Consider the following 57,671-nt stretch of genomic DNA (forward strand, 5'->3'; position numbering starts at 1 on the left):
TTTGGTGATACTGCGGTTTTTTTTATTAAGATTCTTTAACAAAGTAAAATCTCATTCCTTTAATAATGGGTTAATTTTTACTTTTTGTAGAAAAACGAATAAAAAATATCTTTTAACATCTAGTTAAGATTAATTATTTTGTGAGCTTTACTTTTATATTCTGTCCGTCGCGGATTTCTTCCGTTGCTGATTTGATAATCACATCGTTAGGGCTGACTTCACCAATAATGGTTGTCGTATCACTATTTGAAATTCCGGCAGTAACAGGAACCCAATGGGCAATGTCTTTTTCAACTCTGATAACGAAAACACCTAATGTGGAGTTTAATACTGCTGATGTAGGAACAGATAGGGCTTTATTGTTATCACTTAACGGAAGAATTACATTGGCAACCATTCCCGGCAATAATTTTTTATCATTATTGTAAACATCCATTTCCACGGATTGAGAGCGCAGCCTGTTATCCAATGCTCCTGCAAATCTGGATACTTTAGCGGTAAAGGTTTCTCCCGGGATAGATTGTACAGAGAATTTTATCTCTCCATTCTTATTTAAGCTTCCTGTGTAAGATTCCGGAACATTTACTACCAAACGAAGTTTGTTTTGCTGAACAAGACTGAAAAGGGGAAGCTCGGATCCTTTCCCAGAAGGTCCCACATAGGCTCCTGCACTTACATTTCTGGTTGCTATATTCCCACTGAATGGAGCCCTGATCTGAAGGTAGTTTTTAACATCCATGACTTCTCGATAAGAGGATTTTGCGGCCTCAAGCTGTGCTATGTCAGATCTTTGGGCAGCAAGTGCCTGTTCCAGATCAAGTGCAGATATGGTTCCCGGTGTTTTACTGGTTTCTTTCAAACGATCATATTTCGCTTTACTGGCTATATATATTGCTTCTTTAGATTTTAATGCTGATGCTGCAGCATTTTGCTGCGCATTCAATTCCGGAGCTTCCAGTGTGGCCAGCAACTGTCCTGCTACAACCTCATTTCCTACATCTACATACAGTTTTTTAACAAAACTGCTTATTTTAGCATATACGTCTACTTTCTGGAAAGGCTGAAGTTCCCCGGGAATAGTGGTGGATGAAGCGAAATCTCCCTGCTTAGGATTGATAGCTTCTATTTCAGGTGCTGATGATGTTGCGGTCTTTTTTACTTCCGCTTTGTTTTGTTCACAGCTTTGCAAGCTGAATAATAGAACAACTGCCGGAATGAAATATTGATATAAACGGTTCATATTTAAATTTTTAATAGCCATTTGGTTATTTTATTTTAAAAGTTCTGGTATAAAGTGGATACTTTCTTCATCCTCAGGGTCAAGTGATACGCTTTGGGTAGAAGTTTTTCCCTGTCCCCATGCAAAAGCCAACGGAAGAATAAACAATGCTGCAAATGTAGAAGCAATTAATCCTCCGATTACTGCACGTCCTAACGGAGAGACCTGATCTCCGGCTTCTCCTAATCCAAGTGCCATAGGAACCATTCCTACGACCATTGCTAAGGCGGTCATTACAATAGGTCTGATCCTTAGTGCCGCAGCTTCTCTTGCTGATAGTAAAGCATCTCCATTATGTTTTCTCAGTTGCTCTGCATTCGTTATCAATAGCACGGCATTGGAAATAGATACCCCTACGGACATGATAATTCCCATATAGGATTGAAGATTAAGCGTTGAACCCGCAATAATAAGCAATGCAAGAGAGCCTAATAATACCGCAGGGACAGTTACCAATACGACTCCGGATACTTTAAAAGACTGGAAATTGGCAGCCAGCATCAGAAAGATTACGAGAATGGCAATGATCAGACTGCTTTGTAAACTGCTCAGGGTATCGTTGAGAGTCTGGCTTAGACCAATTAATCCGACATTCAGCCCTCTTGGTAATTCTCCAAGGTTGTTAATCACCTTCTGGACATCTTTTGATGCTTTTCCTAAATCAGTGTGATTTAAATTGGCCGTTACTGTAAGCATTGGCATTGCACCGAGGTTATCTGTTTCCCCGTACGTGTAGCTGTCTTTTATAGTTGCCACATCCCCTAAATTAGGTCTGTTAGAGTTTTTCAGCAAAGGGATTCCTGCAATCTGAGCTTTGCTATTCATTTTATTTTCAGGGATCTGTACCTGTACATTATAGCTATATCCTGCTTTTTCGTCAGTCCAGATGTTTTTTTCGGTGTATCGGGATGAAGAGGTAGAAGCAACCAATGAACGTGAAATGTCGGTCATGTCTACTCCCAGTTGGGCTGCCCTGATCCTGTCTACGTTGATGTCAATCGAAGGGTATTTAATCGATTGCCCGATTTGGACATCTCTTAAGTAGGGTATTTTTTTAAGTTCCTCTGCTATTTTTTTAGCATAAGTTTCGTTAAGCTCTTTGCTTCTGCCTGATAATCTTACTTCAATCGGAGTTGGAGATCCCTGGCTTAATATTTTTTCTGTTAATTCTATGGGCTCAAAGGAAAGCTTCATATCCGGATTGATGCTTTTAGCCTTTTCTCTGATTTTATCTTTAAGATCATCCAGGTTTGCATGGAAGCCTTCATGTAATCCCACTTGTAATACCGTTTCATGTGATCCTGCCATCCAAAGATATATCGGGCTTACAGAAAAAAGATTCGGATGGGTTCCAACATAAGCTGAGGTAATAGAAATGTTATCTTTTCCTACAATATCCTTAATGCCGTCGAGCAGCTTCAGTGTTTGAAGTTCTGTAGTTTCAATCCTCGTTCCATCAGGGATACGCATCCTTACCTGAAACTGGGAGCCATTTACCTGAGGCAGTACGTCTCTTCCTATGCTGTTGAGAAAGAGAGCGACCAGTCCCATCGTTACCAGAATATAAGCCGAGACAATAATTTTCCTAAAGGGCATAATCCGGTCAAGAAATTTAAGGTACCGGAATCTTACCTTTTCAAATAGGCTTACTTTACCATCCCTGTTGCTGTCGATGTTTTGCAGGAGTATTTCTTTCTGGCTCCAGGTGTCTGCTTCATCACTTAGTCCCGCAGCATCAAGTTCTTCTGCTTCGGTCATGGTATGGCCGTCTTTCGCTTTGTGGTGCTTTACTTTCATAATCCAGTTGGCCATTACAGGAACAAAAGTTTGTGCAAGGAAATAAGAAATGATCATACTGAATCCTATTGCCAAAGCCAAAGGCAGAAACAGGGAGCCTGGAATTCCTTCCATTGTAAAAGCCGGGGCAAAAACAGCAAGAATACAGAACAAGATCAAGAGTTTTGGAAAAGCAATTTCCTTACAGGCATCCCAGATAGCTAAGGCTTTTGGTTTTCCCATATCGAGATGCTGATGTATATTCTCTATGGTAACGGTACTTTCATCAACGAGGATTCCGATAGCCAGCGCAAGCCCACTTAGGGTCATAATATTAATGGTCTGCCCGAAGAGATTAAGAAACAGTACCGCTGAAATAATGGAAATAGGAATAGTAAGAATTACAATGATAGCACCCCGTATATCTCCAAGGAATAAAATAACCATGAGTCCTGTCAGCAGGGCACCTATTGTTCCTTCACTCATCAAGCTTTTAACGGAATTGATAACATATGTCGATTGGTCAAATTCAAAGCTTACCTTAACATCGTCGGGAAGATTAGACTGGATCTGGGGAAGTTGTTTCTTAAGATTTTGGACGACATCCCAGGTTGAGGCGTCAGCACTTTTGGCAATACTCAGGTAAACTGAACGGCGTCCATTAACCAATGCGTACCCGGAGGTCATGTCTGCTCCGTCGGTTACCGTTGCTACATCTTTTAAATAAAGGTTTTGTACTCCTCCTTTATATAAAGGAATGTTTCCAAAATCTTTTACGTTTTTGATCATCGTATTGGTTGGAGTAATATAATATTTATCCCCGATGCGTACATTCCCTGAAGGTGCAGTCTGGTTATTAAGACGTAATGCTTCTACAAGTTGATCAGGAGTTAAATTATGCTGTCGGAGTAAATCCGGGTTGGCATTGATTACCACAGTCCGTATATTTCCTCCAAAAGGGGGAGAAGAAACAATTCCGGGAATGGAAGTAAATGTGGAGCGAACATATACGTTGGCTAAATCAAGAAGCTCATTGTTATTTCTTTTATCACTGCTCAAAACAAGCTGCCCCACGGGAAGGGTAGACGCATCAAAACGGATAATGAACGGAGGGTTGGATCCCGGAGGAAATGCTGCCTGGATCCTTGTGGAAAAAGAGTTGAGCTCAGCAGCGGCCTGGGCCATATTGGTTCCCGGATAAAAATTGATTTTCATCAGTGTCAATCCCTGAATGTTTTTAGTTTCAATACTTTTGATCCCGTTTACGAAAAGGAAAATATTGATGTACTGTTTAGCGAAAAAAGCTTCCATTTGTTGTGGAGTATATCCGCTGAAGGGGTGGGAAACGTAAATAACCGGTAAATCCAGTTTAGGAAAGATGTCGACTTTGATCGAATTGGCGGACCGTATTCCAAAGAAAAACAGTCCGGCTACAATCACCAGAATCGTAATGGGTTTTCTTAATGCAAATCTTATTAAGTTCATTGATCTATTATTGATGTAATTTATATTTAACCTTACAGTTCACTTTCGAAAACTGTAAAATCACCTGTTGCGGCTGCTTTTAATAGTAATGCGTTCCAAACGTTGCTAATAGCGATGTCCCTATCTGTCTCTGCTCTTATCAGTGCGTATATGGCCTGGGATAGGTCAACAATATCTGTGAGGCCGTTTCTGTATAATGCAGATCGCTGGATATAAGCATCATTTGCAGATTTTAATTGAGCCGGAACCTGATCGTACACGGTAAGAGCATTGTTCCATTTATTTTCAGACAAATCAAGCTGTGCCTTGAGCTGCTGTTCTGCAAGATCATATTCATGCTTTAGCCCCTGGCTTACATATTCCTGCGCGCTGATTTCTTTTGATAATCTGAAGGTCTGGGTGAAATTCCAGGATACTCCCAGTCCGATCAGGTAATTGCTTCTCGTTGGGTGGATTCCGTCCCAATAAGACATAGAATAGTCATTTTGGTTTTGAGCATATCCGTTACCGAATCCTGAGGCGCGTGTTTGTATAATTCCAACCATGGAAAATGATGGATAGTATTGTGTTCTGAGCAATTGTTTTTCTTCTTCACTTACATCGATCCGGCTCTTGTAAAATGCAAGAAGAGGGTGGTCTTTTAGGACCAAGTTTTTTTCTGATGGCAGATCTGTAGGAATTCTTTTGAGAATGGTGCTGTCAAGTCTGAATTCCTGGGACGGAATACCCATTAACTGCGCCAGTTTATTTTCCTGCTCCTGCTCATTGTCTTTTGCCTTTGTATAAGTGATCATGGCATTGGCATAGTCTGCTTTGGCAAGAGAAAGGTCAACTCCGGGAACGAGCCCGTTTTTTTCTTTAACCTCAACAATTCTCCTAATGGTGTCGGTTCTTCCTAAATTCTTTTCATAGGATAATTTCAGCTTTTTCGCTGCCAGAACATTCAGATAAGCTGCCGCGACTTTTATTTTATGCTGAAATATTTCGTCGGAAAGGTCTCTGGTATCTCTTTGGTTTTTAAATTGAGCCACCTTTATTCTTTGTTTTGCTTTTCCAAATGAAAAGAACTCCCAATTGACATTAGCAAGATACAGGGCTCCGAATGAAGCATTCCAGTTTTGTTCAGGAAGAGGAAGTCCGGAAGAGGCTACTCCGTAACCACCAAATCCATATAAAGGGCCGTTCTGTCCATTTACAGTTCCAAAATCCTGCTGTACACTTAAGTTGAGGTTGGGCAAATACTGCCTTTTGGCTAATTCTACGGATTCCTGCGATGATAAACGGTAGGATTCTTTGGCTTTAATGGTTCCGTAATTGTGAACAGCTGTTTCAAGTGCGGATTGAAGTGTGATGACTTCCTGTGCGCTTACTTTGTTGATTAAAAAAATCGTAGAGACGGATAGAATAAAAGCTCTTAAAAGCATCGAGTATATTTTTTTCTTTATTCAAAGTAAAAAACACATTTTGAAGCAAATTTGAAGTTCTGTATAAATTAATCAAACAACCGTTTTTATGGATTGATTTTATTCAGCAAAATTAAGTGATGTCTTTATGTTTTCAATCTCTTGGGCAGGGGTGGAATAGGAAGTTGGAGTAAATAAAGAGTGGTTTTCTGTTGAATCAAAATACACCGTAATACAATGCCAGCCGTCACTAAAGTCGTAATGAACAGGGAATGTATTGACCTCGCAAATTTGTTTTACGATTGAAAGGCCCAAACCAATACTCTCTGTGGATTGATTGCTTTTCTTGAATCTTTTAAAAAGTTCCTGGGTGGGAATATCAGGAGGCAATCCTGTATTGCTGATCCTGAAGAATTTATGGGTCAGTGAAATTTCTATATTTCCATTTTTCACATTGTGCCGGATTGCATTGGATAAAAGATTGTTCAAAAGAATTTCTGCTAGTGCGGGATGGATTTTTATGTATACATCTTTTTCACAGTGCCTGTTCAGGGTGATGTTTTTTAATGCAATATGATCTGAATAAGCGTGGATGGTTTCTTTTTCCACCCGGCAGAATTTTAATTTCTCATGCGTGAGGAATTCCTGATTGTTAAGTTTTGTAAGCAGGATCAACGAGCGGTTGATTCTGGTAAGTTTATCTATGGAGTTTTGGATGTCGGTCAATAATGCCGCCTGTTTTGCATTGATTTCTGTTTCAGCTAAAAGCTCAACTTTGCTCTGTATGATTGCCAGAGGGGTTTGTACTTCATGAGACGCATTTTCACTGAATTCTTTAACGGAGGTGTAATCTTCAATGGCTTTATCGGTCATGAGCCTGAGAAACTCATTAAGTTTTTTAAATTCATTTGTGCTTGTTGAGAGTAACTGAAGAGGTTCCCGCTTCTGAATATTAAAATGATGAATATTATCTATAGCGTGATGGAAAGGCTTAAGTATATACCGGGATAATATTCTTGCGGTAATGAATACTATAGCTGTGATGAGTAATACTTTTAACAGTAATGCAGTGAGCATACCTTTCATGATCTGTTCTGTAGAAGTGATATAGCTATAAGAAGAGATCTTGTATGTTTTATTTGCGGCTGTGACAAATGTATTGATTTGTATTTTACATTCGTTACGAGAGGGACCATTATTATCCAGGCAGGTGTGGATAATTTCAGGGTTGGTAGGAATAATACCACTTCCTGTATAGGGTTTGATAGAAATGGGTAATCCCTGAGATGTTTTTTCAGGTGTTTCTCCTCTTTTTAGTTGGGCGGCTACATAATTATTTACTGATCTAAGTCGCTCTATTTCAACATTGTCCAATCTTTTTTTAATATTGGAATAAGAAATGTACATGCTAAGAGGAGTAACCAATAGTACAATGGCAATGAACCAGATCGATATTTTATTTAGTAAATTCATGAGCCGTTATATTTTGACGCATTAAACTTATAGCCCAGACCATAGATCGTTTCTACATAATCGTTACCCTGTGCAATTGCTATTTTCTTTCTGAGGTTTTTAACGTGCTGATAAACGAAGTCAAAGTTAGCTAAATTATCGGTATGATCTCCCCAAAGATGGTTAGCGATGGATTGTTTGGACAGGACCCTGTTTTTATTAACCAAAAAATAAAGCAATAGCTCAAATTCTTTCTGCGTGACATCTAATCTATTTTCATGGATGAAAACCTCAAAGGTATCGGTATTCAATAATATTTCATTAAAACGGACATCATTGTAACCATCCATTTTTTTCCTGCGATATACTGCTCTAAGTCTTGCGTGTAATTCAGGTAAATGAAACGGTTTTGTAATATAATCGTCGGCACCCTTTTCAAGGCCTTTGATTTTATCGTCCAATGCATCTTTAGCTGAAATAATTAATATGCCGCTGTTGATTTTTTCACTTTTAATATGATTGAGGAGGTTTAGCCCATTTCCATCCGGGAGCATAATATCGAGTAACAAACAATCATAAGTATTGAAGCTCAGGCGTTCCAAAGCTTCATTATAATTATAGGCACATTCGCAGATGTAGTGCTCTTCTTCCAGATAATACGTCATGCTGTGGGCCAGTTCTTTATTATCTTCAATGATCAGGATTTTCATAGAACAGCAAAGTTAAATCTAAATTTTATATCAATTTTGAAGTTGTGTAAAATATTGTTTGCTAAGTGTTTAGTTTGTTTTATTTTCAGGAATAAAATAAAGGAAATACAATAAAAAAACTCCCCAAAAAGGGGAGTTTAACTAATATGGACTTTACAAAATGTTATTTTGTAAATAACATTTCTCTGTATTTTGTCATCGGCCAAAGCTCGTCGTCCACCATCATTTCAAGATTATCAGATGCATCTCTGATTACATCGAAAAGAGGTTTCACTTTGTTGCAATAATCTTCTGCCTGCTTTTGGCTGTCTGATACTGCTTTTGCTGCTTCTCTGGCTTTGATAAGATCTTCAACTCCTAATTTTATTACAGAAACATTTTCAGAAATATTAGTGATCAGGCTCATTTGTTCTTTTGCCAACGTTTTGAATTCTTTATCTCCGAAAATTTCTTTAAGACCTTTTACGTTTTCAATTAGTCTGTTCTGGTAATTTAATGCAGAAGGAATAATGTGGTTTCTTGCGATATCACTTAGAACTCTTGCTTCAATATCAATAACGGTAGAGTATTTTTCAAGTTTGATCTCATTTCTTGCTTCTACTTCTCTATGAGTAAACACTCCTATTTCTTCATAAAGAGCTAAGAACTTCTTATCCATTTCCTGCTTCAAAGCTTCCGGAGTGGTTTTTAAGTTGTTTAACCCTCTTTTCTTAGCTTCTTTTGCCCAGTCATCAGAATATCCGTCACCTTCAAACATGATATTTTTACATTGTTTGATGTATTCTCTTAATACGTTGAATATCGCTTCGTCTTTCTTTAATCCTCCTTCAATTAAAGCGTCAACTTCTTTTTTGAAATCATTTAACTGCTTTGCAGCGATCGTATTCATTACGGTCATAGATTCTGCACAGTTTGCAGAAGAACCTACAGCTCTGATCTCAAATTTATTTCCTGTAAATGCAAATGGTGAAGTTCTGTTTCTATCGGTATTGTCCAATAGGATTTCAGGAATTTTCCCAACAACATTTAATTTTAATTCTGTTTTTTCTTCAGGGGATAATTTACCGCTGGTTACTTTTTCCAATTCCTCCAATACTCTGAATAGCTGACTTCCGATAAATACGGAAATAATTGCAGGTGGAGCTTCATTAGCCCCTAATCTGTGGTCATTACTTGCAGAAGCGATACTTGCTCTTAAAAGATCTGCATATTCATGAACAGCTTTAATGGTATTAACAAAGAATGTTAAGAATTGCAGATTTTTCTTAGGGTTTTTCCCTGGGCTTAGTAGGTTTTCACCTGTATCTGTAGCCAATGACCAGTTATTGTGTTTTCCACTTCCGTTTACTCCGGCAAATGGTTTCTCGTGGAATAAAATATGAAAATGGTGTTTATGAGCCACTCTTGCCATAATATCCATCAATAAAGAATTGTGGTCTACAGCAACGTTTACTTCTTCAAACATCGGAGCCAGCTCGAATTGATTAGGAGCTACTTCGTTGTGTCTAGTTGTTACAGGAATTCCCAATTTCATACACTCTATTTCCAACTCTTTCATGAAGTTCATTACTCTTGTCGGAATAGACCCGAAATAGTGGTCATCCAGCTGTTGTCCTTTTGCCGGTGAGTGTCCAAGTAAAGTTTTACCTGTCAATACAAGATCGGGACGCGATTGATACAATGCCGAATCCACTAAGAAATATTCCTGTTCCCATCCTAAAGTAGGAGTTACTTTTGTTACATTTTTGTCAAAATACTGCATTACGTTAGTTGCAGCTTCGTCTACAGCATTCAGAGCTCTTAGAAGAGGAGCTTTATAATCCAGTGTTTCTCCCGTATAAGAAATAAAGATCGAAGGAATACAAAGTGTAGTTCCCATGATGAAAGCCGGTGATGTAGGATCCCAGGCTGTGTAACCTCTTGCTTCGAAAGTATTTCTGATTCCTCCGTTCGGGAAAGAAGAAGCATCCGGCTCTTGTTGGATAAGCAGGTTTCCGCTGAATCTTTCAATGGCTCTTCCCCCTTCGATTGGAGTGAAGAATGAATCGTGCTTTTCAGCAGTTGATCCTGTTAAAGGTTGAAACCAGTGTGTGTAGTGTGTTGCCCCTTTGCTCATTGCCCAGTCTTTCATAGCTACCGCTACCTGATCTGCAATGTGTCGTTGAATTTTAGTTCCTTTTTTAATAGCATCCATAATAGATGTGAATGCTTCTTTCGTCAAATACTCTCTCATGGTTTCTTCTGAGAAAACATTTTGACAGAATAATTCAGACAATTTTGCAGGAACTTCAATGGAGTTATCCTTTCTGAAGTCCTTGAATGGTAATGTTTCTAACGCTTTGAATCTTAAAGTTGACATAATAGGGTTAATTTTTACAGGGCAAATTTACAAAAAAAATGAATTGAAAATGTTTTAACCCTTATTTTTTTAGGGGGTGTTTGTAAAATTTATAAAAATTAACAGAAAAATAGGTGTCTTGAATGGAAGGATTTCAAATAGGAAGGGAAAATGAAATCAAATATTTTATAACTCAAAGATATGAATACTTTACTATTATATAGGATACAAAAATGTATACAATTTAACCTCCTTGTTAAAAGATACTTAAAATGATTTGCAGTGTAATTTTGTATATTTGTGTGAAATTTATTTTATGACAAATTCTAGAGCAAGAGAAACAACAGAGGCTATTGAAAGACTATACATCTCTATGAGACATTTATTCTATAGAGGATTTTTCAAGCCAGGAGGTGTTTCGGGAGAAAGTATAAGAAGTTTGTTAAAAACAATCAATCCTGAAATTTATGGTACCATGAATGTTCCGAATAAACTGGAGCTTGATGGTTTGATGTATGTTTTAGACAGGCTTCCTGAAGGAATTGAGGAGTGTGCTTTTATTCATCTTACATCAGATGAGGGTTTTGATAAAGGTAGTTTCGAGCCTATTGTTCCCAAAAAGAGAAGAAGAAACTGTTATAGAATTGATGAACACCAAATGAATATTGAAGTTCTTTTGGGACGTTCAGAGATCTATGATATTCTTACTCACTTAACATTCTTATTTATAGAAGCGGATAAAATCCGTAATCTGGCATTTATTCAGGATGAAAACTGGAAGCCGACACGTGCCTTTAAAATTATTGAAGAGGTAGTAAAAGGAGAAAAGAAATTCAGCAGAAAAGAAAAGGAAGTTGCACTTATTCATCTTTCTTCTCTGATCGGAAGAACTTTTGAAGAAACATTAAAAGCGTATAATACTTTTGGAGATGATGAAAATCCTGACCGTTTATTCAAAATCATCTATAACTTAGGAAAGGTAAGTTTAGAAGATGCTAAGCAGAGCAGAGAAAGAGAAATCCACTTCAGTGCTATATTGAAAGAAAGAGTAGGGCATCATTATTTTGGAGAAAAATGGGCAAATAAAGTAAAAGAAGTTTTGTATGATAACGGGCTTCACATGCGTCCCTTACATATAATCTCAGCAAACATGCATTCTGTGAAAAATATGCTGTATGCTAATGATGCACTTAAGAAGAAAGACCATAAGGAAGTTGATTATAAACTGTATGGTGAAATTTCCGATAAGAAAGATCTTCGAGATAAAGTTTCAAAATATGCGGCAGACCAGGGACTTATATATATCGATGACAAGAGTGGTAGTAATATAGATGTTCAGATCATTGATCTAAGTAAAACTGATCTTAAAAATACTCCATTCGGACATATAAAATATTCAGGAGATGATGTAATCATGGTTTTTGATTATGCCTTCGGAGAACAGGCTTTTGAGGTAATGGATGAGCTTTTAAGGCCTTTCGAACACAAAGGGGAAGTCTATATGATGAAAGTAAAATCCGTATCCATTATGGGTAAAGCCGGAATTCTAAACGGAGGTAAGGGAGATATTATGATTCCTACTTCTCATATTTTTGAAGGAACAGCTGATAATTATCCTTTTGAAAATGCTTTAAAACTGGATGATTTTAAGGATGATGAATTGAAAGCGTTTGAGGGAGCTATGATTACGGTTTTAGGGACTTCGCTTCAGAACAGGGATATTTTATCTTATTTCATGAATACCTCCTGGAAAGCTATCGGTCTTGAAATGGAAGGGGCTCATTATCAAAAAGCCATACAGGTGGCATCAAAGATCAGACATCATATTGCACCGGACCTTTTTGTTTGTTATGCATATTATGCTTCGGATAATCCTTTAGAAACGGGAAGTACTCTTTCTTCAGGAGGTTTAGGACTTACAGGTGTAAAACCAACCTATCTCATTACCCTGAAAATTCTTGAAAAGATTTTACTAAGTGGAAAAAAAGAAGTTACTTCTAAAAAATAATCTACTTTAAATTATATAAGCCTCGAGTATAAAACTCGAGGTTTTCTATTTTTAAATACCAATGCCATTGATGTTTTTCACTAACAGCAAGTACACTACTTGTGGATCAAAAAATTGGATTATCTCCAAATCTGCAAGAACTGAGAACATGAAATTAATTAACTTTAAAAAAATAAAATGAAAAGCATGAGCTCAGCCATACAATTATCAAAAAGATTCAGAGAAGTTATGCTTGACGGTCTCTGGATCGCCAATACCAATTTTAAAGATCAGCTTTCTGATGTAACCTGGGAACAGGCGATAACAAAAATCGGTTCTTTGAATACGATCGCAATGCTGGCATTCCATATCGATTATTATATTGCTGGTGTCTTACAGGTTTTTGAAGGAGGAGTGCTTGAAATAAAAGATAAATTTAGTTTTGACTTACCGCCGGTAGAGTCTCAGGAGCAATGGGAGAAAATCCTTAATAAACTTTGGTCAGATTCGGAAAGATTTGCCGAGCTACTTGAACAAATGTCGGACAATAAGCTTAGTGAAGTTTTTGTAGACGAAAAATACGGAACTTATCAAAGAAATATAGATGGAATGATTGAGCATTGTTATTATCATTTAGGGCAAATCACTTTGATTAAAAAAATGATTACCTATCCATAAACTAAAGAACTCTGATTTTGTTATGAGATCCTTAGACAGCATCTCAAATTCCAAATAACTCCACTTTTTTGAGGGTTTTGGATAAAATACCTACCTTTAAAAAAAATAATTTTTAAATGAAAAAGTCGATTGCAATCATTTTTGCGTTTGTCATTTCACAATTTCATGCCCAGCAGAATCCTTATTATCAGCAGGCTGCGAAGTACAAGATGGATATTGATGTTAATGCAGAAAAATTTACTTACCAGGGAAATCAAACATTAGAATACACAAATAACTCGCCGGACGAGCTGAATGTAGTGTATTTCCACTTATACTGGAATGCTTTTAAACCTAATTCAATGATGGATCAAAGAGTAGCTAGTCAAGGTAAAAATGGTGATTCAAGATTGCAGAGAGGAGGAATTTCAAGACTGGCCTCGATTCCTAAGGATCAGGAAGGGGCGCAAAATATACACTGGATCAAGCAAAATGGCAAAGATCTTAAGTTTGAAATTCAGGAAACCATTATGAAGGTTTATCTGAATGAGCCTATTAAACCCAATTCCAAAACATCATTTACGATGGAGTGGGACGCTGTAATACCTCAACAAATCAGAAGAAGCGGAAGAAACAATGAAGAGGGAATTGATATGACCATGACCCAATGGTACCCGAAAATTTCTGAATATGACTATGACGGATGGGCAACTTTCGACTATATAGGGAGAGAATTTCATGCCCCGTTCTCTGATTTTGACGTTACTATTAAAATTGATAAAGATTATGTAGTAGGAGCCGGAGGAATTCTTCAAAACCCAGGTGAAGTGAAGGGTTATGATGCGAATGCGAAGATCAAGACAGAGAAAAATAAAAAGGCAAGCTGGAGGTGGACAGCTAAAAATATCCTGGACTTTGCCTGGAGTGCGGACAGAGACTATGTAGTTAATAGCTTTGATGTTCCTAATGGACCTAAAGTGTATCTGGTTTATCAAAAAAATGATAAAACCAAAGTCTGGGAACAGGCGCAACCTTATGTTACCAAATATTTTGAGATCATGAATTCTCATTTTGGAAAGTATGCTTATCCTACCTATGCCTTTATCCAGGGTGGTGATGGTGGAATGGAGTATGGAATGTGTACCATGATCTTAGGCGAATCAAAAGATATTGAAGACCTGATGGGGCTTATGACACATGAAGGTTCCCATTCTTGGTATCAACAAATGCTGGCGACCAACGAATCTATGAAACCATGGATGGATGAAGGATTTACCAGTTATGCTGAGGGATACGTAATGTATCAGTTGTTTCCACCTAAAGATAAGCTGCCTAATCCTTTTGTTGATAGGTTGACAGCTTACCGGAATTTTGTGAAAAAAGGAATTGAAGAACCAGCAGTATGGTTAGGAGATCACCATGACAATGGTACTTCCTATACTTATGCTTCCTATGTAAAAGGAGAATTATATCTTGTTGAGTTAGGGTATATTGTTGGAGAGGAAAATCTTGCCAAAATTTTGAAGGAATATTTTGACAACTGGAGTTTAAAGCATCCTTCAGACCGGGACTTTCTTCATATTGCACAGAAAGTATCCGGGATGGATTTAAAGTGGTTCCATCATTACTGGATCAATACAACCAAAACCATTGATTATGGGATTAAAGATGTAAAATATGATGCAAAATCCACAATGATTACATTGGTGAATAACGGACAGGTTCCAATGCCTGTTGATTTTAGTGTAATGACAAAAGATAAGAAAATTGTTACTTATCAGATTCCGACAAATCTTACTCGTACATGGAAACAGAAAGATGCATACGGAGATTTTAAGACCATGAATTACTGGCCATGGACACAAAAGGAATATACATTAACAATACCTTATTCTCAATCTCAGTTGCAGGTTTTGGGGATCGATTTCAGTCAGAGATTAGCTGACGTAAATATGGCAGATAACTTTGTTGAAGTAAAATAAAATAAAAAAGGAGTATGAAAATACTCCTTTTTTATTTGTCTTAATCGGGTGAGCATGCAGCGGGTATAATGCAGTTGGGAGTAGCACATGGGTTAGCAGGACATCTCGTTCCCGGACATATTGCCGGAACACTGCTTCCGGGAACTGGGCAGTTTACATTTCCCCCGTGGATTGTTTTAAGAGCATGCCTTGAAATTCTTTTGAAGTTTTTCATAGTAGTGGTTTTAAATGAGTTGATATTTCAAATGTACCTTAAAACCTACATGCCCGATAGAATGAATTGATAAGTGTCTTCTTTATTTTTATAAGTGTAGCGGCAGACTTAATAAATGAAATGATTTGCAAACACTGATTTTAAATTAATAGGTAGTTTCATAGAACTTTTCACCATAAAGCCTTATTTTTACACTCATTTTCAAACCCATTTAGTTAAAATAAATGAACTCTATTGTTATAAATATTGGAAACAGCAATATAAGATTTGGTCTTTTTGATGATGACAACTGTGATATTTCATGGGTGATTAATACAAAGCCTTACAGAACCGCTGATGAATTGTATGTCCAGATGCTGATGTTGTATCAGACCTATAAGATTGAACCGGGCGCAATACAAAATGTGATTATTGGTTCAGTAGTTCCTCAGCTTACTAAAGTAATGAGCTCTGCCATTAAAAAAATACACGGAATTTCCCCTGTTATTGTTGATAGAAATACTCCTTCCGGAGTTCAGGCAAAATCCAAACAAATGGGAACAGATATCTATGCTAATTTGGTAGCAGCACATAATATGTACCCTGGCCGTAAGAAGATTATTATAGATTTCGGTACCGCACTTACAGCAAGTTGTGTTACTGAGACCGGTGAAACGCTGGGTGTGATTATTGCGCCGGGAATTGTTACCTCGCTAAACTCTCTCATCAGCCAGACTGCCCAATTGCCGGAAATAGAACTTAAAAAACCAAAATCTGTTTTAGGGCTTGATACTGTAACCTGTATGCAGAGCGGAATGGTTTATGGTTTCCTGGGAATGGTGGAAGGATTTATAGATCGTATTAATGAAGAGGTGAATGATGATTGTTTCGTCATTGCGACCGGTGGTGTTTCTCATGTGTATAAGCCTTTAACCAATAAAATACATATTACGGACAGACTTCATACTTTAAAGGGACTTTATTTTTTAGGTAAAGATCAATCATGAAAAAATTTCCTGTAATAGAAACAAAAAGACTGATTCTTTCACAGCTGGAAGAAGGCGATATTCCTTTAATTGTCGAATATCTTCAGGATAAAGTTTTTTCAGAGCTCACCTCTAATATTCCTTATCCTTACACTGAAAAGGATGCTGAATTCTGGTTGAAAATTTCAAAAGAAGCTTTTGAAAATAAATCAGGGTTCACTTTTGCGATCCGAAATAAAGAACATAGGATTATTGGAGCTATAGGACTTCATGACAGAGGAGATGATAAAGCTGAATTGGGCTATTGGCTGGCTGTCCCGTTCTGGAATAAAGGATACGTAACAGAAGCGGCTTCTGCAGTGGTTGAGTATGGATTTAAAGAGCTTGGATTTAACAAGATTTTTGCCACTCATTTTTTCCACAATCCGTCATCCGGAAGGATTATGCAAAAAATAGGAATGGAGCAGGAGGCCATACTAAAACAGCATCTTAAAAAAGACGGGCAGTACTTTGACATTCCCGTGTATTCCATTTTTAGGAACAAATAGTTTTTCAATATCTTAGGTGTAGGTTTTAACTTCACCAACTTATACCATGAAAAAGCTGATTATCTTATTTCTGCTCACCAATGCTATCTTTTCTACTGCACAGACCAAAGTTTCCGGATCTTATCACGTAGATTCTGGAAATCCTGATGACGGAGGCTATAATTGGATACTTTTGGAAAACCACCGCTTTGTGATGGCTACATTTGGGCAGGTTATTCTTGGAACATGGAGTATGGATAATGATAGTATCATTTCTTTTATCCCTTCTACACCTAAATATCCTTTTGATGTGTACGGAAGATATGATGCTGGCCAAAAAGGAACTAAAGTTATGTTTGATAACTTTGAGAGGGATACCAAAATTTATATGGGAAATTCCGAACAGGGCATCCAGCCTGTGTTAAATGATGATGCTAACTGTTTTTCTTATCCAATGGTAAAAGAGTTTGGTAGTAATTTTAAAGATATTATCCTTTCTGTGGCATTGTTTGATCAGGCTAAAGACTTACACTATGTAGCAGAAAATAAAAGGTATAATAATTTTATTGTTATGTATTATTCATCTGCTGTAAGGCAAAAACCGTTTACGGCAAAATTTAAAGAAGGAAGATTATATTTCAGAAGTGAGGATCGCCCTTCTTCTCTCAAAAAAGATCTTCAGCCGGCAGAACTGAAAGAAATGGAGACGTTTATTAATGGAGGGGTGTCCGGCTTTTCAAAAGAATCTATCATCAGTAATCTGGCTTATAATATTGAGGCATATGGGCCTGGAGAAAGATCAATGCAGGAGGACTTTGATGAGGAGTCCTATCTTAATTACAACTATAACTACGATGCTTCCAAAGAGGTCTATACGGCAAAACACCCCGAGGGAGCGTCAGAAGATGATGAATACCATAATCTTGATACAATGTATAAGTATCATAGAATGGAACTTAAACCACAACAAAAATCATATAAGAAAATTGAAAAGAGTATTTTTAGTATAACCTGTAAGGATTAATCTTATCTCTTTGATCTGAAAAACTCTTTAACGATTGCCGAACATTCGTGTTCCATAATTCCTGTAACCACTTCAGTTTTGGGGTGGAGGCTGAGGTGTTTATTGATAAAGCCTCTTTGCTCGTCTCTTGCGCCAATAACTACCTTGGATATTTGTGACCAGGCCAGTGCCCCTGAACACATGACACAAGGCTCTAAAGTAACATACAGTGTGCAATTGATCAGGTATTTTCCTCCTAAAAAATTTGCTGCAGACGTAATCGCCTGCATTTCTGCATGAGCCGTTACATCATTAAGGGTTTCGGTTAAATTATGTGCCCTTGCAATAACACGGTTATTGGAAACGACTACACAGCCGATCGGAACCTCATCTTTTTCGAAAGCCAGCTCTGCTTCCTGGAAAGCCATCTTCATAAAGTATTCGTCAGTAAACATATAATTAAAATTGAATTGTTAGGGGAAGACGCATCCTGTATCTTACAGTGTAACCATCAATCCTTGCTGGTTCCCATGTGCCATCAGACAAATATACCGCAAGTTCAGCTTGTTTATTAAAATCCTCGTTATCACCGACTCCTTTTACTTCAACAATGGACCCATCTTTGTCAATAATAAAATTTACTATACAACTGATTTTTCCATCCGCATTAATAGTGCCAGCATAAAAATTATCTAAAATTTCCTGTTTAAACTGATTGATTCCTTTAGAATATTCTGCCACAATCTCTCCCTTTTCGTCTAACTTTTTAACAGAAGGGATATCAGATTTATGAGTAGATTCATAAAGTTTAATCCTCGTAAGCTCCTCTAAATACTCATTATTTCTTTTAAGTTCTAAGACTGAAATAGCAGCATTCTTTTTTACTATAAATTCATTCAACTGCTTCTTAGATAGTTTTTGGATAATAGAACTTTCGGATGCATTTTCTATTTTTTCAAATTCAGAAGCGTATTTATTTTTAATTATTCGAAGTCCTTCCGTCTGCTGAGAATAATAAAAAGAGAATAATAAAATTAGATAAAAAGTACAGTACTTCTTCACGTTATTCAATAGTCATAGTTAGTGGAAGTTTAAAACGATATCTAACGGGATCACCGTTGATGATTGCTGGAGAAAATTTTTCTGAAAGAGAATACAATGCAATCTGAGCCTGGCGATTAAAAGTGAAATTATCGCCCTGTGCTTCTACATTGCTGATAGTGCCATCCTTCTCCACGATAAAAGCAACATTGGCTTTTACTGTTTTCTCTTCTGAGAAAACTCCATCAATATAGAACAAATGGGCGACCTCTTGCCTCAGAGCATTAATACCGCCGGGATAATCTGCTGATTTGTCTGTAATGGGAAAGATTTCCGGAGCCTTTTCGGGGGGTGCCATTCTGTTTTCCAACCGGATTCTGCTGAGGTCTTCAGTATTTTTTACTCTTAATAGAGCTCCGATTAACGCAACATTTTCTATACTATCCATTTTTTTCATAAAAAAAATAAAATCCTGCTTAATGGCTGCTTTTTGAAAATTACCGGTTTCAGCATCAAACTTTTTTCTGAACTCAGTGTTCAGCATACTGCGATGCTGATTATAATAGTTTTTTACCTGCTTAAACTCTTCCCGTTGCTGAGAGAAGAATGTTGCAGAACAAAAACAGCATAATAACAGTAAAAAAGATTTCAAATTGTGGATATTTATGTAAAAATAGTCAAAAAAACTTAATTCAAAATGAACCTTTATTAGTCTTCCAGATAGCTGTTTAATGATTCTTTCAGATGATTGCGGATTTCATCAACTAAAGATTTAGGTTCAAGGACTTTTACCTCTTTTCCGTAAGAAAGGATTTCCTGCATAAAATCATAAGTAGGATGCAAAAAGAACTCAAAGTATATATCTTCAGGAGTTTCTTTAATCTCATTTTGAGATTGGTGAAGCGGAAAACTTTTGATATATTCTCCCTGATGACGTGAGCATTTCAATGTAATTTTCTGAGGTTTTTGTTCTGTTAAATTCATAACCCCGAATGCATTTTTAAAATATTCGCGGAAGTTATAACGATATTTTTCCCGGAATTTGGTCTTACTTACATCCAGATAATTGATCCGGTCGAGTCCAAACGATTTAAGTGCTTTATCATTGGTATCTATAGCAATGAGATACCATCTGCCTTTAGATTCTTTTAATGCTAAAGGGTGTGCCTTTCTTGATGTCATGACTTTATTTTTATAATTGTAATGTTCAAAAGAAACGACACGTTTATTACGAATGGCAAAGAAAAGATCATAGAAATGCTCTACACCCGTTGGTTTTCGGGATTCAAAAAAGATGTATCCTGAAAAATCCGGATGAACATTTAAAGCATTACTTACCTGAAAGGATTCCAGGAGTTTCTGGTTATACTCATCCACTTCCATCGTGGGACGGCTTTCTATATAATAACGGTTATCACCTTTCTTCTTATTATGGATAGAAAGGTTAAAAAGATCAGATATCTCACGGATATCCCTCTGAAGAGTACGGATGGAGTAACTCTTAATATCAGCGTCCTGAAATTCAAAAGAATTTAAAAGATAGTCTTCCAGCTGAGAATAGGTCGCAGGAGCACTTTCTAATTTTTTAATAATCAGAGCATATCTTGTTAAGTAAAAATCTTTTTTCATTCGGGTTAATTTTATTTAAAGCTTTCCAGTCAGTTATTTCAAATGGAACGCAAGCGTTTCACGGTTAAAGTTTTATAATACAAATATATGCTCTTAATGCGACAAAATATGTCGTATTTTTGTTTTTTTTAAATGAGTTTCTGTAATCATTTCTTTCTGAACGCTAAAAAGGTAAAAAGTTCCGGCTATCCAATAATGATGATTGGTGTTTAAAAGGTATTATGGAGCTGTGAGATTATCAGATAGCAACGGAACTTCATAACTAACAAGGTTTATAAATAAATATCGTCTTCGAGGTTCTCATTCTCAAAATCTTCTTTGAAAAAGAGCTCAATATCATTGAGATAGTTTTCATAATCTATCTCCACATTTTCGATGTCACTCCACTCTATAGTGTAGAGATCGGTATCAAAAATTATATCTGGATTGTGATTTTGTGTTTCCATGTCGTGTGTTTTAAAGATTGAACATATTTTAGGCTGTTCAGCATTAATTAATGTTGAATTCAATGGCTTTTGAAAGTTTTTAAAGATTGTTTTTTTGTGCCTTGGTCTATGATTCAAAAGTAGAAAGAGGGGACGACAAAACTTGACGTATTAAAAAAAATAACTCAAAAGAATTGAGCTATTTTTTAGATTAGGAGAAATCTTCAAGATCTATTTCATCGGCAATCAGCATACTAATGTCCATTTCTGAAAGCATTGATTTAAGTTTGATTCCTCCGGGTTTTAGGTCCGCATCGGAAAGGATATACCACCACACTTTTTGAACAAAATCATTGAAGTCTATTTCCTTGGTATACTGCAGTCCTTTTTTTTGTGCTGTTATGGTAAGTATCTGTTTTGTGATATCCCTGCAATCATTCATTTTCCCTTCGTGAGGTGCTAAAACCTGAATTACACAGTTTTGTGCATCATACAGAAGGTTGGCTGCAATTTTTATCTGGTTTTTCTTTGTGTTAAAACCTCTTTCATCACTGTATTTAGCTGCCAGGATTTTACTTCTGAATCCTGCAATTTCAGAAACCTCACTGATATTATTATGGGAAAAAATCTCTTCTACAGACTTTAGCCATGATAATGTTTTTTCAATAAAGAAAGGTTCCTTTTTTTCTAATGCAGTAACGATCAAAGGAAACTCCTGAAGATTATCCTTTAACTGGGAAACCAGAATGAATTGTGATTTCTTTACCATATTATTCAGGAATTAAGGTTTCTATAATATTTCCGTTAATGTCTTCATACCTGGACCATTCCATACCAGCCTCACTTACGCTCATTTTAGCATAGATCAGGCATTTGGCATCCAGTTCCATCAGTCTACTTGCTTCCACAATAATTTCGTAATCGTCGATCTTTTCTATGATTTTCCTTGCTTCCCGAACAACTCTGTTCAGGATACTCTGCTGGAAAAACTGAGGGTCTGTTTGCCTCCAGCTGAAATTGGGCAACGATTGACAGAATTCCAGTGTATATTTGGGAATTGGATCAAAATATTGTATTTGTGAATCGGTAATGATAGAAGTATTATCGTCTTGTATTTTTTTGATAGCATCATTATAATAAACTTCAAGATCCACCAGAAAAGCCCTTAGGCTTTGATCGCTTTTAATATCGGAAGGATTGTAATTGGTCTTAGCTATTTTAATAATCTCGTCGTATGCAAAATCTCTAAAGGCCATGATGGGTGAATTGCCTGCCGTAGCGAAAGGTATTGTAAGATCCACAGTTCCGACTTTCATTCTTGGAATGGAAAAATGTTTCAGTAGGTCGTCTTGTGCGTATTCTTTTGCAATCTGTACTGTTTTGAGGTCTGCCATTTTTCTGGCAGAAGCAATTTCAGAAACAATTCCTCCCAAATATTCATTCAATTTTGGCATAATAAGTTTTTTATATTTAAAAGTTTAAAAGAGATGGCTGCCCGGGCAGCCATCTGAATAAATGAGATTAAGCAGTTGGTGCAGCAGCATTAGCTACAATAGCATCTTCCAGCATATCCATAATCTTTGCAAGACCGGCGGGTAGTTCATCATTTACAGCTTTTACATGTACTCCCAACGTATATGTTTTTTCTGTGGTAGAAGTACTTGAAGTGGTCTTCTTATAAGCAGCTGAAGCGTTGAATTTTACTTTCCAGATTTTTGCACTTATGGATGCACTTCCGGAAAACTCACTTGAAGCAGACTGTGTTTCTACTGAATTTAATTTTGCGTTAAAATCAATGGTCATTTCATCGATTCTCAAAGCCGGAATCGTAAGCATGGAAAGAAAAGGCACCTGTAAGGTAACTTCAGACTGTGTCACCGTATCATTTGCACCAGGTACGGATTTCTTATATTTGAAATCTACATATCTTAGCTCTTTTGCTTTAGGGTGTCCTTCCGGATAGAACCCGACTTCTTTGATGAAATCCACTTGTGAAATAGAGGCATCATGTTGAGCTTTAATGGCTGCTTGCATCGGTCCTCCGATATAAACACTGAAATCCAAACTGTTTAATTCTTGTACTAAATTTGCCATAATTTAAAATTGTTAAGGTTATTAATTGGTTAATAATATATAGTAGTGCTAGCAGACTAATATTCTATAGGTAATACATATCCTGGCTCAGTTTTCATAAACTGAAACTAAAAACGGATTAAAATTAATAGGGATATTTTAGGGGTGAAGCAGGTTGTTTGCTTGGTTTCCCTGGTTATTTTGTTATTTCAAAGATAATTAGTTGTGGCGTCAAAACTCGTCGTGTTATAAAATATTTCTGTTGAGAACAAATATTTATCTATATAAGCTTTAAAGCTTATTATCACATCATATAAGCTTAAAAGCTTATATTTTGTTTTTAATGAGCTTCTGTACAATTTGATTTAATGTTTCTCTGTTATCATCAATATAGCTCAATCCAGCCTGGATCAGATTTTCAATATTCGAACGTCTTACGTTATCCATAGCCGGAGATGCATTCTTTAATGAAGGATTGATACGATAATAATTTTTTTGATTTCTTAACCCTAATGTCTGAAACATCTGACATAACTGATAATCTACGGTTTCTGCATTCGCAGACATCAGAATGTCAATTATAGGAGTTACCCAGCCGATTTTTCCTGCTTTTTCCAGTTTTTTGAAAGAATAACTTCGGGATTCAATCCCGGTCCCTATTGATACGATAATCATATCATTAACAGTGGGATGGTTGGCTTTCTGGTGATTTTTCAATACTTCGGCAAAAGGAATTTTTCTTGCTTCGGCATACGCACAAAGTGCAGGATTGTTGGCGAACATCCCTCCGTCAATAAGGCTGAAAAGCTGTCCGTACATCGATTTTATCTGGACCGGACTAAAATAGGTGGGTGCCGCCGAAGTTGCCCTGCAAACATCTTTTACATAAAAATTATCAGTACTTAGGCTGGCTTCCCATGAATTAAAAAGTTTAGCTCTTCTGTTTTCTATATCATAGCTGGTAATTAAGCATGGTTTTATCAATTCCTTTAATTCAAGATGTCCAAAAAAATCATTCAGATTTTTCTCAAGTGCTTCCTGAGAAATCTTCTCATTAATCAATCCAAAAGGGTTTACAAGTTTCTCCCAAAAAGAAACCTGGAATATGTTACCCCCCTTTTCAGCATACAGCTCTAACCCCTTTTGAATAGAGTATTTGGCTTTTCGATGTTCATCGGGACATAAAATAATTGAAGCGATTAGTCCTCCCGTGCTGCTTCCTGCTACCAAATCAAAATAATCTCCAAGTTTTGCATTGGGCTTATCATAATATTGGAGCTGCTCTTCTATATAGCGTAAAATAATACAGGTGATAATGCCTCTTATTCCGCCGCCGTCTAAAGAAAGAATGGTTGTCTTTTTCATTTGTTGATATTAATTGTTAATAGAACACTTACAATCTTTAATATTCAAAACCATGGGTCATTCTTCGGGATAAAACAATTTTTTTTATCATGCAGACTTTGTTTGCTTTTGTTGTTTTCTTGTAAAGTAAAGATAGGCGGAGAAAGCGACAGAACTTGTCGTATTATAATTATTTTCAATAAAAAAGATTAAAAAATAATATATCCGGCTTTGTCCCTTGCCATTTTAGAAAGGGTTTTCCAGGTGGTTTTTACAAGCCCTTTTTGGGTTGGAAAATTCTTTTTTTCGAAGTGAGGAAGGTCTTTAAACGTTTTCCAGTTTCCTCCCCAATCCCAGCCGTGCTTCGCGAAAATTTTGACACATTCATACCAGTCTGCTACTCCGTCATTATCCCAGTCTTTTGCAGTGTCCCAGCTTGCTGTTTTCCCATCTATCATCAAACAAATATCCACCGCCAAACCATAATTGTGGATGCTTTGTCCGGCTTTGGCATTGGTCACTTTTTTTCCGGAGGTAATTCGTCCTATTGCATAGAGCTTTTCCTGTTCTTCAAAGGACCGTAAACCTTGCGTAATTCTTACTTTTGCTCTTCCGGTGAGGGCTTCGTCACATTCTTTAATGATTTGCTTTACTTCCGCTCTTACCAGAGGGTGAAGTTTTTCTATTCTTTCTAAGGTCACTTTATCCATAATTACAAAATTTAGTCTTTTTAGAAAACAAAAGTAGATATGGATAGCGCCAAAACTTGACGTATATTAGAATGAATTCAACGGGTGTGGAATTAAGTTTTGCAATACAGTTTATAGCCTGTTTCCATCTCTGCCTGTGACTGAGAGATGATTTTTTAGATGCGTAAATAGATAAAAGATAATGATTTAGGATTTTTTCTCATATTTCCAATTTCTTCCTTTACCTTCTTCTATCCATTCAAGAGCTTGTTCTATCCTTTTATTTCTTGTAGCTTCAGTTTTTGCTTCGGTAATCCAATTGATATACTCTTTTCTAAAAGATGGAGATTTTGATTCAAATACTTTTAAAGCATTTTTATTTTGCTGTAAAGCTTTATTGAAATAATCGGGAATTTCAGTTTCTGTTTTTGTTGGAAGTGCTTTTTTCATGGTTACTCCCATATCTGTTAGTTCCATAGCCTCAAGAATGGCTTTTTTCAAGAGAGCTTTTGAAGGGAGTTCTTCTATTTTAGTAATCTTACCTAAGCTAAACATCGAAGTTTTCTCAGCTGTCGTTTCCAGTTCTGCAATGGTTTTCATTTCCCCGTGAAGCCAAAATCCAAGGCTGCAATATTGTTTGAATGAAGTAATGGAACAAAGTATTTTGCCTTTGTACATAAAAGTAGGAAATTTCCATTTGATCGCCTCTTCTGCATCAGGGCAAAACTCATGAACCGTTTCCCGAAGGTAGCGTAAGATGGGTTTTGCAAAATCGGGGGATTTTTCGATATATTCATCAACCTGTGCGCTGTATTTTTTCATGATCCTTTTAATTAAATAATTTTACGGTTTCGTTCACAAGAAATCTTACCTGGTCTGGTCTTCCTCTGTCATTTTTAGGAGAATTCTCATAGCTTCCTGTTCTTACAATAACCATGTTGTGATCTGGTACCATAATGATATACTGACCTTGAAGTCCAAGAAAATAATAATGTTTAACAGGATTGTCATGATTAATCCAGAGCCCCATCCCATAGATGTCTTCGGATTTTTTTGTAGGGGTTCTCATCAGCTCAATAAAATCAGAATTAAGAACCTCGATACCATCTACCTTGCCATCATCCAGGAATAGCTGTCCGAGCTTTGCAAAATCCCTGGAATTGGAATGAATACAGCAATATGTCTTTTCCATTCGGCTATTATCCACACTCCATTCGGCATTTTGTTCCATGCCTAAAGGAGTCCAGAATTTTTCAGATAAGTAGCTTGCGAGTGTTTGGTTTATTGATTTCTTTATGGCAAATCCCAATAGCTGAGTAGAACCACTTTGATACTCAAACCGTGTCCCGGGTTCTGCTTTAAATCTTTTTGAAAAAGTAGCTTTTAAGAGACTCCTTCCGTAATAGGCTTTTGCATTAGGGCGAAAAGGATTTTTATAATCTTCGTCCCAATCCAGGCCAGATTCCATTTGGGCCAGGTTTTTAAGAGTTAGCTGATTACCTAATTCCTTGTTTTTGAAATCTTCGAAAAAGCTGGAGAATTTTTCGTCAATACTTTTTATTTTACCTTCTTCAAGAGCCTTTCCCAGGAGCATTACAGTCACTGCTTTTGCCATAGAAAAAGAATTCGTTTTAGAAAGCTGGTTATAGCCATTCCAGTACTGCTCATGAAGCAATTTTCCATTTTTAATCACTAAAAAAGAGGCTGTATTGGAGTGGATGAGGTTTTCAACGATTGTTTTAGGTAAAGTACTTTTGTTATAAGCAGGATCTTCTTCCCAAAGCTTTGGAGACTCTGTGGAAATAATATTGCTGGGAAACAGTTTTCCGTCGTCAATGTTGGCACTTGATTTACCTTTCAGATAAGTTTTGGCAATTCCACTGAATAAATAATCATATCCGAAAAGGTAAGCAAAAGCTACACCTGCAGCAGCTCCGCCGATAATATATTTTAGCATTTGTTTAAGATCTGTCTTAAACAAATTTAAAATAAATTAGGGGATAGCAATAAAAAAAGCCCTGAAAAATCAGGGCTCTGTATTTATATTTTAGAAAGTAAATTTCTGAAGTTGGTTTTTTCATCAATGATCCTTCTCAGGTCTGCTACAGGAACTCTTTCCTGTTTCATTGTATCCCTGTCTCTGATGGTTACCGTATGATCCGTAAGAGAATCGTGATCTATTGTTATACAATAAGGAGTACCAATAGCGTCCTGTCTTCTGTATCGTTTTCCGATCGCATCTTTCTCTTCGTAGAATAGATTGAAATCGTATTTCAGATCATTGAATATATTTTCTGCATATTCAGCCAATCCATCTTTCTTCATTAATGGCAAGATAGCAGCTTTGATAGGCGCCAACGCAGGAGGTAGAGATAATACCGTTCTTTCCGAACCGTCTTCCAATACTTCATCTTTAAGGCAGTGAGAGAAGATTGAAAGGAACAACCTGTCTAAACCAACTGAAGTTTCCACAACATAAGGAACATAGTTTTCATTTCTTTCAGGATCGAAGAACTGAAGCTTTCTTCCTGAATACTCTTCGTGGGCTTTGAGGTCGAAATCGGTTCTTGAGTGAATACCTTCCAGTTCTTTGAAACCAAAAGGGAAATTAAATTCGATATCTGCTGCAGCGTTCGCGTAATGCGCTAATTTTTCATGATCATGAAATCTGTAATTTTCATCACCTAAACCTAGGGCACGGTGCCAATTCAGACGTTTTTGCTTCCATTGTTCGTAGAATTCGAGTTCAGTTCCCGGTGCTACAAAAAATTGCATCTCCATTTGTTCGAATTCACGCATTCTGAAAATAAACTGTCTTGCCACAATCTCATTTCTGAAGGCTTTTCCGATCTGGGCAATACCAAAAGGAAGTTTATGACGTGATGTTTTTTGTACGTTTAAGAAGTTAACGAAAATACCCTGAGCTGTTTCTGGTCTAAGATAAAGATCCATTGCAGAATCTGCAGAAGCTCCCAGTTTTGTTCCGAACATCAGGTTGAATTGTCTTACTTCCGTCCAGTTTTTGGAACCTGTATCAGGATCTGCAATTTCAAGCTCTTCAATTAAAGCTTTTACATCAGCAAGATCTTCATTTTCAAGGGACTTTGCCAACCTGGAAAGAATTGCCTCTCTTTTTGCCCTGTACTCTAGAATTTTTGGATTTGTAGCAACAAATTGATCTTTATCAAAAGCATCACCAAATCTTTTCGCTGCCTTTTCAATTTCTTTGTTCTCTTTATCTTCAATTTTAGCACAATAATCTTCAACCAAAACATCTGCTCTGAAACGTTTCTTAGAATCCTTGTTGTCAATCAACGGATCATTAAATGCATCCACGTGGCCCGAAGCTTTCCAAGTAGTAGGGTGCATCAGGATAGCTGAATCAATACCTACAATATTTTCGTTAAGCTGTACCATCGCTTTCCACCAATATTGTTTGATATTATTTTTCAGTTCAGCTCCGTTCTGCCCATAATCATAAACAGCGGATAAACCGTCATAGATCTCACTGGAAGGGAAAATAAAACCATATTCTTTAGCGTGAGAAATCACTTTCTTGAAAACATCTTCTTGCTTTGCCATAATTTTTTTACGTCTGATTTGCAAAAATATGAATTTGGATTCCAAAATCATGAAATTCAACAAAAAAAGCGGCTAAAAAAGAAATTTTCTTTCTCTTTTGATTTTTAGCGAACTAAGAATCTATCTTTTTGGAAAGAAAATACGAATAGGATTGTTTTTATTGTCTTATTTTGAGACAATTTGTCGAAATTTGTTTTGATTAAAGATTTTACGATGAGAAAAATCAGTTTTATATTTTTGGCTTTTATTTTGTCTGTTCATCTGTTTTCTGCCCAGAAAATACCTGAAGGAAAAGTGGTAACAACTTTCATTACCGCAAAAACACTTCATAACAAAGCCGGTGAAAACCCTAAGCGGAGAATTTCAGTCTATCTTCCTCCGGATTATGAAAAATCTTTAAAAAGGTATCCTGTTATATATTATTTACACGGTTTTTTTTGGAATGACAGTCTTTTGGTAGGCAGTGATAGAATCAATCATATTATCGACCGCGCAATCGAAGCAAAAAAGATAAAACCTGTAATTATTGTTATGCCTGATGAAAGTACAGTTTTTAAGGGAAGCTTCTATGCCAATTCGAAATCGTCCGGAAACTGGTCCGATTTCACTTCTCTTGAACTGGTGGAGTTTATTGATAAAAATTATAGAACGATTTCCAGTAAAGACAGTCGCGGAATTTCAGGACATTCTATGGGCGGAAACGGAGCGCTTCGAAATGCATTTCTTCATCCGGATGTTTTTTCATCTGTATACGCTTTATCTCCGGGAATTCTGGATGCCAGGTATTTTGCTTTGACAGAAATTGAATCTTATAAAAACGTACAGAATATTAAAGAAGTCAAGGATCTTTCAAAACCTGAAAACTCAAGAACCAATATTATTTTTGCCATTGCCAGAGCTTATAACGGAAATGTGAATAAGCCTCCTTTTTTTGCTGATCTCCCATTTTATTTTCAGGGAGATGATCTGAAAATAGACGCTCTTGTCCTGGACGAACTCAAGAAAAATTCTACTTCAGAGCTGGTTTTCACGCAATATGAAAACATCAAAAAACTGAAGGCGATAAAATTTGATTGGGGCCGAAATGATGAGCTTAAGCATATTCCACCAAGCTGTATGAGTTTAAGCAAAAATCTTGAAATATTAAAAATAAAGCATGAAGCCGAAGAATATATCGGAACACATGGAAGTGAGGTTAGCAAAGAAAACGGACGAATTGAAAATCAAATGTTACCTTTTTTCAATACGCATTTGAAATTTGAGGAATAATGTATACTATAAAATTTTCATAGTATTTTCGTAGCAGTTAAGAGTAAATAGATAAGAATCCTCTATTTTTGCTCCATGTTAGAAATTCTTTATCGCGACGAACATCTTATTGCCATCAATAAACCGAGCGGTTTACTGGTGCATAAGTCCTTTTACTCCGGGGAAGCGGATACTTATGCTATTCAGGAACTGAGAAAGCAGATTGGTCAAAAAGTTTATCCGGTGCATCGTCTCGATAGAAAAACTTCAGGAGTTTTGCTGTTTACACTAGATAAAGAAACTTTGAGAACAATGAGTGACCGGTTTGCATCACGGGAGGTGGAAAAGAAATACATCGCAATTCTTCGTGGTTGGGCAAAAGAAGAAGAAACCATTGATTATGATTTAGTTAATGAAGACGAGGTAAAGCAAAAAGCAGTTACGTATTATCATCGTTTACAGACTTCAGAAATAGAATTGCCTTTTTTAAAACATCAGACGTCAAGATATTGTTTAGTTGAAGCCATTCCAGAAACGGGGCGGTTTCATCAGCTGAGAAAGCATTTTAAGCATATTCTGCATCCTATTTTAGGCTGTCGTAAGCATGGATGCAATAAACAAAACAAGTTGTGGCTTCAGACATTTGGCATCAACAAAATGACGCTTCATGCCCATCAATTGGTTTTTAATCACCCAGTTTCTAATGAAAGGATTACGGTAAATGCAACGATAGACGATGAGTTTAAAAGAGTAGGAGGCATTCTTAATTTCGACTTGAGCTCGTATTCTTAACCTCTCATATTTTGCCGTTTCAATTTCATTTTTGATAAAATATCAAAAGTTAATACGACCATTAATTTAATTTGAGTATTTTTGTCAAACTTTTTTTCAATGTACAAAAGTATCATCAGACCCATTCTGTTCAAATTTGATCCCGAGGAAGTTCATCATTTAACATTTTCAATGCTTAAGAATTTTGGATTTCTCACCAAACTATTTTTTCCTAAACCAATCGAAGATAAACGTCTTGAAAGAGAAGTTTTTGGCTTGAAATTTAAAAATCCGGTAGGCTTGGCAGCCGGTTTTGATAAGAATGCAGTGCTTTTTGAAGAACTCGCTGATCTTGGTTTTGGTTTTGTGGAAATCGGAACACTTACACCCAAAGGCCAACCGGGAAATGACAAGAAAAGACTTTTTCGCTTAAAAGGAGATTCAGCCATTATCAATAGGATGGGCTTCAACAATGAAGGAGTAGATGCTGCTGTTGAAAGGCTTAAGAAAAATAAAAATGTACTGATCGGTGGAAACATCGGGAAAAATAAAGTAACTTCTAATGAAGAAGCGGTAAATGATTACAAAATTTGTTTTGAGAAACTTTTTCCGTATGTAGACTATTTTGTTGTTAATGTAAGCTCGCCTAATACACCCAACCTCCGCGAACTTCAGGATAAAGAACCTTTAACTCAGCTTTTGGGAACTTTGCAACAAATGAATAACGGAAAAGCCAATCCAAAACCTATCCTTCTAAAAATAGCACCTGACCTATCCGATGATCAGTTGTTGGACATTATCGATATTGTAAAAGATACTAAAATAGCGGGAGTTATAGCAACCAATACTACACTTTCCCGCGAGAATCTTAGTTCCGAGAATAAATCTGAAACCGGAGGATTATCAGGAAAACCACTAACTAAAAGATCTACAGAAGTGATCCGTTTTCTTTCTGAAAAGAGCGGTAGAGCATTTCCGATTATCGGAGTGGGAGGAATCCATTCTGCAAAAGATGCAATTGAAAAGCTTGATGCAGGAGCAAGCCTTATCCAGCTTTATACAGGATTTATTTATGAGGGTCCGGAATTGATCAATGAGATCAAAAAAGAACTTTTAAAAAGGGCTTCAAGACTACCTAGATAAGGAAGCATATTCCAAATCTGATCAGTAATGGCAGGTCTTGCATCTATTTTGATTTTGTAACTGAAGCATTGTTACGATCTACAACCAAGGTATAAGCAGGGCTTGTTGTTGTCTTTTTAATAGCGAACTTTAAAACTTTAGAATCTTTAGTTTTGGTTACTACAGTATCGTAAATATTATTGATACAGCTTTCTGTAAGAAAATCTTCGTGTTTTTTATAGTTCCAGTCGCTGGTAAAGTATAATACCCTATAGCCCTTTTCTCCTTCACTGGCACCACACATTCCGCAGGCATTGAAATTGGACGTATGCTCAAAATATAACAGAATCCTGTTTCCCGATTGATCTGAAACGTATGATACCAGTTCATTACCTCCGTAAGAATCTATAAAATCATAGGTGTTTATTTTTTTATTATTGGGCAGGATCAGATAATTATTAAATCTGTAGATCATGTTGTTTTTGGTAAACAAACTTGCAGATTGTGCTTTATTTCCTAAAATGAATTTACCTTGGACTTCTTTATTGGACCGATCATTTTTAAAAATGAAGCTTTCTTTGGGGTTCAGCGTCTTAGCAATACTGTCAGTTTTTTCAATCCATTGAGGTGATGTAATCTTTTCTCCCAATATTTTTGAACTCTGTTTTTGCTTATTTCCAAAATTATAGAGGTATAGGTTTCCATAATCGTAAATACCGGTGAGCGGAATTTTTTTCTGATATTTATCGTAGAAATACCAGCCGTCTATAAAGTGCTGATATTGGCTGCAATCCACGATACCCCTATAATGCAATTGCATGGTAACAGGAATTCCTGCAACTTCCCCTTTAAAGATCTGGGAAGAATCATTAACTACTTTGAGTTCTATTTTTTGAGCGAGGGAAAAGAAGTCTATGGAACACAGGAGTAATAAAAATAGTTTTTTCATGCGGGTTTTATGGTTAGTTTTTAGTTGTATTAAATAAAGAAATGAGCAATTGTATAAATGATCAATCCAACCAATCCACCGACTAATGTACCATTTACACGGATAAACTGTAGGTCTTTACCCACCTCAAGCTCCATTTTCTCACTTAATTCTTTGCCTTTCCAGTTTCCGACAGTGGAGCTGATGAGGTTTCCAAATTGGTGAGTGTTTCTCAGAATATATTTATAGGCAGTAACGCGTACCCAATGATCTATTTTGTTTTGAAGTTTTTCGTCAGTTTTTAAGTTCTCTGAAAACTCATTTAAATTTTTGGAGATATAATTTTTTAAAGAGGAGTGATCTTCCTGAAGTTCTTTTGTTAAAGTGTTTTTAATGGAAGACCAGATGTCATTCGAATACTGGCTGAGTTTATCGTTTTTAAGGATCTCATTTTTAATGTTCTTAAACTCACCTTCCCATTTAGGGTCTTCTTTCAGATCCGATGAAAATTCATAGATCTTCTTTGAGATTAATGATCTGATTTCATGTTGAGGATCTTCCTCCACTTCTTTAAAGAAATCGGATAATCCATTGGCAATTTTTTCTGCAATTTTATTGTCAACAAATGACGGGATAAAAGAATAACTTCCTTTTTTTACACGCTCCTCGATCATCTCATCATTTTCTATGATGTATTCTTTGATTTGCTTTGATAGATTGGTTATAATCCGCTGATGGTCATTTTTATCCAGCAAATAGTTAATTCCGTTTCCAATGATCACATTAAGCTTTATCCCATTGGACATTTCGGAGACTTTTTTGGTAATAAAATCACTGACCACTGAATCGTCAAGCTTATTGAGGATATCCAGAACAATATCGGATAGATTTTTAATTAAAATTTCCTGGTTTTTTTCTTTGGTAAGCCATTCGCCTACGAAATTGGATATTTTAAGTTTCTGAATGTAAGGGCGTATGTTCTGTGGTGAAAGAAAATTGGTCACTACAAAACTTCCGAGATTATCTCCGAGTCTTTCTTTGCTGTTTTCAATCAGGTTGGTATGTGGAATAGGAAGCCCCAGTGGATGTCGGAATAAAGCAGTTACGGCAAACCAATCGGCCAGGGCTCCCACCATTGCAGCCTCGGAGAATGCGCGGACGTATCCTATCCAATGTGAAGGATTTGTCTTTTGAAGGACTGTTGTAATGACAAAAATAATTGCCATCAATACAAATAATCCTGTCGCAAATGCTTTGTATTTTCTTAGTTGTTTTCTTTTGGCTTCATCATTCATATGATCAAATTTAGTAAATTTGGTTATGAAATTTTTAATTTCATTAATACTAATTGTTTTTCTGCAATCATATTCGCAGAATCATAACCCATCAAAATTACATCTATGGAAAACGAAGCAAAAAACAATCCATACTATTCAAGAACAGATACCGCAAAACTGGAAGTTCCCAATGAAGAATGGAAGAAAATCCTGGCTCCCGATTTGTACGCCGTATCAAGAGAAGCTGCTACTGAGAGAGCTTTCACGGGAAAATATAATGAGTTCGATGAAACAGGTGAATATTATTGTGCCGTTTGCGGAAACCATTTATTTCGCTCTACCTCAAAGTTTGCAAGCAGTTGCGGATGGCCCAGCTTTTTTGAAGCGGATAAAGAAGGAGTTTATTATAAAAGAGATACAACTTATGGAATGGAAAGAGTAGAGGTGCTTTGTAAACGTTGTGATTCGCATTTGGGGCATGTTTTTGATGATGGTCCCAAACCAACAGGACTACGTTATTGTATGAATTCTGTAAGTCTGGAATTTGTCCCGGATTCTAAAAACTAGATTTTCGATGAATAGTTCTATCTGATCTTTACTATTTTCAATGAATCTACAATAAGTAAGAATTTTCTTAATATAAAGATGCTTATTGTAGAATATTAAATTATTGAAGATTTATATGCAGGAATTCCTTGCGAAGTATTTCCTCATGTTATAGCAAAACCCGTAAAATCGCAGTATCGCATAAAATCAATGCGACAGGAATTGATCCGAAATGCGTTAAAATAACGGCTTTAATTCACAGAATCAGGAAGTTAAAGTTTCTTAAATAGCGTTAAACTTCGGTTTGTTTTTCCTGTCGCGTAATTATGTTTTTATAATTTTGCCCCACTAATTTATATTTTACATAGTTATTGAATGAAAGGATTATATAGCCTCTTGGGCTTTGCGTACATGGTTACAACTTCATTTTACATTTCTCCGGAGAAAACGAATTTAAGAAGTGAAACCATTGGCACAGAAAAAATTGAAAGAGTAGCTGACACGAAATCTGAGAAGACAACCAATGCGGTATCTTCATCAGAAGAATTATATAAATCAATTGCATTCGCACCAGGACATGAACTTAATGAAGAGGTGTTCTTTAAAGCCTTAACAGGATTTGAAAATTTAAAAAAAGCAGGATTACTGAGTCAGGATTCACATTTACTGACAGTCTGCGATTTTTCGATGTCCTCCAATACCAACAGGCTATGGGTAATTGATACACAGGAAAAGAAAGTTTTGTTTAATTCTTTGGTTGCCCATGGTAAAAATACAGGAGAGGAGTTTGCAACCAATTTTTCAAATAATGAAAGCTCGCTTCAAAGCAGTATGGGATTCTATATTACCGATGCTACCTATAACGGAGATAACGGATATTCTCTAAGGTTGCTTGGGATGGATAAAGGATTTAATGATGCGGCTTACAGAAGAGCGATTGTAATGCACGGAGCAAATTATGTAAGTGAAGAATTTGCAGCAATGCATAAAAGAATCGGGAGAAGCTGGGGATGTCCTGCCATTCCGAAAGACCTTACGGCTCCAATTATTAATACCATAAAAGGAAGAAATTGTCTGTTTATTTATTATCCGGATCAAAATTATCTTTCTTCCTCAGAGTGGTTAAAGTCTTAATAAGAATTGTTATCAATAAGTATAAAGACGATTTGAACATAAACTAAAAGGTCGTATGAAATCTACAGGTGAGTATATTCCTGCTTTCAGGTTATCGAGTAATCCAGATCAGACAAGCAGATTTGAGACAGGTAAAATACCCACTTTGAAGCCCATGAATACCAGGACTTTTTGGATTAGTACGATAACAGAAGAATGGGAAAAACATACGCATCCGGCTCCACGGAGACAGTATGTGATCACATTAAAAGGAAATATTTTATTTAAAGTTAGTGATGGTTCTACATTTCTAATTGAACCGGGAATAATTCTTATAGCAGAGGATACTGATGGAGTTGGACATAGTTGGGAAATAGTGGAAGGAGAAAAATGGGAAAGACTTTATATTCCAATTGAAGAGGGGGAAGATGATTTTTTTATTCCTGAATCAGAATAAAATAGAAAGCAGTCAATTTTGACTGCTTTTTTATTTTTATTAAACTAATTCCTTAGCTAAACTTCTTGAAAATCAAGGTCGCATTGTGTCCACCGAATCCGAAAGCATTACTTAAAGCATACGTAATATCTTTTTCTTTAGCCTCATTAAATACGATATTGACATCTTTAGGGATGGCAGGATCTATCTCGTGAAGATTAATGGTTGGTGGAATGATTCCGTTCTCAATTGCTTTAATTGAAAGTATGGCTTCCGCAGCACCCGCTGCCCCTAATAAGTGCCCTGTCATTGATTTTGTACCACTTATATCAAGTTTTTTACTTCCTTTGAAAAGGCTGTTGATCGCTTTTAATTCAATAAGATCTCCTAAAGGCGTTGAGGTCGCGTGGGGATTGATATAATCAATATCTTCTGCATTAATTCCGGCTTCGTTAAGAGATAACTGCATAGCTTTTATAGCACCTGCTCCTTCAGGATGCGGAGCGGTCATGTGATAAGCATCTGCTGTCATGGCAGCACCTACCAGTTCGGCGTAGATTTTTGCTCCTCTGCTTTTGGCATGTTCATATTCTTCAAGGACCAATGATCCTGCTCCTTCACCGATTACAAAACCATCTCTGTCTACATCATAAGGACGGCTTGCTGTAGCAAAATCGTCGTTTCGCGTAGACATTGCTTTCATGCCGGAGAATCCGCCCACGGAAGCTGGAGTAATACCAGCCTCTGAACCTCCGCTTATGATTACTTTTGCTTTACCCAAACGGATATAATTAAAAGCATCCATTAAAGCTGTATTTCCGGTGGCACACGCGGAAACTGTCGTATAGTTGATTCCCTGCAGTCCGTATTTCATAGAAATCATTCCTGAAGCCATGTTGGCAATGAATTTTGGAACGAAGAACGGATTGAAACGCGGTATGCCCTCACCACCATAATATTCTGCGACTTCATTTTCGAAGGTTAGCATACCTCCCTGTCCTGTTCCCCAGATAACACCTGTATCGAATGGATCCATCGTCTCAAAATCCAATCCTGAATCTTCAATTGCTTCAGCAGAGGCATACATTGCATACTGAGTGAAGAGATCACTTCTTTTTATTTCATTATGGTTCAAATATTTTTTAGGGTCGAAATCTTTTACCTCACAAGCAAAATGAACTTTAAATTTTTCAGCATTAAAATGCTTGATTAAAGCCGTTCCGCTTACTCCATTAATACTGTTTTGCCAGAAATCTGCGACATTGTTTCCCAAGGGTGTAACTGCACCCAGTCCTGTAATGACAACTCTTTTCATACTTAGTTACTGATTTTAAATAAATTGGAGGTTCCTCTAGCAATGAGTCTTGTTTTATCTGCGTTCCATATCTCGCATTGGGCATTTACAAATTGCTTCCCCCTTTTAATGATTTTAGTTTCGGCTACAATATTATCATTTTCTTTCGCAGTTGAAAAATAATCGATGACATTATTTATGGTTGTAATGAAAGAATTTTCATTTAAGGAAAACATCGTAGCACCGATGATGTCATCCACAATAGCCGCGGTTACTCCGCCATGAAGATTACCGATTGGATTCAGCCATTCCGGGCGAACGGTATATTGAAACTCCAGATTTCCTTCCTCTACAGAAATTACAATAGGATTCAGCCATTTCATAAATGGAGAAGGGGACTGATCAAATTCTTTTCCAATAAATTGTCTTAATTGTTCTAATCGATCCATATAATACTTTTACTTTTCTATAATCATGGTGATACCTTGCCCTCTTGCTGCACAAATAGAAATAAAACCTTTCCCGCTTCCTTTTTGGTTTAAAAGCTTAGCCAGTGTAGCGATAATTCTGCCTCCGGTTGCGGCAAACGGGTGAGCAGCTGCAAGGCTTCCGCCTTTTACATTCAGCTTATTTCTGTCTATTTTTCCCAAAGCTTTTTCTAATCCGAATTTTTTGGCGAGGTCATCATTCTCCCAGATCTTAATTGTTGCCAAAACTTGTGCTGCAAAAGCTTCGTGGATTTCGTAATAATCAAAATCTTCAAGGTTCATTCCTGCTTTTTTCAACATTCTGTCTGCGGCAAAAACCGGTGCAAGAAGTAAATTTTGTCTGTTTTCCACATATTCTATTCCTGCTATTTCGGAAAAGGTAATATAGGCCAGGATGGGAAGATTGTTGGCCTTAGCCCATTCCTCACTGGCCAATAAGACAGCAGAGGCCCCATCTGTAAATGGAGTAGAATTTCCTGCAGTGAGTGTTCCGTTTTGTTTATCAAATGCGGGTTTTAACTGAGCCAGTTTTTCAAGGCTGGTATCAAGGCGTAAATTATTATCCTTCTCTAAACCAAATGCGGGTGTGATCATATCATTGAAGAATCCTTCCTCGTAAGCCTTAGCCATATTTTGGTGACTTTTGAAAGCCAGCTGATCCTGGTCTTCACGTGATATCTGATAATATTTTGCGGTAATTTCAGTATGTTCACCCATTACCAATCCTGTTTTAGGTTCCTGTCCCTTGTATGGAATAGGCATCCAGTCTTTCAATGACGGGCTTAAGAGATGTTTCAGCTTTCCAAAAGCTGATTTTTCTTTATTTGCTTTTAAAAGAGCCTTTCTCAATTTGGGGGACGATTCGAAGGGGATATTGCTCATAGCTTCTACTCCGCAGGCGATACCGCTTTCTATTTGTCCAAGGGCGATTTTATTCCCAATATATATAGCTGCTTCGATTCCTGTATCACATGCTTGCTGAAGATCACATGCCGGAGTTGCCGGATCCAGAGATGTATTCATTACTGTTTCTCTGATGAGGTTGCTTTCCGATATGTGCTTAATAACTGCTCCGCCTGCAACTTCACCAAGTAGTTTTCCTGTGAGCTGATAACGGTCAATCAGTCCGTTTAAGGCAGAAAGCAGCAAATCCTGATTCCCTTTATCTGCATAAGCAGTGTTCATTCTGGCAAAAGGAATTCTGTTGTATCCTACGATGGCCACTTTTTTTGTTTCCATATGATAAAAATTTATGATGGAATAATATTGAGTTCCTGGTCTATGATTAAAAGGATCCTGTCTAAAGCAAGGTTCAGATAGGTTTCATTACCTGTTGTTTTGGAAAGAAGTATACCGCCTTCAATAAGCATAATGAATAATGAGGCCATTTCATCTGCATTTACTTTTTCATTGAATTCTCCGCTTTGCTGGCCTTCCTGAATAGCTGCTGAAATTTTTTTGATCCAGGCCTGAAAAGATAGGGTAACCTGATTTTTCAGGATAGGAAAAGTGTCATCAGACTCTGTAGCGGCATTCATCAGCGGGCATCCTCCATTAAGGAAAACATCCTTCCAGCTTTTACGGTAAAAATTGACAATAGCTTTTAATTTATCCACAGCCAGAGGAAAGTCTTCTCCTAGTGATCTGGACATGCTTCTACTCAGAAAAGTTGAGTTATACTTGTAAGCTTCAAGAGCTACTTCATCTTTGTTTTCAAAATTTCCGTAAATACTGCCCTTTGTTAGTCCTGTTGCTTCCGTAATGTCCGAAAGCGTCGTTGAGAGATAGCCTTTCTTATTAAATAAGGGAGCAGTAGTCTCAATAATGAACTGTTTGGTCTTTTCTGCTTTTGACATAATCATGAAATTATATGCAAATATACGAAAATATACCAAATGGTATATTTAGAATAAAAACTAAGTCTGAACTTGAATATTAGTCCAGACTTAAGATATTTTATTTAAAGAGAGCTTCTTTTATTGTGGAAGCTGCCTGGGCAAGAGATTCCTGAATTGCCGGAATATGAGCTATAGGATTTAATAATCCATAATCATGGATAAAACCTTTATACACTGCAAGTGTAGTAGGAACACCGGCTTCATCAAGCTTTCTTCCATACGCTACCCCTTCGTCATGAAGAATATCATTCTCAGCTATCTGGATCAATGCAGGAGGTAATCCTTTTAACTCTTCAAGAGATGCCTTATTTGGAGAAGCATATTTTTCTTTTCTTTTTTCAAGATCTGTAGTATAATTGTCCCACATCCATTTCATTAACGGAGTTGTTAAGAACCTTTCCTGCGCATACTTTTCATAAGATTCTCTTGTGAAATCTGAGTCAGTAACTGGCCATAATAAAACCTGGTATTGAAGTTCCGGTCCTTTTTTATCCTTTGCCATCAGAGCAACTACAGCAGCCATATTTCCACCTACGCTGTTTCCTGCAACAGCCAATTTAGAGCCATCCACTCCGATTTCTTTGCCATTTTCGGAAACCCATTTTGTAGCTGCATAGGCCTGATTGATAGCAGTAGGATACTGAGCTTCCGGAGATGGAGTGTAATCAGGGAATACAGCGACGGCTCCACTTTTTACAACCAAATCTCTTACTAATCTTTTATGAGTAGGGAAATCTCCTAATACCCATCCCCCTCCATGGAAAAACATAAATACAGGAAGGTTATCGTTTGCTCCTTTGGGTTTTACAATATGAATATTTAATGAAATACCGTCCTGGGTAATCTTTTTTTCAAATTCTTCAATATCTGAATAATCAAAGTTTACAGAGGCTTGTGCTCCTACAAGAACCTGTCTTGCATCTTCAGGAGACATTTCTTCAATTGGTTTTCCGCCTCCACTGTTAAGATCCTTAAGAAAAACGCGGATATCTTTTAAAATATGGGGATCATTTTCTGCGGGTTGAACATTGTGTGACATAATGTTGGGTTTTTAAGGTTGGTAATTGGTTATAATAGTAGGTTGATTATGCTAAAGTTGCGTTGAGTGTAATTTCAAAATTGAAAGCGGCACTTACCGGGCATCCTTCTTCAGCAATTTTAGCATATTTTTTAAAGTCTTCTTCTGAAAGTCCTGGAACTTTTGCGGTTAAAGTCAATTCAGATTTAGTAATTTTTCCAATACTTGGATCAAGAGTAATAACAGAGGTTGTTTTAAGTTCCTCAGGGGTAAATCCGGCCTGTGATAATTCAGCGCTTAATTTCATGGTAAAGCATCCTGCATGGGCAGCCGCCAATAATTCCTCAGGATTTGTTCCTACACCATCGGCAAATCTGCTGTTGAAAGAATACTGAGTTTCATTTAATGTGGTGCTTTGAGTTGTTAGGTGTCCGTTTCCTTCTTTGATGTTGCCATTCCAAACGGCTGTTGCGTTACGTTTCATAATGTTTTGTTTTTTAGTTAATATTTAATTTGTTTTTTGACATGACAAAGGTATGTCACATCAAGGTTGGTTTCAATAGATAAAAAGGCTTAAGTATTGTACTTTTTTCCCGAAGAGTAATTTTTCTTAAAATGAGCCGGTGTGCTGCCTACCTTATTGGTGAATAATCTGTTAAAGTACGCGGGGTCCTCATAGCCAAGATCATAAGCTATTTCTTTTACCGGTTTATCCGTATAGAACAATAGTCTTTTTGCCTCCAGCAAAATTCTGTTGATAATGAGTTGATTGGGAGATTCCAGGTTTAGGTTTTTAAACTTGTGGGTCAATGTTTTCGGCGCAATATGCAATAACTCGGCATAGTCGGCCACATTGTGTTTTTGTCTGAAATGAATTTCAAGGTTTCTGCTGAAATCCCTGAATACATCGAGATCATTATTCGGGATGCTTACCCTTTCCGTTTCCAGGTTTTGTTTTTTCCACTTTCTGGTAGAATGAATGATGATCTGTTTCAAATAGGTCCTTATCATTTCTTCGTTAGAGGATTGCTTCCATTCAAGTTCATCCTTTATATTTTTTAGCAAATTTCTGATAATTACTGCCTCCTCTGGATTCAGCTCTACCTTTGGAATTTCAAATATATTATGGAAAAGGATCCCGTCGCAGGCTACTTCCTTATCATGAATCTGAATACAATAGAAATCTCTGTTGTAATGTAATAATATGGATTCATCAGGATTTCCCTTCTTTATATCCAAATATTGATTGGTTAAAAAGAACAGGGTTGGAACTGTAGTTTTGTAATGGTTAAAATCCACACTCAGTTCATATCCCGGAGGAATAAAGAATATTTTGATCTCGGAAGTCAATTTATTTTCCTTTAAAATGCCAAGATTTTCTTCAGAAAAAACATCGAATCCAAATTTTTTATAGGAGTCTTCAAAAATAAAACTTTGTCGCAGCATTGGTATACTTTAAGAATAAAGATACAAAAAAGCTGGGTGCAGATGTATTAAATCCCTGAAACAGATCCTTGATTACAATAAAAGTCACTTTTGAATCTCTCTGTCAATAAAAAAACTTTGATATGATCGGGATTTGTAACCTGTTGCTTTATAGAGTTTTTATGGTTGTAAAATAGTATTGCTTAATGATAAAATAGTATTATCCCGGTCACTCTTCAAAATTTAGATTTGTTAATATGAATTAAATCTTAAATAAATTTTAATTATCTCTTGTTTATAATGAATGATATTTAAGAAAAAGAGATCTGACTTGTTTATATAGAAAAAACCGCAAAAAATATTAAGATGAGAAAACAAAAGGGGCTTGCTTACGTACATATGATTTTAATTTTTATGTGCTTCGGTTTCATATCCTGCCAGGATGATAATGAAGGAACAATTCCAAAGGAAAAAACTCCGATTGAAATTATCAACAGTAAAAAATTTAAGGTAACAGGGTATTTTAATGGATTGACGAGAGGAGGAGTGATACCTGATTACTACAACTTGAGGGATATTCCGGATGGTGTGGATATTGTCAACCTTTTTCATCGTTTTTTGGGCTTAAGTAATTTAAAGAGAGGAGATAGGATTCCCGGAGCTACAGGAGAGGATGCAAAAACATTAACAGAGATCATCAGTGATGTACAATTCCTTAAGAAAAGAGGAACTGTTGTTATTCAGACCCAGTTCGCAAATGAAATCTTCGAAAATTATAAGGATGAACGAAAAACCGTAAAATTTAAAAACATGCCTGAAGATTATGATGCTTACGCAAAAAAGGTCTCAGATTCTTTGACGAAATGGGGGATTGATGGGGTTGATCTGGATCTGGAGCCAGGCTATACGGATGTAGGTTTTAATGCCGGAGATTGGGAACTTTATATTAAGGCCTTTGCTAAATATTTTGGACCGGGATCAAACTCAGGAAAGCTACTCATCATTGATACGAATGTAGGGTTATCAGAATTAGGGGTGTCTAGTGCAACCCTTTCAAAGATCGATCTTATTTATATCCAGGATTATTGGGGAAGTGAAGCATCCAGTGATAATAAAATCGATGGCTACATACAATCCGGTTTTCCAAAGAAGAATATCCTGTTGATTTCTGCTGACTTTGAATCTTCTTATTCTTATAGTAATGATAGCCAGGGACCTTTGAGGCTAAAAAAGTATTACACTTCTACGAAATACCAAGCTAAGGCGGGAGGATATGGTGCTTATGGATTCAATTTTGATAAAAAACAGGACTATAAAATTTATAGAGAAATGATTACCAGCATCAATCAGCTAAACCAGTAAACGTGGAAAGATGAGGTAATAATTAGTTTACCTAGTGATATGGCCGCTTCTAATTATTGGATCCGGCTTTATTTTTCTTATTAGAGATGGATCAAAACAAGTTAAGAAGTGTCAGTCATTATCTTTTACTAAAATAAGTGTACTTTAGTCAATCAAATTATAAAAACAACCGGATGTAAGGTTCCTTATCTTACATTTCTATTATAAATGCCCATAATTCAGTAATTTAACTATTGTAAACACATGAGCGGATTAGAAAATATTTTGAGAGAAATAACTCCGTTATCTCCCGAGGACAGTTTTCTTGTATTTGACCGGATAAAAACCTCATTTGATTTCCCGTATCATTACCACCCGGAAATTGAAATTAACTTTATCTACAAAGGGAAGGGATACCGTCGGATGGTAGGGGACCATACCGGAGAGATCGGAGATATTGAATTGGTGCTGGTTGGCCCTAATCTTCCTCACTGTTGGGCAAATTACCGATGTAAGAACAAAAAAACATATGAAATTGTAGTACAATTTAATCAGGATTTTTTCAACCAATCCCTGATGCAGAAGAATATTCTCAAACCAATCAGCAATCTTATCAAAGAGTCTATAAGAGGCATCCTGTTTTCGAAGGAGACGGCTGAAAAGCTGAAAGAGTCTTTTCTTAATCTTTCGAAGATGAATAGTTTTGAATCTTTTATTGAGATCATGAAAATCCTGAATGAACTGGCAACAGCTGAAAACAAAACATTATTATCCTCTTACAGTATTGAGCTGGAAACATTTGTGGATAGTGATAAAATGAAGATCATCCATGATTTTGTGCATAAGAATTTTGAAAATAAACTTACTCTTGAAGGCGCTGCTTCTTTGGTCAATATGAGCAATGTTACGTTCAACAGGTTCATAAAAAAAAGGACGGGCAAAACTTTTGTGAATTATCTTAATGAGATCAGGATCAGTTATGCCGCACGGTGGCTGATGGAAAAGAATCTTACCATTTCTGAAATTGCATTTGAAGCAGGTTTCAATAATATTGCCAATTTTAATAAGGTTTTTAAATCACTCAAAAAAACAACACCTACAGAATTCAGAGAACAGTTCAAGGGAGTAAAGAAAATAGAATGATATTTTTATTTTAAGAGCATTTTATATTCCCGGGCCCGGATTTTGGGGTTTGGATTTTCTTTTTATGGTCATAAAATGACAGAAATCACGAAAAAAATTATGCATATATCACATTTTGGCTATAAAAAATAGGAAAAAAACATGATTTTATAAATTCTCTAAAATGTTGTAATGTATTGTATTTCAGGCCAAAAAAAGGCCAATAAGAAAAGTGTAGAAAAAATAATATCGTTTTATGACAAAATAGTATTATATCTGATTGTGCACAAAAATTAGATTTGTCAATATGAATTAAATTTTAACGAAACTTTAATTGTTTACTATTTATGATACATAAATGTTAAGCAAAATAAAGTGGGCTTGCTTTATAAATAAAAAACAAGAGGTAAAGTATTGATTCTAAATTAAACACTATTTAATCTACCTATGAGAAAAACTGCCGTACCGGTTTTATTAGCTTTTTCTGTGTTTGGATATGCACAAGTAAAAAAGCCTGCCGATTCAACTAAAACAGCCGACATCGAAGAGGTTGTTGTGACGTCTTTGGGGATCAAAAAACAAGCCCGTTCTTTAACTTACTCCAGCCAACAGATTGGAGGAGATGAACTGACGGCGGTAAAGACTCCCAACCTTTTAAACTCAATCAATGGGAAAGTTTCCAATGTGCAGATCAATAGAACCAATGGTGTAGGGAGTTCCGTAAGAGTAGTAATGAGGGGAAACAAATCTGTTTCTAATAGTCAGCCATTGTATGTAATTGATGGAATCCCTATTATCAATGATGCAGGGAAAGCTCCTGAAATCAGCCAGTACTCGAGCATGCCGGATGCAGGAGATGTATTAAGCTCCATCAATCCGGATGATATTGAAAGCATCAACTTCCTTAAAGGAGCTTCAGCTTCAGCTCTTTATGGTTCTGCAGGAGGTAATGGAGCAATACTTATTACGACAAAAAAAGGGAAAGTAGGTAGAAGCTCGATCAGTTATAGCTCTAGTTTCAGTGTAGAAAGAGCGTATAGTCTTCCTAAGTTACAGCACAGTTATTTGTCTTATGATCCGTCTGTATCAGGTGATGCTCCGGGGGCTTCTGTGCAGAGTTGGGGAGCAAAAGGGTCTTCAAAGGATTATTTAAAAGATTTTCTACAAAATGGGACAACATGGGTGAATAGCCTTTCTTTTCAATCTGGAAATGAGAAATCAACCAATTATTTTTCGATAGGAAATACAACTAATAAAGGAGTCGTTCCCCTTTCCTATTTTGATCAATATAATGTTTCTTTCAGAAACTCGAGTAAATTTCTCGATGATAAACTAACATTAGATGCTAACTTTATAGGCTCTTTACAGAATAGTATAAACAGACAATCTCCAGGGGTATCTTTCTCTCCTTTAACGAGTTTGTATTGGCTACCAAGAGGAGTAGATTTTGATCAATATGGCCCAGATAACTATTCTTATATTGATAAAAACAGATTACTGCCGGCACAAAACTGGTGGGAGGTAAAACCTGACGGATCCTTTAAAGGAAATCCGGCTACACAGAATCCATATTGGATATTGAACAGGGATAAGGTTACAGTAAATAACAAAAATACCTACAGTGCCGTTGCTTTATCTTACCAGATCAACCCATGGTTAACAGCAAGAGTTCGAGGGAACTATAGTTGGAGTATTTCAGATAGCCAAAGAGGAATTTCAGCGTATTCAGATCCTGCTTTGTTAGCCAATGGTACTAATGGAAGGCTTCTTAGAAATACATATGAAAATTCTTCTACTTATGGAGATGTTTTGTTGGTGGGTAGTCCTAAGTTGAGTGAGGATTTTTCTTTAGACTTTACAGTAGGAGGAAGTATTAATACCTCGAGAAATAAAGTTACTCAAATCGATAATTCCTATTTGGTAACCCCCAACTTATTTTCATTAAATAACCTTTTGTGGCCAGGAAACAGAGCACCTGGTGATGGATATCATTATATTTATTACAATCTCAAAAAACAAGTGCAATCTGTTTTTGCCAGCGCTTCCGTTGGGTACAAAAATATGTTATATGTTGATATGACATTTAGAAATGACTGGGATTCTACTCTGGCCTTAACGGGCAGAAAAGGATTTGATTACGAGTCCATAGGAGCCAATGCCATATTATCCTCAGTCTTTAAGCTTCCTGAGGTTATTAATTTCTGGAAAATAAGAGCTTCTTATGCGACAGTTGGGCTTGGGTTACCGCCAAATATATCGAATGCAATGTTAGAATATAACAAAGGTTATTCTTTTGGGGTAGATGCGGGAACAATTGTATATCCTAAGAGTTCTTTTGTTACAGATCCACGTTATAAGGATTTGTTTCCAAAACCTGAATTGAATAAAACATTTGAGGCGGGTACTGAATTAAGATTACTAAGAAACAGACTTAATTTTGATTTCACATATTACGACTCTAATGCGACGAATCAATTACTAGAAACACTGATTTCTTCCAATTTAGGGGGTATTCCTACCGGTTCATATTACATTAATGCTGGAAAAATACAAAATACAGGTTTTGAATCTTCATTGTCTTATAAGGTTTTCAATACAGGAAAATTTGACTGGACCACAACATTGAATGGGTCCGTGAACAGAAACAAGATCGTTGAATTGTTTCCTTCAAGCCTGAATATTCCGCAAGATCAACTGTTTTCATTAACAGGTGGTGGAAATTATACAAAAATGAAATTAGGTGGATCGTTTGGTGATATTTATGGAATTAAATACCAAAGAGATGCGCAGGGACGTATTTTGGTGGATAAAGATGGTATTCCATTGGCGACTACAGGGAGCCTTGGATACTTAGGAAATCCGAATCCTAAATTTATTTTAGGTTTCAATAACAGCTTTAATATAGGTAAGTTAGGTATTTCCTTCCTTGTTGATGGAAAATTCGGAGGACAGGTACTATCACTTACTGAAAAAGCAAATGATGTATATGGTGTAAGCAAAGCTTCTGCGGATGCTCGTGATGCTGGTGGGATATCTATCCCAAATTCTGTGTATGCACCGGGAACGCCTAATGCAGGACAGGCTTATAATGGCAAAACTGATGCAAAAGCTTATTATAAAGCTGTTGGAGGAATTGAAAATAATACAGGGATTGACGAAGCCTATATGTATAGTGCTACCACGGTGCGTTTACGTCAGGCATCGATCTCATATACCTTTGACGTGAATTCAAAATATATGAAAAGTGCAACATTAAGTCTGGTAGGGACTAACCTGTTTTTCTTCTATAAAAAAGCGCCGTTTGATCCTGAACAGGTATCAGGAAATACACCGGGTGGAGTAGGAGTAGATTCATTTGGTTTGCCAATCACCAGATCTATAGGATTATCATTAAAAGCTAACTTCTAATTTTACAATACTAAAATGAAAATCATTAATATAAAAACATGGGTACTAGGTGCAATAGTATTAGCTTCTGCTTCCGGATGTACCAGTGAACTTGATCAATATAATCAGGAAAAGTTAGGAGGCCCTGAAAATTTTTATGCCGATTTTAAACTAGTGGTAGACCCGTTGGTATCTATGCAGAGAGGATTGCAGTCAGATTATCAGCTCTATCCCAATCTAAGTGCAGATATGTTTAGCGGTATGTTCAGTACAGCATCACAGTTTAATGGAGGTAAGAATAATATGACCTATTATATGATGGATGGATGGAACAATAGGATTATTGCCAGACAGCAGGACATTTTTAACTATGCTATCAACATGGATAATGCTGCTAAAAATATATATGCAGGAATAGATTTTACGGGAACACTTGCTGTGAAAAAAATACTAAGAGTTGTTACAGCTGTAAGGGTTTCCGATAACCATGGCCCGGTTGTGTATAGTAAATACGACACACCAAATGCTAATGGAACTACAGATTTTGATTCTCAGCAAAGCGCGTATAATCAATTTATTATTGATCTTACTTCTGCAATAAATGACCTTCAAGCCATACAGAATAGCCCGGCAACAAAAAATGTAGAGGATAAATCAGCGTTAAAAAAGGCAGACTTAGTATACCAGGGGAATATGGGTAAATGGGCAAAGCTGGCCAACTCATTGAAGTTGAGGTTAGCAATGCGTATGAGTTATGCAGATCCTGCAAAATCAAAACAATATGCTGAAGAAGCACTTGCGTCACCAGCAGGATTGATCACTGACAATGAAGATAATGCTTTGATCAGTGTGGGTCAATCGGAATTGAGTTTTATCATTTATTCGTGGGGAGACTGTCTTATAGGAGCGCCATTAATGGCTTATATGAACGGATATAACGATCCAAGGCTTCCTGCCTATGCTATTCCGGCAACAGACAGCAATCCACAGATCAATGGTAAATACATAGGAATACGACAAGGTATCGATTTATTGAACGGAAAATCTACGTATGGTGGTTTTTCTCAGCCACAGGCAAAATCAGCAGCCGGAGATTATTTTTCTGCAACAGAAGGTAAAATGAAACTGTTTACCGCAGCTGAAACATGGTTCCTTAAAGCGGAGGCTGCATTGAGAGGGTATGCTGGAGCAGGAGCAATCCAGGCAGATTACGAGACAGGTGTTCAACAATCATTTGGAGAGTGGGGAAAAAGTGCAAGTGTTGCTACCTATCTCGCCAATACAACAGCTACAGAAGCTCCCTATGTTGATCCGAAAAATGCGGCGAATAATATTGGGGTAGGACATCCTGAGCTGAGTACCATTACCATTGCATGGAACAATGCAGATTCTAATGAAAGGAAATTGGAAAGAATCATTACTCAAAAATGGCTTGCCCTTTATCCGAACGGACCTGAGGCCTGGGCAGAACAAAGAAGAACCGGTTATCCGATCCTTTTCAAAGTAAGACAAAATGATAGTGGAGGGTTAATCAGTACAGATGCGATGATTCGCCGAATTCCTTTCACGGTAGATACCAAGAATTCTTTATTCAACTATCCTCAGGCATTACAATATTTAGGAGGAGCAGACACTGGAGGAACAAAACTTTGGTGGGATAAGAAGCCATAATTGTAACTCAATAATTAAAATAGCACAGAGGCCGTCTCAAATGAAAAGCATGGATTCATGCTTTTCATTCCGGTGTAAAAATGTACAGTATTTTTTATTTCTCACAATGTTTCGTTTATGCCGGCGTGAAACTTTTGAGATGTCCTCTTTTTACATCTATAATTTAATATGGTAAAAAACACTTCCGGAACCCGTTCTATACAGCCGATATTCTGGATCTCGTCATTATATTTTGCAATGGGAGTACCTTTTGTAACCATTAATGCTGTTTCCGGAATTATGTATAAGGATATGGGTGTTTCGGACTCAAAGATTGCTTTCTGGACAGCTCTCATTTTATTTTCATGGACATTAAAACCATTGTGGAGTCCTTTCCTTGAAATTTATAAGACAAAAAAGTTCTTTGTAGTTTTTACCCAGTTTGCCATAGGAATTCTTTTTGCGCTAATTGCGCTAAGTCTGCCTATGCCAGATTTTTTTAAGTACAGTATTGCCCTCTTTGCTGTAGTCGCCTTTTGCGGAGCAACACATGATATCGCAGCGGACGGAACTTATATTAATTTTCTTACCAATAAAGAACAGGCAAAATATATAGGATGGCAAGGTGCATTTTATAATCTGGCCAAAATTATCAGCAGTGGAGTCCTCGTTTATTTTGCAGGCGTTTTAGAAAAAACCAAAGGCGTTACGCATGCCTGGATGATCATTATGGGAGTATACGCCCTGCTATTTTTTATTCTTGCCGTCTATCATTATTCTGTTTTACCCAACGAAAACAAGCTTGAAAAGCAAAAGAACGGAAAAACAGCCGGCAATGTCCGACAGGAACTTCTGGAAGTCATCACTTCTTTTTTCAAAAAACGAAATATACTCTGGTCGGTATTATTTATTATTTTATATCGTTTTGCAGAGGGATTTGCTATCAAAATTGCGCCCTTATTTTTCAAAGCACCAAGAACCTCCGGAGGCTTGGGGTTATCTACTTCTGATATAGGGCTTATTTACGGAACCTATGGTTCTGCAGCATTTATTTTAGGGTCGGTGCTGGCTGGATACTTTATTTCAGCCCGGGGCCTTAAAAGATCATTGATCTGGTTATGCTGCGCATTTAATATTCCATTTGTTGTGTATGCTTTATTGGCTCACTATCAGCCGGATACATTGCTTCCTGTAAGTGTTGCTGTGGTTGTGGAATACTTTGGTTACGGGTTCGGTTTCGTTGGACTTATGTTGTATATGATGCAGCAGATTGCACCTGGTAAACATAAAACGGCCCATTATGCATTTGCAACAGGGATCATGAATCTTGGAGTTATGATTCCCGGCATGTTCAGTGGAATGATCAGTGACTGGATAGGATACAAAATGTTTTTCGTATGGGTTTTGATCGCTACGATTCCGGCATTTTTGGTCACTTTAGTTGCACCGTTTCCTTATCCGGAAAAACAAAAAGAACAATAATTCTATTATTAAATAATTTTAAATAAAAGTAAAAAATACTTTATGACATCTCAATCAGCAATGATCCCTTGGCAGGATCGTCCGGCAGATCGTCACGATATAATGTGGCGTTTCTCTGAAAATCCAATTATCAACAGATATGCAATACCAACATCGAACAGTATATTCAATAGCGCGGTAGTCCCTTTTGAAGATGGATTTGCCGGTGTTTTCAGATGTGATAACAAATCTGTACAAATGAATATTTTTGCTGGTTTCAGTAAGGATGGCATCAATTGGGATATCAACCACGATCCAATTGAAATGAAAGCAGGAAATACAGAAATGATCGAATCTGATTATAAATATGATCCGCGTGTCACTTTTATAGAAGATCGTTACTGGATCACATGGTGTAACGGATATAACGGACCTACGATCGGAATTGGGTATACCTTTGATTTTAAAGAATTTTTCCAGTGTGAAAATGCCTTTTTGCCTTTTAACAGAAATGGAGTTCTTTTCCCTGAAAAGATTGATGGAAAATATGCGATGTTGAGCCGTCCCAGTGATAACGGACATACGCCTTTCGGGGATATCTATATCAGCTATAGTCCTGATATGAAATATTGGGGAGAGCATCGTTGCGTAATGAAAGTAGCTCCATTTGAAGAGAGTGCTTGGCAATGTACCAAGATCGGAGGCGGCCCGGTTCCGATAAGAACAGAAGAAGGATGGTTGCTATTTTATCACGGGGTGATCAATACATGTAATGGTTTTCGCTATTCCATGGGATCAGCATTGCTTGACCTTGAAAATCCTTCAAAAGTATTGTACAGAACAAAACCTTATCTATTGGCTCCCGCAGAGCTATATGAGCTTACGGGAGATGTTCCGAATGTGATTTTTCCTTGTGCGGCATTATCAGAAGGAGACAAAGTTACGGTATATTATGGAGCTGCTGATACGGTGGTTTCCATTGCATTCGGATATATTTCAGAAATCATTGATTTCATGAAAAAAAATTCTCTTTAAATTAGATAAGATTAAAACCATAAGGAAAAGCGTCATTTTCTCGCTTTTAAAATAAAATTTTCATTTTTTTGTGTAGTCTTAAAAATGTTCAAGATCTCTCCGTTATGAAAAAGGAACTGTTTATTTATTTTTTTGTTGTCCTGTTTGTTCAATCTGTTAACGCCCAACGTAGAGACGATGCGCTTTCATGGGTAGATCCGTTTATCGGAACCGGAGGGCACGGGCATACGTTTCCGGGAGCTACAACACCTTTCGGGATGATACAGCTGAGTCCGGATCAGAATACCAAAAGTGGTGACTGGGACTGGTGTTCAGGGTATCATTACAGCAGTAAAACGATTATGGGGTTCAGTCATAATCACCTTAGTGGAACAGGCTGGGCCGATCTCGGAGATATCTTAGTGATGCCAACTACCGGAAAAGTAAAAATGGTTCCGGGATCAGAAGAAAATCCTGATAGCGGATACCGTTCCAAATTCAGTCATGAAAGAGAAACTGCTGCTCCAGGGTATTATTCTGTAATGCTTGACAGCTATGGAATAAAAGCTGAACTGACGGCTTCTCCACGGGTAGGGTTTCATAAATATACATTTCCAAAAAGCGAAGAGGCTAATGTAATCATAGATCCTACCAACAAAATCTTCGGAAATATTTATCATACACTGGTAAGAATCCAGGGAAACAATAAGATTTCCGGTTATTGCTATAGTAATGGCTGGGGGGGTAAAAGATTTGCTTATTTTGTAATGGAGTTTTCAAAACCATTTAAATCATACGGAACCTATTCTGAAGGTAAAATAACAGAAAATGAAAGGTTTGCGCTGGCTAAAGATGCAAAGGCTTTTGTAAGATTTTCTACACAGGAAAATGAAAGCATTGAAGTAAAAGTCTCTTTATCCCCGGTAAGTACGGAAGGAGCACAGGAAAATTTTGATGCAGAAGCAAAGAATGTTGATTTTGCTCAAGCTAAAGAAACTGCCCAAAAAACATGGAGAGACCTGATCAACAGATTCCAGATCACAGGCGGAACCGATGACCAGAGAAAAATATTTTATACTGGTGTTTACCATACTTTCATTGCTCCGAATCTTTATATGGATACCAATGGAGATTATGTGGCTGCCCAGGAAAATATGAATACCAAATGGTTCACCAATTATAGCACATATTCTTATTGGGATGGCTTCAGAGCAACACATCCGTTGCTTACCATTATGGATCAGAAACACACCAAAGAATTTGCAAACTCATTGATCAGCAGGTATACAGATCGCAAGGATCACATGCCAATCTGGGAACTTTGTGGATATGACAATTTCTGTATGTTGGGCTACCATAGTGTTTCGGTTATTTGGGATGCTATTTCTAAAGGTGTACCGGGAATTGATCATGAGAAGGCGTTCGCTGCGATGAAAGATGCTTCCTTAACGGATAAAATGAGCAGCAGCGATGGCGGTGGAGGTCTTAACGATTACATTAAATTAGGGTATACTCCTTCAGAAAACGGAGCTTCTGTATCCGCCACCCTGGAATATGCCTATGATGATTGGTGCATCCAGCAATTGGCTGAAAAATTAGGAAAAAAAGAAGATGCAGAAGTATATAAAAAACGCTCAATGAATTTTCTTAATACTTTCAATAAAGAAAATAATCACTTCTGGCCTAAGCAAAAAAACGGACAATTTCTGGCTGATTTCCTTTTAAACGACTGGAAAAAGCTTCAGCCGCACTGGGTATCAGGAAACATCTGGGCATATGATTTCTTTGTTCCTCACCAGATCGATGAAATGATGAATCTTTATGGTGGAAAAAAGGGATTTGAAGAAAAATTAGATAGAACATTTACAGAAACCCTTAAAATGGAAGGGGAACAACATGTTGATATTTCAGGATTTATCGGATCTCTTGGATTTGGAGATGAACCGGGACACCATGTTCCTTATCTTTACAATTATGCAGGAGCTCCCTACAAAACCCAGAAAATGATCAAATTTATCCGTGACAATATGTACGCAGCAAAGCCGGACGGGATTGTAAATAATGAAGATTGCGGACAGATGTCTGCATGGTATATTTTCTCTTCTTTAGGTTTTTATCCCGTTACTCCGGGAAAACCTGTGTATGCGATCGGAGCACCACAATTCCCAAAAGCTTCCTTAAAGCTGGAGAACGGAAAAACATTTACTGTGATTGCAGAGAAAATATCGGATAAAAATATTTACGTTCAGAAAATGTTTTTGAATGGTAAAGAATTTAAAAGCTGGGAATTGAATCACAGTGATATTATGAATGGGGGTGAACTGAAATTTGTGATGGGAAGTAAGCCCGTAAAATAGAATTAATAAACAATAACGAAATATAAGTATCAATGGAAAGGAGAAAATTTATTAAAACAAGTGCACTGGCAGGAGCCGGATTATTATTTGCGCAGAATGCTTTTGCAAAAGGGCTAGGCGTAGAAGAATTCCCTGTTGTCCGTGTTCCTAAAGATAAAAGGCATTTTACCAGTGAAGCGGTAGAAAATGCTATCTCAGCCTTTAAAAAGAAAGTGAAAAATAAAGAATTGACCTGGCTTTTTGAAAACTGCTTTCCCAATACATTAGATACAACGGTTTTCTATACAGAAAACAAGGGAACACCGGATACTTATGTTATCACTGGAGATATAGATGCCATGTGGCTTCGTGACAGTTCTGCACAGGTTTTTCCTTACTTGCAGTTTTCAAAAAAAGATGATAAGCTGCACAAATTGATATCAGGAGTAATCCATAAACAGACCCAGTTTATTCTGAAGGATCCTTATGCGAATGCATTTTATAATGATGATCAAAAGATAAGTAAGTGGAAGGAGTACGATCATACGGATATGAAACCCGGTATACACGAAAGAAAATGGGAAATAGATTCACTCTGCTATCCAATCCGCCTTGCGTATCATTTCTGGAAAACGACCGGAGATACAAAACCTTTTGATAATAACTGGCTGCAAGGAATTAAGCTGACTCTGAAAACTTTTATTGAACAGCAGAGAAAAACAGGTTTAGGACCTTATCAGTTTGAAAGGACAACAGCCTGGGCTACCGATGGAATCCCAATGGGAGGATATGGATATCCTACAAAACCTGTTGGTCTTATCAGCTCCATGTTCCGACCAAGTGATGATGCTACCATTTATGCATTCCTTATACCTTCCAATTTATTTGCTGTGGTAAGTTTACGCCAGGCAGCAGAAATGGTTTCCCAGATCAAAAATGAAAAGGAACTGGCAAAACAATTAACGAGTCTTGCTGATGAGGTAGATGCTGCCATAAAGAAATATGGAATCTATGATCACCCGCAGTATGGAAAAATATATGCTTTTGAAACGAATGGTTTTGGTAGCTATAACCTAATGGATGATGCCAATTGTCCAAGCTTGTTGGGATTGCCTTATCTGGATGCTGTAAAAGCTGATGATCCTGTTTATCTTAATACCCGGAAATATGTATGGTCACAAGATAATCCTTTCTTTTTCAAGGGTAAGCTGGCAGAAGGAATCGGGGGTCCTCATATTGGTTTGGATATGATCTGGCCGATGAGTATCATTATGAAAGCACTAACAACCCAAGATAAAAGCGAGATCCGCTGGTGCATAGACACTTTACAAAAAACGCATGGAGGAACAGGTTTTATGCATGAGTCCTTCCATAAAGATAATGATAAGAAATTTACCAGAGAATGGTTTGCCTGGTCCAATACATTATTCGGAGAATTGTTATGGAAAACCTATAATGAAAATCCGGAACTGCTTGGATAAATTCAAAATTTAATAATCAAATTCAACACAAATAAAAAAAAATTAAAAGATGGAAAATACTAAAATTTTTACCCCCGTAGAGCTTACCTTTTTGAATGATGTTCCAAGAAGCAATAAGGTAAACGTTCCCTACATCGTCGTAGATAACTTTCCGAAGCTTGGGATGCTTTCGGCATTCCGGTTTCTGGAGTGGGTTCACAAGAATCCAAAAGGAGTTATCAGTCTGCCAACAGGAAAGACTCCGGAATATTTTATTTACTGGACAAAGTATATTCTCGATCATTGGGAGGAAGAAAATGTAGTAAGGCTAAGGGAAAAGCATCAGTTGTTATTCGCTGATAAACCATCGCTGGCTGATCTTCATTTTGTCCAAATTGATGAGTTTTATCCCATAAAATCTTCACAAGCTAATAGTTTTTATCATTATGTAAACAAATATTACATTGAAGGGTTTGGGCTTAAAAAAGAAAATGCTTTACTTATTAATTGTGATGAAATCCCTTTGGCGGAAGGTAAAAGTTTTGAAGAAGTTTTCCCGGACAGCAAAGTAAATCTTGAACTAAGATATCGTGAAGCCCTGAACCCTCTTGAAAAATTACAAAAAGAATCTATTTTCCTCATTGATAACTGGTGTTCAGGATATGAACAAAAAATCCGCCAATTGGGAGGGATTGGTTTTTTCCTAGGGGGTATTGGTCCAGACGGACACATTGCTTTTAATATCAAAGGTTCGGATCCTTATTCTACGACAAGGCTGACTTCGACTAATTTTGAGACGCAGGCAGTTGCTGCGGGAGATCTGGGAGGAATTGAAATTTCAAAAGAGCGTCTTGTGATCACCATAGGTCTTGAAACCATTATTTATAACAAAGATGCTGTTGCTATTATTTTTGCAGCAGGTGAAGCGAAGGCTCCTATGATCAAAGATGCAATGGAACTTCCTCCTTCCAATTTATATCCGGCTTCTGTCCTTTCCCAACTTTCTAACGGACGGTTTTATCTTACACAAGGTGCGGCAAGTATGCTGAAAGACTATATTGATAACTATTATCATTCTGGAAGCTGGTCCCAGGAAAAGACCGATAGAGCTGTAATGTCTCTGACCCAAAAGCTGAACAAATATGCAGAACATCTTTCGTTGGATGATCTGAAAGGGGATGATTATACAAAACTAATTCCGGATGTAAGCAATACTACGGTACAGCAAGTTATTGCGTCCATTGAAAATAAAATAAAAACAGGAACAAAACCGCTCAGCAATGAAGTCTTTTATCATACCGGACCCCATCATGATGATATTTCTTTAGGATTATTACCATATATTCATTATCAGTCCCGTAATGAGACCAATTCTTCTCACTATTCAGTTCTTACCTCCGGATTTACTGCTGTTACCAATAAATTTTTAATAAAAATCCTTCGCGATACGCTTTCTTTTATCGGAAGAGAAGAAGTTGAAATGCTCAATTATCCCGATTTTTTTGAAAACGGATATAAAAATAAAAAAGACAAAGATGTATATCATTATCTGATCAATATTGCCTCAGGAAATGAAGAAGAGCGGGCGAGAGCTGTTTCCCATAGAATGGTGAGGAATATTGTTGAACTCTGGAATCTGAAAAGCAAGTCTGGATTACGCGAAAAGATCAGGGAGATCATAGACACGGTTAACTCCAGCTATGACGGACAAAACCCTGAACCGAAAATTCAGATTTTAAAAGGGATGATCCGTGAATATGAGGAAGAGCTTGTAT

The 57,671-nt window shown here is 36.9% G+C and carries 50 protein-coding genes (1 of these 50 cut by a window edge); 21 read left to right on the forward strand and 29 right to left on the reverse strand.

Translation table 11 applies throughout. The features are described 5' to 3' along the window. Nucleotides 1–133: 133 nt before the first annotated feature. From ACNFU2_RS14925 to ACNFU2_RS14950, 6 genes are all read right to left on the reverse strand, one after another. Nucleotides 134–1,240 (reverse strand): efflux RND transporter periplasmic adaptor subunit, encoded by a 1,107-nt coding sequence (locus ACNFU2_RS14925; RefSeq protein WP_273650377.1) that lies wholly within the window; start codon nt 1,238–1,240, stop codon nt 134–136. A gap of 30 nt (nt 1,241–1,270) precedes the next feature. Then, a complete protein-coding gene (locus ACNFU2_RS14930) occupies nt 1,271–4,540 on the reverse strand; it encodes an efflux RND transporter permease subunit (protein WP_273650378.1) in 3,270 nt (1,089 codons plus the stop codon). Nucleotides 4,541–4,572: 32 nt separating this feature from the next. Further along, nucleotides 4,573–5,964 (reverse strand): TolC family protein, encoded by a 1,392-nt coding sequence (locus tag ACNFU2_RS14935; RefSeq protein ID WP_418122175.1) that lies wholly within the window; start codon nt 5,962–5,964, stop codon nt 4,573–4,575. A gap of 99 nt (nt 5,965–6,063) precedes the next feature. Beyond that, entirely contained in the window at nt 6,064–7,416 is a 1,353-nt protein-coding gene (locus tag ACNFU2_RS14940) for a sensor histidine kinase (RefSeq protein ID WP_273650380.1), read from the reverse strand. Further along, nucleotides 7,413–8,105 (reverse strand): response regulator transcription factor, encoded by a 693-nt coding sequence (locus ACNFU2_RS14945; RefSeq protein ID WP_172282069.1) that lies wholly within the window; start codon nt 8,103–8,105, stop codon nt 7,413–7,415. The genes ACNFU2_RS14940 and ACNFU2_RS14945 overlap by 4 nt, the downstream gene beginning before the upstream one ends. A gap of 163 nt (nt 8,106–8,268) precedes the next feature. Further along, nucleotides 8,269–10,464 (reverse strand): glutamine synthetase III, encoded by a 2,196-nt coding sequence (locus ACNFU2_RS14950; RefSeq protein ID WP_273650381.1) that lies wholly within the window; start codon nt 10,462–10,464, stop codon nt 8,269–8,271. A gap of 295 nt (nt 10,465–10,759) precedes the next feature. On the opposite strand from ACNFU2_RS14950, the gene ACNFU2_RS14955 reads away from it, so the two are divergent. From ACNFU2_RS14955 to ACNFU2_RS14965, 3 genes are all read left to right on the forward strand, one after another. Next, the gene (locus tag ACNFU2_RS14955) at nt 10,760–12,451 is read left to right on the forward strand and encodes a DUF6909 family protein (RefSeq protein ID WP_172282071.1); all 1,692 of its coding nucleotides are present in this window, start codon (nt 10,760–10,762) and stop codon (nt 12,449–12,451) included. A 186-nt stretch (nt 12,452–12,637) separates the two neighbouring features. Continuing rightward, entirely contained in the window at nt 12,638–13,108 is a 471-nt protein-coding gene (locus tag ACNFU2_RS14960; RefSeq protein WP_273650382.1) for a DUF1572 domain-containing protein, read from the forward strand. Nucleotides 13,109–13,224: 116 nt separating this feature from the next. Further along, on the forward strand, nt 13,225–15,069 hold the full coding sequence (locus tag ACNFU2_RS14965; protein WP_273650383.1) for a M1 family metallopeptidase: 1,845 nt from the start codon (nt 13,225–13,227) through the stop codon (nt 15,067–15,069). Nucleotides 15,070–15,109: 40 nt separating this feature from the next. Here ACNFU2_RS14965 and ACNFU2_RS14970 read toward each other — a convergent pair whose 3' ends face one another. Beyond that, nucleotides 15,110–15,283, reverse strand: coding sequence for a bacteriocin-like protein (locus tag ACNFU2_RS14970; RefSeq protein ID WP_172282075.1), 174 nt, complete (start codon nt 15,281–15,283; stop codon nt 15,110–15,112). Nucleotides 15,284–15,507: 224 nt separating this feature from the next. On the opposite strand from ACNFU2_RS14970, the gene ACNFU2_RS14975 reads away from it, so the two are divergent. From ACNFU2_RS14975 to ACNFU2_RS14985, 3 genes are read left to right on the forward strand one after another with little or no spacing between them, the layout of a single operon-like run. Beyond that, on the forward strand, nt 15,508–16,269 hold the full coding sequence (locus tag ACNFU2_RS14975) for a type III pantothenate kinase (protein WP_172282076.1): 762 nt from the start codon (nt 15,508–15,510) through the stop codon (nt 16,267–16,269). Next, complete coding sequence (locus ACNFU2_RS14980; protein ID WP_306613368.1) at nt 16,266–16,796, forward strand: GNAT family N-acetyltransferase; 531 nt, start codon at nt 16,266–16,268, stop codon at nt 16,794–16,796. The genes ACNFU2_RS14975 and ACNFU2_RS14980 overlap by 4 nt, the downstream gene beginning before the upstream one ends. Before the next feature lie 46 nt (nt 16,797–16,842). Continuing rightward, the gene (locus tag ACNFU2_RS14985) at nt 16,843–17,799 is read left to right on the forward strand and encodes a hypothetical protein (protein ID WP_306613370.1); all 957 of its coding nucleotides are present in this window, start codon (nt 16,843–16,845) and stop codon (nt 17,797–17,799) included. Nucleotides 17,800–17,801: 2 nt separating this feature from the next. Here the strand turns inward: ACNFU2_RS14985 and ACNFU2_RS14990 are convergent, their stop codons facing one another. The 13 genes from ACNFU2_RS14990 to ACNFU2_RS15050 form a co-directional block, all read right to left on the reverse strand. Continuing rightward, nucleotides 17,802–18,233, reverse strand: coding sequence for a nucleoside deaminase (locus ACNFU2_RS14990; protein WP_273650386.1), 432 nt, complete (start codon nt 18,231–18,233; stop codon nt 17,802–17,804). A 4-nt stretch (nt 18,234–18,237) separates the two neighbouring features. After that, on the reverse strand, nt 18,238–18,849 hold the full coding sequence (locus ACNFU2_RS14995) for an energy transducer TonB (protein WP_306613372.1): 612 nt from the start codon (nt 18,847–18,849) through the stop codon (nt 18,238–18,240). Next, entirely contained in the window at nt 18,842–19,471 is a 630-nt protein-coding gene (locus ACNFU2_RS15000; RefSeq protein WP_306613374.1) for an energy transducer TonB, read from the reverse strand. Before ACNFU2_RS15000 ends, ACNFU2_RS14995 begins: the two co-directional genes overlap by 8 nt. Nucleotides 19,472–19,527: 56 nt before the next feature. Beyond that, the gene (locus ACNFU2_RS15005; RefSeq protein WP_306613375.1) at nt 19,528–20,448 is read right to left on the reverse strand and encodes a helix-turn-helix transcriptional regulator; all 921 of its coding nucleotides are present in this window, start codon (nt 20,446–20,448) and stop codon (nt 19,528–19,530) included. A 272-nt stretch (nt 20,449–20,720) separates the two neighbouring features. Next, nucleotides 20,721–20,894, reverse strand: coding sequence for a hypothetical protein (locus ACNFU2_RS15010; RefSeq protein ID WP_306613376.1), 174 nt, complete (start codon nt 20,892–20,894; stop codon nt 20,721–20,723). A 190-nt stretch (nt 20,895–21,084) separates the two neighbouring features. Beyond that, a complete protein-coding gene (locus ACNFU2_RS15015) occupies nt 21,085–21,642 on the reverse strand; it encodes a hypothetical protein (protein ID WP_306613378.1) in 558 nt (185 codons plus the stop codon). Between the two features lies 1 nt (nt 21,643). Further along, nucleotides 21,644–22,327 (reverse strand): hypothetical protein, encoded by a 684-nt coding sequence (locus ACNFU2_RS15020; protein ID WP_306613379.1) that lies wholly within the window; start codon nt 22,325–22,327, stop codon nt 21,644–21,646. 67 nt (nt 22,328–22,394) lie between these two features. Further along, complete coding sequence (locus tag ACNFU2_RS15025) at nt 22,395–22,967, reverse strand: DUF2589 domain-containing protein (RefSeq protein ID WP_172282092.1); 573 nt, start codon at nt 22,965–22,967, stop codon at nt 22,395–22,397. Nucleotides 22,968–23,273: 306 nt separating this feature from the next. After that, nucleotides 23,274–24,311: a patatin-like phospholipase family protein gene (locus ACNFU2_RS15030; RefSeq protein WP_273650390.1), complete on the reverse strand. Its 1,038-nt coding sequence runs from the start codon at nt 24,309–24,311 to the stop codon at nt 23,274–23,276. 188 nt (nt 24,312–24,499) lie between these two features. Beyond that, on the reverse strand, nt 24,500–25,000 hold the full coding sequence (locus tag ACNFU2_RS15035) for a M15 family metallopeptidase (protein WP_273650391.1): 501 nt from the start codon (nt 24,998–25,000) through the stop codon (nt 24,500–24,502). Nucleotides 25,001–25,186: 186 nt separating this feature from the next. Further along, a complete protein-coding gene (locus ACNFU2_RS15040; RefSeq protein ID WP_273650392.1) occupies nt 25,187–25,801 on the reverse strand; it encodes a YdeI/OmpD-associated family protein in 615 nt (204 codons plus the stop codon). Nucleotides 25,802–25,808: 7 nt separating this feature from the next. Beyond that, nucleotides 25,809–26,936 carry a serine hydrolase domain-containing protein gene (locus ACNFU2_RS15045; RefSeq protein WP_306613381.1) on the reverse strand — a complete coding sequence of 376 codons (1,128 nt, stop codon included), beginning with the start codon at nt 26,934–26,936 and terminating at the stop codon, nt 25,809–25,811. Between the two features lie 83 nt (nt 26,937–27,019). Continuing rightward, nucleotides 27,020–28,561, reverse strand: a complete 1,542-nt coding sequence (locus ACNFU2_RS15050; RefSeq protein WP_273650394.1) for a glycine--tRNA ligase — start codon at nt 28,559–28,561, stop codon at nt 27,020–27,022. A gap of 213 nt (nt 28,562–28,774) precedes the next feature. On the opposite strand from ACNFU2_RS15050, the gene ACNFU2_RS15055 reads away from it, so the two are divergent. The 3 genes from ACNFU2_RS15055 to ACNFU2_RS15065 all read left to right on the forward strand — a co-directional run bounded on the left by ACNFU2_RS15055 (nt 28,775) and on the right by ACNFU2_RS15065 (nt 31,723). After that, entirely contained in the window at nt 28,775–29,830 is a 1,056-nt protein-coding gene (locus tag ACNFU2_RS15055; protein ID WP_306613382.1) for an alpha/beta hydrolase, read from the forward strand. A 75-nt stretch (nt 29,831–29,905) separates the two neighbouring features. Next, the gene (locus ACNFU2_RS15060) at nt 29,906–30,601 is read left to right on the forward strand and encodes a pseudouridine synthase (RefSeq protein ID WP_273650397.1); all 696 of its coding nucleotides are present in this window, start codon (nt 29,906–29,908) and stop codon (nt 30,599–30,601) included. Between the two features lie 99 nt (nt 30,602–30,700). Further along, nucleotides 30,701–31,723, forward strand: coding sequence for a quinone-dependent dihydroorotate dehydrogenase (locus ACNFU2_RS15065; protein WP_418122184.1), 1,023 nt, complete (start codon nt 30,701–30,703; stop codon nt 31,721–31,723). Between the two features lie 43 nt (nt 31,724–31,766). Here the strand turns inward: ACNFU2_RS15065 and ACNFU2_RS15070 are convergent, their stop codons facing one another. Both ACNFU2_RS15070 and ACNFU2_RS15075 read right to left on the reverse strand, forming a co-directional pair. Next, on the reverse strand, nt 31,767–32,651 hold the full coding sequence (locus ACNFU2_RS15070) for a hypothetical protein (RefSeq protein WP_273650399.1): 885 nt from the start codon (nt 32,649–32,651) through the stop codon (nt 31,767–31,769). A gap of 29 nt (nt 32,652–32,680) precedes the next feature. Next, nucleotides 32,681–33,925: a DUF445 domain-containing protein gene (locus ACNFU2_RS15075; RefSeq protein WP_273650400.1), complete on the reverse strand. Its 1,245-nt coding sequence runs from the start codon at nt 33,923–33,925 to the stop codon at nt 32,681–32,683. 105 nt (nt 33,926–34,030) lie between these two features. Between ACNFU2_RS15075 and msrB the strand changes: the two genes are divergently transcribed. From msrB to ACNFU2_RS15090, 3 genes are all read left to right on the forward strand, one after another. Beyond that, nucleotides 34,031–34,474 carry a peptide-methionine (R)-S-oxide reductase MsrB gene (msrB, locus tag ACNFU2_RS15080; protein WP_418122187.1) on the forward strand — a complete coding sequence of 148 codons (444 nt, stop codon included), beginning with the start codon at nt 34,031–34,033 and terminating at the stop codon, nt 34,472–34,474. A 354-nt stretch (nt 34,475–34,828) separates the two neighbouring features. Continuing rightward, complete coding sequence (locus tag ACNFU2_RS15085; RefSeq protein ID WP_273650401.1) at nt 34,829–35,587, forward strand: murein L,D-transpeptidase catalytic domain family protein; 759 nt, start codon at nt 34,829–34,831, stop codon at nt 35,585–35,587. A 55-nt stretch (nt 35,588–35,642) separates the two neighbouring features. Then, a complete protein-coding gene (locus ACNFU2_RS15090) occupies nt 35,643–36,023 on the forward strand; it encodes a hypothetical protein (RefSeq protein WP_273650402.1) in 381 nt (126 codons plus the stop codon). Nucleotides 36,024–36,075: 52 nt separating this feature from the next. On the opposite strand, the gene fabF is transcribed toward ACNFU2_RS15090, so the two are convergent. The 7 genes from fabF to ACNFU2_RS15125 all read right to left on the reverse strand — a co-directional run bounded on the left by fabF (nt 36,076) and on the right by ACNFU2_RS15125 (nt 42,146). Next, nucleotides 36,076–37,317, reverse strand: coding sequence for a beta-ketoacyl-ACP synthase II (fabF, locus tag ACNFU2_RS15095; RefSeq protein ID WP_273650403.1), 1,242 nt, complete (start codon nt 37,315–37,317; stop codon nt 36,076–36,078). A gap of 2 nt (nt 37,318–37,319) precedes the next feature. Beyond that, the gene (locus ACNFU2_RS15100; protein ID WP_172282119.1) at nt 37,320–37,745 is read right to left on the reverse strand and encodes a PaaI family thioesterase; all 426 of its coding nucleotides are present in this window, start codon (nt 37,743–37,745) and stop codon (nt 37,320–37,322) included. A 9-nt stretch (nt 37,746–37,754) separates the two neighbouring features. After that, nucleotides 37,755–39,023 carry an acetyl-CoA C-acetyltransferase gene (locus ACNFU2_RS15105; RefSeq protein WP_273650404.1) on the reverse strand — a complete coding sequence of 423 codons (1,269 nt, stop codon included), beginning with the start codon at nt 39,021–39,023 and terminating at the stop codon, nt 37,755–37,757. Between the two features lie 11 nt (nt 39,024–39,034). After that, nucleotides 39,035–39,640, reverse strand: coding sequence for a TetR/AcrR family transcriptional regulator (locus tag ACNFU2_RS15110; RefSeq protein WP_273650405.1), 606 nt, complete (start codon nt 39,638–39,640; stop codon nt 39,035–39,037). A gap of 100 nt (nt 39,641–39,740) precedes the next feature. Further along, nucleotides 39,741–40,721 carry an alpha/beta hydrolase gene (locus ACNFU2_RS15115; protein WP_306613384.1) on the reverse strand — a complete coding sequence of 327 codons (981 nt, stop codon included), beginning with the start codon at nt 40,719–40,721 and terminating at the stop codon, nt 39,741–39,743. A gap of 46 nt (nt 40,722–40,767) precedes the next feature. Further along, nucleotides 40,768–41,184: an OsmC family protein gene (locus ACNFU2_RS15120; protein ID WP_418122191.1), complete on the reverse strand. Its 417-nt coding sequence runs from the start codon at nt 41,182–41,184 to the stop codon at nt 40,768–40,770. An 89-nt stretch (nt 41,185–41,273) separates the two neighbouring features. After that, complete coding sequence (locus ACNFU2_RS15125; RefSeq protein WP_273650407.1) at nt 41,274–42,146, reverse strand: helix-turn-helix domain-containing protein; 873 nt, start codon at nt 42,144–42,146, stop codon at nt 41,274–41,276. Nucleotides 42,147–42,491: 345 nt separating this feature from the next. Between ACNFU2_RS15125 and ACNFU2_RS15130 the strand changes: the two genes are divergently transcribed. The 9 genes from ACNFU2_RS15130 to ACNFU2_RS15170 all read left to right on the forward strand — a co-directional run. After that, nucleotides 42,492–43,487 carry a hypothetical protein gene (locus tag ACNFU2_RS15130; protein WP_418122193.1) on the forward strand — a complete coding sequence of 332 codons (996 nt, stop codon included), beginning with the start codon at nt 42,492–42,494 and terminating at the stop codon, nt 43,485–43,487. A gap of 243 nt (nt 43,488–43,730) precedes the next feature. Then, nucleotides 43,731–44,609, forward strand: a complete 879-nt coding sequence (locus tag ACNFU2_RS15135; protein WP_172282133.1) for an AraC family transcriptional regulator — start codon at nt 43,731–43,733, stop codon at nt 44,607–44,609. Between the two features lie 426 nt (nt 44,610–45,035). Beyond that, nucleotides 45,036–47,996: a SusC/RagA family TonB-linked outer membrane protein gene (locus ACNFU2_RS15140; protein ID WP_273650409.1), complete on the forward strand. Its 2,961-nt coding sequence runs from the start codon at nt 45,036–45,038 to the stop codon at nt 47,994–47,996. A gap of 15 nt (nt 47,997–48,011) precedes the next feature. Continuing rightward, a complete protein-coding gene (locus tag ACNFU2_RS15145; RefSeq protein ID WP_273650410.1) occupies nt 48,012–49,646 on the forward strand; it encodes a SusD/RagB family nutrient-binding outer membrane lipoprotein in 1,635 nt (544 codons plus the stop codon). A gap of 168 nt (nt 49,647–49,814) precedes the next feature. Further along, on the forward strand, nt 49,815–51,107 hold the full coding sequence (locus tag ACNFU2_RS15150) for an MFS transporter (protein WP_273650411.1): 1,293 nt from the start codon (nt 49,815–49,817) through the stop codon (nt 51,105–51,107). 42 nt (nt 51,108–51,149) lie between these two features. Continuing rightward, a complete protein-coding gene (locus tag ACNFU2_RS15155; RefSeq protein WP_273650412.1) occupies nt 51,150–52,121 on the forward strand; it encodes a glycoside hydrolase family 130 protein in 972 nt (323 codons plus the stop codon). Nucleotides 52,122–52,225: 104 nt separating this feature from the next. Beyond that, nucleotides 52,226–54,457: a GH92 family glycosyl hydrolase gene (locus tag ACNFU2_RS15160; RefSeq protein ID WP_273650413.1), complete on the forward strand. Its 2,232-nt coding sequence runs from the start codon at nt 52,226–52,228 to the stop codon at nt 54,455–54,457. A gap of 32 nt (nt 54,458–54,489) precedes the next feature. Next, complete coding sequence (locus ACNFU2_RS15165) at nt 54,490–55,917, forward strand: glycoside hydrolase family 125 protein (protein ID WP_306613389.1); 1,428 nt, start codon at nt 54,490–54,492, stop codon at nt 55,915–55,917. Nucleotides 55,918–55,966: 49 nt separating this feature from the next. Beyond that, nucleotides 55,967–57,671, forward strand: the 5' portion of a protein-coding gene (locus tag ACNFU2_RS15170; protein WP_172282147.1) for a glucosamine-6-phosphate isomerase. It continues 620 nt past the right edge of the window; the window shows 1,705 of its 2,325 coding nt (coding positions 1–1,705); it begins with the start codon at nt 55,967–55,969; its stop codon lies off the right edge, out of view.

Source organism: Chryseobacterium sp. PTM-20240506 (assembly GCF_048296755.1).
In the GTDB taxonomy this organism is placed as follows: domain Bacteria; phylum Bacteroidota; class Bacteroidia; order Flavobacteriales; family Weeksellaceae; genus Chryseobacterium; species Chryseobacterium proteolyticum.

Excerpts from the sequence above, each read along its gene's own strand:
- ACNFU2_RS15030 (WP_273650390.1), bottom strand. The coding sequence starts at position 24,311 with ATGAAAAAGACAACCATTCTTTCTTTAGACGGCGGCGGAATAAGAGGC.
- ACNFU2_RS15100 (WP_172282119.1), bottom strand. The coding sequence starts at position 37,745 with ATGGATCGATTAGAACAATTAAGACAATTTATTGGAAAAGAATTTGAT.
- ACNFU2_RS14965 (WP_273650383.1), top strand. The coding sequence starts at position 13,225 with ATGAAAAAGTCGATTGCAATCATTTTTGCGTTTGTCATTTCACAATTT.
- ACNFU2_RS15075 (WP_273650400.1), bottom strand. The coding sequence starts at position 33,925 with ATGAATGATGAAGCCAAAAGAAAACAACTAAGAAAATACAAAGCATTT.
- ACNFU2_RS14925 (WP_273650377.1), bottom strand. The coding sequence starts at position 1,240 with ATGAACCGTTTATATCAATATTTCATTCCGGCAGTTGTTCTATTATTC.
- ACNFU2_RS15035 (WP_273650391.1), bottom strand. The coding sequence starts at position 25,000 with ATGGATAAAGTGACCTTAGAAAGAATAGAAAAACTTCACCCTCTGGTA.
- ACNFU2_RS15090 (WP_273650402.1), top strand. The coding sequence starts at position 35,643 with ATGAAATCTACAGGTGAGTATATTCCTGCTTTCAGGTTATCGAGTAAT.
- ACNFU2_RS15040 (WP_273650392.1), bottom strand. The coding sequence starts at position 25,801 with ATGAAAAAATACAGCGCACAGGTTGATGAATATATCGAAAAATCCCCC.
- ACNFU2_RS15065 (WP_418122184.1), top strand. The coding sequence starts at position 30,701 with ATGTACAAAAGTATCATCAGACCCATTCTGTTCAAATTTGATCCCGAG.
- ACNFU2_RS15015 (WP_306613378.1), bottom strand. The coding sequence starts at position 21,642 with ATGGTAAAGAAATCACAATTCATTCTGGTTTCCCAGTTAAAGGATAAT.
- ACNFU2_RS14930 (WP_273650378.1), bottom strand. The coding sequence starts at position 4,540 with ATGAACTTAATAAGATTTGCATTAAGAAAACCCATTACGATTCTGGTG.
- ACNFU2_RS15155 (WP_273650412.1), top strand. The coding sequence starts at position 51,150 with ATGACATCTCAATCAGCAATGATCCCTTGGCAGGATCGTCCGGCAGAT.
- ACNFU2_RS15120 (WP_418122191.1), bottom strand. The coding sequence starts at position 41,184 with ATGAAACGTAACGCAACAGCCGTTTGGAATGGCAACATCAAAGAAGGA.
- ACNFU2_RS14950 (WP_273650381.1), bottom strand. The coding sequence starts at position 10,464 with ATGTCAACTTTAAGATTCAAAGCGTTAGAAACATTACCATTCAAGGAC.
- ACNFU2_RS14960 (WP_273650382.1), top strand. The coding sequence starts at position 12,638 with ATGAGCTCAGCCATACAATTATCAAAAAGATTCAGAGAAGTTATGCTT.
- ACNFU2_RS15060 (WP_273650397.1), top strand. The coding sequence starts at position 29,906 with ATGTTAGAAATTCTTTATCGCGACGAACATCTTATTGCCATCAATAAA.
- ACNFU2_RS14955 (WP_172282071.1), top strand. The coding sequence starts at position 10,760 with ATGACAAATTCTAGAGCAAGAGAAACAACAGAGGCTATTGAAAGACTA.
- ACNFU2_RS15115 (WP_306613384.1), bottom strand. The coding sequence starts at position 40,721 with ATGTCACACAATGTTCAACCCGCAGAAAATGATCCCCATATTTTAAAA.
- fabF (WP_273650403.1), bottom strand. The coding sequence starts at position 37,317 with ATGAAAAGAGTTGTCATTACAGGACTGGGTGCAGTTACACCCTTGGGA.
- ACNFU2_RS15110 (WP_273650405.1), bottom strand. The coding sequence starts at position 39,640 with ATGTCAAAAGCAGAAAAGACCAAACAGTTCATTATTGAGACTACTGCT.
- ACNFU2_RS15045 (WP_306613381.1), bottom strand. The coding sequence starts at position 26,936 with ATGCTAAAATATATTATCGGCGGAGCTGCTGCAGGTGTAGCTTTTGCT.
- ACNFU2_RS15005 (WP_306613375.1), bottom strand. The coding sequence starts at position 20,448 with ATGAAAAAAGATTTTTACTTAACAAGATATGCTCTGATTATTAAAAAA.
- ACNFU2_RS15150 (WP_273650411.1), top strand. The coding sequence starts at position 49,815 with ATGGTAAAAAACACTTCCGGAACCCGTTCTATACAGCCGATATTCTGG.
- ACNFU2_RS14990 (WP_273650386.1), bottom strand. The coding sequence starts at position 18,233 with ATGTTTACTGACGAATACTTTATGAAGATGGCTTTCCAGGAAGCAGAG.
- ACNFU2_RS15125 (WP_273650407.1), bottom strand. The coding sequence starts at position 42,146 with ATGCTGCGACAAAGTTTTATTTTTGAAGACTCCTATAAAAAATTTGGA.
- ACNFU2_RS15165 (WP_306613389.1), top strand. The coding sequence starts at position 54,490 with ATGGAAAGGAGAAAATTTATTAAAACAAGTGCACTGGCAGGAGCCGGA.
- ACNFU2_RS15010 (WP_306613376.1), bottom strand. The coding sequence starts at position 20,894 with ATGGAAACACAAAATCACAATCCAGATATAATTTTTGATACCGATCTC.
- ACNFU2_RS14980 (WP_306613368.1), top strand. The coding sequence starts at position 16,266 with ATGAAAAAATTTCCTGTAATAGAAACAAAAAGACTGATTCTTTCACAG.
- ACNFU2_RS15160 (WP_273650413.1), top strand. The coding sequence starts at position 52,226 with ATGAAAAAGGAACTGTTTATTTATTTTTTTGTTGTCCTGTTTGTTCAA.
- ACNFU2_RS14970 (WP_172282075.1), bottom strand. The coding sequence starts at position 15,283 with ATGAAAAACTTCAAAAGAATTTCAAGGCATGCTCTTAAAACAATCCAC.
- ACNFU2_RS15050 (WP_273650394.1), bottom strand. The coding sequence starts at position 28,561 with ATGGCAAAGCAAGAAGATGTTTTCAAGAAAGTGATTTCTCACGCTAAA.
- ACNFU2_RS14935 (WP_418122175.1), bottom strand. The coding sequence starts at position 5,964 with ATGCTTTTAAGAGCTTTTATTCTATCCGTCTCTACGATTTTTTTAATC.
- ACNFU2_RS15085 (WP_273650401.1), top strand. The coding sequence starts at position 34,829 with ATGAAAGGATTATATAGCCTCTTGGGCTTTGCGTACATGGTTACAACT.
- ACNFU2_RS15105 (WP_273650404.1), bottom strand. The coding sequence starts at position 39,023 with ATGGAAACAAAAAAAGTGGCCATCGTAGGATACAACAGAATTCCTTTT.
- ACNFU2_RS15020 (WP_306613379.1), bottom strand. The coding sequence starts at position 22,327 with ATGCCAAAATTGAATGAATATTTGGGAGGAATTGTTTCTGAAATTGCT.
- ACNFU2_RS14940 (WP_273650380.1), bottom strand. The coding sequence starts at position 7,416 with ATGAATTTACTAAATAAAATATCGATCTGGTTCATTGCCATTGTACTA.
- ACNFU2_RS15025 (WP_172282092.1), bottom strand. The coding sequence starts at position 22,967 with ATGGCAAATTTAGTACAAGAATTAAACAGTTTGGATTTCAGTGTTTAT.
- ACNFU2_RS14945 (WP_172282069.1), bottom strand. The coding sequence starts at position 8,105 with ATGAAAATCCTGATCATTGAAGATAATAAAGAACTGGCCCACAGCATG.
- ACNFU2_RS15130 (WP_418122193.1), top strand. The coding sequence starts at position 42,492 with ATGAGAAAACAAAAGGGGCTTGCTTACGTACATATGATTTTAATTTTT.
- ACNFU2_RS15070 (WP_273650399.1), bottom strand. The coding sequence starts at position 32,651 with ATGAAAAAACTATTTTTATTACTCCTGTGTTCCATAGACTTCTTTTCC.
- ACNFU2_RS15135 (WP_172282133.1), top strand. The coding sequence starts at position 43,731 with ATGAGCGGATTAGAAAATATTTTGAGAGAAATAACTCCGTTATCTCCC.
- ACNFU2_RS15145 (WP_273650410.1), top strand. The coding sequence starts at position 48,012 with ATGAAAATCATTAATATAAAAACATGGGTACTAGGTGCAATAGTATTA.
- ACNFU2_RS15140 (WP_273650409.1), top strand. The coding sequence starts at position 45,036 with ATGAGAAAAACTGCCGTACCGGTTTTATTAGCTTTTTCTGTGTTTGGA.
- ACNFU2_RS14975 (WP_172282076.1), top strand. The coding sequence starts at position 15,508 with ATGAACTCTATTGTTATAAATATTGGAAACAGCAATATAAGATTTGGT.
- msrB (WP_418122187.1), top strand. The coding sequence starts at position 34,031 with ATGGAAAACGAAGCAAAAAACAATCCATACTATTCAAGAACAGATACC.
- ACNFU2_RS14985 (WP_306613370.1), top strand. The coding sequence starts at position 16,843 with ATGAAAAAGCTGATTATCTTATTTCTGCTCACCAATGCTATCTTTTCT.
- ACNFU2_RS15055 (WP_306613382.1), top strand. The coding sequence starts at position 28,775 with ATGAGAAAAATCAGTTTTATATTTTTGGCTTTTATTTTGTCTGTTCAT.